This window comes from Actinoplanes sp. NPDC051861 (assembly GCF_040681145.1).
Taxonomy (GTDB): Bacteria; Actinomycetota; Actinomycetes; order Mycobacteriales; family Micromonosporaceae; genus Actinoplanes.
The window spans coordinates 1-55,571 of record NZ_JBFAYE010000034.1; the positions used below are offsets into that span (position 1 = coordinate 1).

Below are 55,571 nucleotides of genomic sequence, written 5' to 3' on the forward strand. Positions count from 1 at the left end.
GGTTCGACCTGCTCCGCAAGCGGGTCCTGCTCAGCCGCTGATCAGAGCCATCGGGGTCAGATGCGATCACGAGATGGGGGTCAGAACCAGAACCACTCTTCAGGAATCAGCGACATGGGAGTACGCCCGCAAACGAACCGGCGACTACGGACGGTGGAGCCGCCTCACGGTGCTGACCTGGCCGGAGTTCAGCTGGCGGCTGGCCGGGCGGGTGCCGGCAAGCGCGTTCCGCCCGGTGCCACGCGTCGACGGCGGAATCGTGGTGCTGGAGCGACGGGAGGTGCCGCTGGTTCCCCCGTCGCGAATGCATGATTTTCAGCGTTTCGTGGAGCGCGGTTTCACCGGAGTGGGCGGCTCGCTGCACGCGACTCTTGCACGTTTTCACGGATTGCAGCGCGTTTCGGCTGCCTTCCGCGCGAGCCGGATTCGCCCGGAGACGCCGGTCGGCGAGGTGTGGCCGGAACAGTGGCTGACCCTGTTCCGCCTGCTCAGCGACGGCCGCGCCCGGACGCACCAACCCAGAGGCGACGACCACGAACGAAGGCGCAAAGGCGACGACGGCCGGACCCCGGGACTCGACGGCAGCCACGGGCGCGACGGCGGAAACACGCAGGACGGCGGAAACGTGCACCACGGCGGAAACACGCACCACGGCAGAAACGGGCAGGACGGCAGAAACGGGCAGGACGGCAGAAACGGGCAGGACGGCGGAAACACGCACCACAGCGAAAACACGCACCACAGCGGAAACGGTCAGCGGCGGTCGCGGCTGGAGGACAGTGGTCCTTCCCAGCCCGGCGGGGTCGCGCGCAGGCCGGGGCGGGCGTCGCGGCTGCGGTAGACGATGTAGGGACGGGTCAGGTAGCCGATCGGTGCCGAGAAGACGTGGACGAGGCGGCTGAACGGCCAGAACGCGAAGAGGACCCAGGCCGCGAGCGCGTGCAGCCGGAAGCCGATCGGGGCGGCCAGGATCAGGGTGGTGTCCGGCTGGAGTGTGAAGATCGAGCGGAACCAGGGTGAGACGGTCTCACGATAGTTGTGCGGTTCGGCGCCGAGGTTCGCCAGCACGGTCGTGCCGAGTCCGAGAACGATCGTGCCGACCAGCAGCACGTACATGATCTTGTCGTTGACCGTGGTGGCGGAGAAGACCGGGCCGGTGACGCGCCTGCGGTAGATCAGGATCGCGGCGCCGGTCAGGGTCATGAAGCCGGCGACCGCGCCCAGACCGACCGCGACCGCGTGGTAGGCGCTCTCGCTGATCCCGGCGGCCGACGTCCAGGACTCCGGGATCAGCAGGCCGCCGACGTGGCCGAGAGCGACCAGGAGGATCCCGAAGTGGAACATCGGGCTGCCGATCCGCAGCAGGCGGCGCTCGTAGAGCTGCGACGAGCGGGTGGTCCAGCCGAACTTGTCGTAGCGGTAGCGCCACACGTGACCGGCTATGAAGATCGTGATGGCGACGTACGGGACAACGACATAGAGCAGCGTGTTCACTGATATCCGACCTCCTCAGCGGGCGGTCCCGCAGCGGCCAGCCGGGCTATCGCGGTGTGTTCATCGCCCTTCAGCGGCGGCAGGGTGGCCGAAATCGATTCGAGGACGCTTGCCCAGGGAGACGAGGACTCCTTGAGCGCGAGCCGCAGAAGCTCCAGACCCGCTCGATGATCCTGGAGCAGGCGGCGGCCGGACTCCGGCTCCGCGGCGGCGAACTCGAGGATGACGGCTAGGTGGTCGGGCAGTTCCTCGTCGCTCAGGTGCTGGCCCTTCGCGGCGTACGTCTGCTTGAGGTTGAGCAGCGCCATGCCGCGCTTCCGCGTGTCGCCGTAGGCGTAGTAGGTCAGATAGAGACAGCACCGTTTCCGCTGGTCAAAGGTCGAGACATACTCAGCAGCGAGCGCACCCGGAGCCATTTGCCGGATATTTCGGAGGAAAACCCCCAACGGCGCACCCACCGGAGAATCCAGCGTGCCCACCACCCGCTCCACAAGACCGATATTTCGGAAATATCGGTCATCGGGATACCCCAGCAGCAACGACTGCACCTGCCACGCCCGAGAACTCATGGTTCCTCCCGGCGAGGCGGGAACATGTTCTCCGGCCGGCCCTTCCCGTCCCAGTTCAGCAGATTCAACCGCCGATCCGACGTCTGCCGGTCCTTGAGCATGTGGAAGTTCTCCACCGCGATCGGATCCGCCCCACCCGACGACTCCCCGAACGGCCCCGACCCACCCATCCCCGGCCCACCCTCATAATCCAGGCTGCACCCGAGCTCCTCCAGCTGATGGGCCTGCTCCGCGTGCGCCGCCGGAATTACGTACCGCTCGTCGTACTTCGCGAGCGCCAGCAGCCGGTACATGTCGTAGATCTGCTCGCCCGTCATGCCGACCGCCTCCGGGATCCGCTCGTCCGCGTCCCGCCCGAGGTTGAGGTCCCGCATGTACGAGCGCATCGCCGCCAGCCGCCGGAGCACCGCGTCCACCGGCTTCGGATCACCCGCCGTGAACAGCTGCGCCAGATAGTCCACCGGGATCCGCAGCGCCTCGATCGCCGCGAACAGGTTCCCCCGGTCCTCGGCGTCGTACCCGGTCTCCCGCACCACGTCCACGACCGGCGACAGCGGCGGGATGTACCAGACCATCGGCATCGTCCGGTACTCCGGATGCAGCGGCAGCGCCACCTCGAACGTGTTGATCAGGGCGTGGACGGGTGACCGGCGCGCCGCCTCGATCCAGTCCCGTGGGATGCCCGCGCGTTCGGCCGCACTCGCCACAGCGGGATCCGACGGGTCGAGGAAGACCTCCCGCTGCGCCTTCAGGAGATCCTTCTCGTCGACCGAGGCCGCGGCGAGCACGCGGTCCGCGTCGTACAAAATCAGCCCGATGTATCTCAGCCTGCCCACGCACGTCTCCGAGCACACCGTCGGGATCCCCACCTCCACGCGCGGGAAGCAGAACGTGCATTTCTCGGCCTTGCCGGTGCGGTGATTGAAATACACCTTTTTGTACGGGCACCCCGACACACACATCCGCCAGCCCCGGCACCGGTCCTGATCGACGAGCACGATCCCGTCCTCGGTGCGCTTGTAGATCGCACCCGACGGGCAGGACGCCGCGCACGACGGGTTGAGGCAGTGCTCGCAGATCCGCGGCAGGTAGAACATGAAGGTCTGCTCGAACTCGAACTTGACCTTGTCAGCGATGCCCTTGAGCAGCACGTCCTTATCGGGCGGCCCGCCGAGGTTGTCGTCCCAGTTCGCCGACCAGGAGATCTTCATGTCCTCGCCGGAGAGCAGCGACTTCGGCCGCGCCACGGGCGTGTGTTCCTGCAGTGGTGCGGTCGTCAGGTTCTCGTAGTCGTACGTCCAAGGCTCGTAATAGTCCTGGATTGCCGGGAGTTTCGGGTTGCTGAAGATGCTGAGCAGCTTGCGCACCCGGCCGCCGCCCTTGAGCACGAGACGGCCGCGCCGGTTCAGCGTCCAGCCGCCCCTCCACTCCTCCTGGTCCTCGTAGCGCCGCGGATACCCCTGGCCGGGGCGGGTCTCGACGTTGTTGAACCAGACGTACTCGACGCCGCTGCGGTTGGTCCACGCCTGCTTGCAGGTGACCGAGCAGGTGTGACAGCCGATGCACTTGTCGAGGTTCATCACCATCGCCATCTGCGCCATGACTCGCATCAGTACGTCACCTCCTGCGAGCGGCGGCGGATGACGGTCACCTCGTCGCGCTGGTTGCCGGTGGGGCCGATGTAGTTGAAGGCGTACGAGAGCTGCGCGTACCCGCCGATCAGGTGGGTCGGCTTGATCAGCAGCCGGGTCAGCGAGTTGTGGATGCCGCCGCGCCGGCCGCTGGTCTCGCTGCGCGGCACGTCGATCAGCCGGTCCTGCGCGTGGTGCATGTACACCGTGCCCTCCGGCATCCGGTGGCTGACGACCGCCCGCGCGACCACGACGCCGTTGCGGTTGACCGCCTCGATCCAGTCGTTGTCACTCACCCCGATCTTGGCGGCGTCCTCCTTCGACATCCAGATCGTCTGCCCGCCCCGCGACAGCGAGAGCATGAACAGGTTGTCCTGGTACTCGGAGTGGATCGACCACTTGTTGTGCGGTGTCAGATACCGCACGGTCACGCCCAGCTCGCCGGTCTCGCCGATCCGCGGCTCGCCGAACAGCGCGTCCATCTGCAGCGGCGGCCGGTACGCCGGAAGCTCCTCGCCGAACTCGGCCATCCAGTCGTGGTCGAGGTAGAAGCTCTGCCGCCCGGTCAGCGTGTGCCACGGCTTGAGCCGCTCCACGTTGATCACGAACGGCGAGTACCGCCGGCCGCCCGCCTCGGAACCCGACCACTCCGGCGAGGTGATCACCGGGGTGGGCCGGGACTGGGTGTCGGCGAAGGTGATCTGTTTGCCCTCGTGCTCGGCGGCCAGGTCGGCCAGCTTCGTCCCGGTACGTTTCTCCAGCTGGTGGAAGCCCTGCGTGGCGAGGTGGCCGTTGGTGGTCCCGGAGAGCGCGAGGATGGCCTCGCAGACGTGCACGTCGCGCTCGATCGAGGGACGCCCGCGGACCACGCCGTTCTTGTGCCGCAGGTATTCGAGCTCGCGAGTGAGGTCGAAGGTCACGCCCTTCGTGGTGGCGCCGAGCGTGTCCAGCAGCGGGCCCAGCGTGGTCATCCGGTCGGCGGTGGCGGGGTAGTCGCGTACCACCGGGATCAGCTTCGGCATGGTCCGGCCGGGGACCGGGTCGCACTCGCCGGCCTTCCAGTCGGCGACCCGGCCGCGCGGGGTGGCCAGCTCGTCGGGAGTGTCGTGGGCCAGGGGCGCGGCGACGAGGTCGGTCCGGACGCCGAGGTGCGTGGCGGCCAGGTCGCTGAACGCCCGCGCGATCGTCTGGAACGCGTCCCAGTCGGTCCTGGTCTGCCACGGCGGGGCGATGGCCGGGTTGAACGAGTGCATGAACGGGTGCATGTCGGTCGAGCTCAGGTCGTGTTTCTCGTACCACGTGGCGGCCGGCAGCACGATGTCGGAGTAGATCGTGGTGGACGTCATCCGGAAGTCGATCGTGGTGAGCAGGTCGAGCTTGCCGATGGGCGCCTCGTCGCGCCAGACCACGTCGCGGGGGCGGTTCACGGACTCCTCGGCGCGCACCGAGTTCCCGGTGCCGAGCAGGTGCTTCAGGAAGTACTCGTTGCCCTTGCCCGACGAGCCGAGCAGGTTGGCCCGCCACACGGTCAGCACCCGCGGGAAGTTCTCGGGAGCGTCCGGGTCCTCGCAGGCGAATCTCAAGTCCCCCTCACGGAGCCGGCGCACGACGTGATCAACGACCGATTCACCGGCCGAGGCAGCGGAGGATGCCAGATCGAGGGGGTTCTGGTTGAAGGTCGGGAACGACGGCATCCAGCCCATCCGGGCCGACGCGGCGATCAGGTCGGCGGTGGTCTGCCCGGCGAACCGGCCGCCGTCACGCCCGGTGGCCAGGGTGGCGGCGGAGAACGGGTCGTAGCGGAACTGGTCGGTGTGCAGGTACCAGTAGGCGGTCTGGATCATCTGCCGGGCCGGCCGGGACCAGTCGGCGGCGGTGGCGATCGCGGAGTACCCGGTGATCGGCCGGACCTTCTCCTGCCCGACGTAGTGCGCCCACCCGCCGCCGTTGACGCCCTGGCAACCGGTGATCGTGGTCAGCGTCAGCATGGCCCGGTAGATCATGTCGCCGTGGAACCAGTGGTTCACCCCGGCACCCATGATGATCATCGAGCGGCCACGGGACTGCTCGGCGTTGGCGGCGAACTCCCGGGCGATCCGGGCCGCGGCCGGGCCGGGTACGCCGGTGATCTCCTCCTGCCAGGCGGGGGTGTACGGCTGCGTGGGGTCGTCGTAACCGGTGGGCCACTCCCCCGGCAGGCCGTCGCGGTGGACGCCGTGCTGGGCGAGCATCAGGTCGAAAACGGTCGTGACGAGGTGGCCGTTGATCCGGCGGACCGGAACGCCGCGGCGCATCATCGTGGCTGCGCCGGTCGGGGTGTCGAAGCGTGGCAGGCGGACCTCGACGGGTGGCTCGTCGCCACCGGAGGCGCTGAGCAGGGGATCCACGCCGTTCAGGTCGAGGTTCCACTTTCCTTCGCCGTCGTCGCCGTAACGGAAGCCGAGTGAGCCGTTCGGGACGATCGGGGTGCCGTCCGCGTCCAGGACCACAGTCTTGAACGCCGCGTTCTCGTCCTCCAGCCCAAGATCCGCAGCGGTGAGCATCTTGCCCGGTCTGTCACCGTCCAGCCGCACCAAAAACGGCAGGTCCGTATATTTCGCGATATATTCGGCAAAATACGGCACCTGGCGAGCGACGAAGAACTCCTTGAGGATCACGTGACCCATCGCCATGGCCAGAGCACCGTCAGAACCCGGCGCCGCCGGCAACCATTCATCGGCAAATTTCACGTTATCGGCGTAGTCCGGCGCGACAACGATGACCTTCTGCCCCCGATACCGCGCTTCCGCCATCCAGTGCGCATCCGGCGTCCGCGTCACCGGCACGTTCGAGCCCCACATGATCAGATAGCCGGCGTCCCACCAGTCCCCCGACTCCGGCACGTCCGTCTGATCACCGAACATCTGCGGCGACGCCACGGGCAGGTCCGCGTACCAGTCATAGAAGGACAGGATCGCCCCGCCGATCAGGTTGTAGAACCTGGCGCCGGCCGCATGCGACACCATCGACATGGCCGGGATCGGTGAGAAGCCGGCGAGCCTGTCCGGCCCGTACCTCTTGATGGTGTGCACATGCGCAGCCGCGATGATCTCCGTGACCTCGTCCCAGCTCGCGCGCACCAGGCCACCGCGCCCGCGTGCCGCCTTGTAGCGCCCCGCCCTCTCCGGATCCTCGACGATCTCCGCCCACGCGGCCACCGGGTCACCGAGCCGCTGCCGCGCCTCCCGATAGAGATCGATCAAAACCCCACGGATGTACGGGTACCGCACGCGCGTGGGCGAGTAGGTGTACCAGGAGAACGCCGCCCCCCGCGGGCAGCCCCGAGGTTCGTACTCCGGACTGTCCGGCCCGACGCTCGGATAGTCGGTCTGCTGGGCCTCCCACGTGATGATGCCGTCCTTGACGTACACCTTCCACGAACAGGAACCCGTGCAGTTCACCCCGTGTGTCGAGCGCACCACCTTGTCGTGCGACCACCGGTCACGGTAGAAGGTGTCCGCCTCCCGCCCGCCGATCTGCAGCAGGGTCCGCCGGTCCGCCGACACCTCGCCGCGGGTGAAGAACCGCCGGGTACCGACCAGCGCCTGCGTCAGGGGATCGTCCAGTCCGGCCATTTCGGCATCCCTCCTGCCGACAAATCACGTTAGTGGCGAACACGATCGAGCACAGCCCCGTCGGCCGTTTTCTCCCGGCGTGTGCGGCCTTCGCACCCCGGCCCCTCACGCGTGTGCGGCCTTCGCGACCCGGCCCCTCACGCGTGTGCGGCCTTCGCACCCTGGCCCGTCGCGCTGCCGCGGCCCACCGAGAAGACGTCCAGCAGCAGGGCGGCCAGCGCGACCACAGCCAGCAGCGCCAGGCCGAGCCCATATGACCCGAACTGCCCGTAGATCAACCCCATCACCAGCGGCGGCACGAATCCGCCCAGCCCGCCGGCCGCACCCACCACGCCGGTGACCGAACCCACCTGGTTGGCCGGTGCCATCTGCGCCACCAGCGCGAACGTCGCACCGCTACCCGCACCGAGCGCGGCCGCCATGCTGAGGAACGCGATCGTCCCGACCGGCATGAGGCCCGGCGTGAACGCCTGCACCACCGCGCCCGCCACGACCACGCCGAGGCTGACCGCGAGCACCCGGCTCGGCGAGAACCGGTCCGACAGCCATCCGCCGAGAGGCCGCATGACGACGGCGAGCAGCACGAACCCGGCCATCCGGTTGGCGGCGTCCGCCTGGGTCAGCCCGTAGGCGGTCTTGAGATACGCCGGCAGGTAGACCGAGAAGGCGACATATCCCCCGAAGGCGACCGCGTAGAGAGCGGCGGCCTGCCACGTGACACGCAGCCGCAGCGCCGATCCGAGCCGTTGCGCGAGCGGGGCGGTCGGCACCGGCCGTCCGGGCGCGTCACGCATGACGGTCCAGGAGAGGACAGCGTACGCGGCGAGCACGACCGCTGTGATCAGGAACGGGGTGGACGTACTGCCGGCGTCGACCAGCTTCACGGTCGTCAGCGCGCTGATCGCCGTACCGCCCATGCCGGCACCGAACACGCCCACCGCGAACCCGCGCCGCTCGGGCGGGAACCACGCGTTGACGAACGGCACGCCGATCGCGAACGCCGTACCCCCGATGCCCAGAAAGAAGCCGCCAACCAGAATCGCCGGCAGTGAGTCGTGCCCGAAGAACCCCAGGAAGAGAACCGGCAGAATCGTCGCGAGCGACACCAGCGGAAACATGACCCGCCCGCCGAACCGGTCGGTCAGCGCACCCACCGGGATCCGCCCCAGCGACCCGACCACCACCGGCACCGCCACCAGCAGCGCCTGCTCGAACGAGCTCAGGTCGAGCGCCACCTGAAACCGCGACGCCAACGGGCTGAGCAGCGCCCACGCCCAGAAGTTGACCGCGAACCCGACAGTGGCCAGCGCGAGCATCAGTCCAGCCCGTCCGGTCCTCGTCCCCTGGGCCTGCGTTGCACTCATGTCCCACTCCACTGGTCCGCGCCCGGCTCTCCGGGCCCCCACCAGCTCACTCTCCCCCGCCACAGCCCTCACGGACAGGGACGAAGGTCCCGCCCTCGTCGTTAACGGCAGAAGTCCAGGCCGTTACATCCTCACCAAGATCGGCCCAGCCACGTTTCCCCGATCTTGAAGTCGGGCATTTCCGGTTCTCACCAGCGTTCGGCCGTCGAGAAGCCGGAGGTCGTCATGTCCCAGCTAGAGCTCACCCGCCCCGAGGATGCAGGCGCCACCCCCGACCGCATGACCTTCGAGGTAGACGGCTGGCCAGTGGCCCGCCTCCAACCCGGCGAATCCACCTCGATCCAGGTAGCACCGGGCCCCCACCTACTCCAGATCCGCCTCGACTGGCTGAGCAGCGCCCCCATGGAGATCAACGTCCCCACCAACGCCCGAATCCGAGCCACCGGCACCCTCACCGAAGACTCCCTGAACGTAACCGGCGCCTACATAACCCCCGAAACCGCCCTGAACCTCCACGTCGCCTAACACCTCCCCAAAGCCACCAACCCGCCAGCCGACCGCAACCACCGCCGGCCGCAAGCGGTGCCACCGCCGCAACCGGGCACCCCGGCCGCTGGCAAGCCCTCACGCCAGCCACGACGCACCGCGACCCCGAACACCCAGCCACCGCCGGCGGAGACGCTCTAGCCTGGTCAGCCACCCGGCATGGTGAACGTCGTCGAGGGATGGCACGTCCCGGAGCATCCAAGCCCGAGCTGCAGCTGCGCCCAACCGCCGACGGGTACGTCGATGCGGCGCTTACCGCGGTCCACCACCCAACCCTGATCGATCATGGTGGTGAGCAGAGCCGCCGGCAGCGAGCCGGCCAGGTGCGGAGTCCGCTCGGTCCAGTCCAGGCAGTCGACGACGAGACGCCGGCGCCGGCTCGCCGCCCCGCCCAGGTCGATGCCCAGAGAGGCGATCCGCCCAGCGCCGTCCTCGCTGATCTCCAACAGCGTGCCCTGCCCGTCAGTGCCCCGCGAGGTCATGGCGGTGAGAATGCCGTGGTCGAGCATGATGCTCCGCAGGGCCACACCCGCACGGCCCGCGAGATGGTCGTAGCACGTTCGGGCGACGCCCAGCCGACGCGCCGTAGTGCTCTGCTTGAGGCTGCGCACCGGAACCGGCGGTGCGATCGCCGCCAGCGCTTCGATCGCGTGGGCCACTTCCGCGCGCGTGATGCGGTGATACCGGTGCCGCCCCTGCTGGAACACCTCGATCAGACCAGCACTCACCAACTGCTGAAGATGCTCGCTGGCAGCGGGCCGCCCGATGCCGGCCACCTGAGCCAGCGCGGCGGCCGGATACGCCCGCCCGTCGAGCAGCGCCGTGAGCATCGCCGCCCGGGACTGATCCCCCAGCAGACGAGCCACCCGGGCCACGTCGACGTCAGCTACCTCCACGCGCCCACGCTACCGCCACCACAGTTCGGCGCCCGGCGAACCGTCCCGGCCCTACCGTGACATGACCTCATCGAGCAGCGGAAAAGGGCACCCCACCATGAGCGACGACGTCCCCGCGACCGACGACCGCAACCCAGCAGACCTCATCAACGAGTCCGTGACGCACGCCCTCCGCCTGGCCCGCACCTGGACCACCTGGAACGGCGAACCACGACACATCGACGGCCGGATCTACACCCCTCACAAGGCAATGCGCCGCATCACCGACCACCTCATCGATCATCTGGCCGAACTGGACGCCCGCCTCTCCGGCCAGACACCACTCCCGGACCGCTGGCACCACTCCGCGATCACCACACCGGCCGACCTCGCTCCCTTCACCCAGGACGACCTCGACGAGGCCCGGAGCCGCCTGACCCGCCTGGCCCAGATCTGGTCGACAAGGCTCAACAGCCTCACCAACGAACGCCTGGACCGCACCGAAGGAGACGCCTGGACCTTGCGCCAGGTCACCTTCCACGTAGCCGACACCTACTACGCGGACACCCTCGGCACCCTGAACCAACGCCCGACACCGACCCAGACCCCGGACCCGACCACCTAGCACCACGGCAACCCGACCATCCACCACCGCGACAACGGTCCGAACCGAACCCACCGGGACCGCGCAGCGGCCAGCAGCGGAAGCCAGGCGTTGGCGCCGCGCGCCGCGAACAGGCACCCCCGCTGCGGGGCAGAGCGACTGCGGCCAGGCGCCGCCCAAAACCCGGAGCTGGCCGCAGCCCGCAACCGGCCGCAGCCCGGAACCGGCCGGCGTCTGGAACCGGCGGCAGTCAGGAACCGGCCGGCGCCAGGACGGCGACCAGGAAGTCAGCGGTGGGTGTGAAAGGCCGCAGGTCCCAGGTGCTCAAAAGCAGCTCAGGCACGAGTTCGGCGGTCTTGGCGTCGGTCAGGAAGTCGGTGAAGTCGTAGTCGCGGCCGGCCCCGAAGCCGATCACGGCTCGGCCGCCGGGGGCCAGGTGGGTATGGAAGCGCCGGAGGATGTCGACGCGGGAGCGCGGGGCGGCGAAGGTCATCACGTTGCCGGCGCAGACGATCGCCTGGAAGCGGTCGGGCAGGTCGAGCTGTGAGAGGTCGCCGACAAACCAGTCGGGAGACGGGAAGTTGCGTCTCGCCTCGGCGATCAGCTCGGGGTCCAGGTCCACACCGGTGACGTCGTGGCCGGCCGCGGCGAGCAGCCCGCCGACCCGCCCGGTGCCGCAGCCGGCGTCCAGGATCCGGGCACCACGCGGCAGCATCGCGTCGATCATGCGAGCCTCGCCGCCCAGGTCGTCGCCCCGGGCGGCCATCTCCCGGAACCGGTCGATGTACCACTGCGAATGCCCCGGATTCTCCGCGATCTTGCGCAGCCAGAGATTGTCGATACCCGTCACAGCTTGTTTCCGATCCTTTCGAACGACAACGTCAGTGCGACGGCTCAGCCGAGGCCGCCGCCACCTCCTCGATCCAGCCGAGGGCCGCGATCGCGGCCGGGAAGCCGCGGGTCGTGACGGCGGCCAGCGCGACCGCGCGGACCTCGTCGAGGTTCGCGCCGTGCTGGAGGGCCTTGCGCACGTTCGACCGGACGGCGCCCTCGGCCTCCGCGCCGACCGCGACCGCCAGCTTGATGAGGCGGTCGGTGCGGTCGTCGAACGGGTTGGTCTCCCGGATCACGCGGGCCAGCGAACCCTGCGCCTCGGCAACCTCCGGGAAGCGCGAGAGGAACTGCTGGTAGACGCCGGGCAGGTAGTCGTCGCTCATGATCTCACCGTAGTCAGGAGGCGAAGTCGACCTTCGCCGTTTCGACGAGGGCGGCGGTGCGGCCGGGTGCACTGGTGAAGTCCCAGTAGAGGTTGGTGTGTGCGATGACCTGCTCGGGGGCGGGAGCACCATATTCCGTGAGGTCCTCGGTGGTGTGGGCGTCGGACACGAGGGTCACGTCGTAACCCCGGACGAAGCCGCCGTGGATCGTGCTGCGGATGCACGCGTCGCTCTGGGCGCCGGTCACCACGAGGCGGCCGACACCGCGGTCAGCGAGCAGATCCTCCAGGTCGGTCGCCTCGAACGAGTCGCCGTAACGCTTGTGCACGAGCGGCTCGTCGTCGCGCCGGGCGAGCTCCGGAACGTATTGCCAGGCCTCGGTGTCGCGCGCCAGGCCGCCGTCGTCGGAGTGCTGCACCCAGACGACCGGCACGTCCTCGGTGCGGGCCTTGTCGACGAGCGCGTTGATGTTGGCGATCACGTCGTCACGGCGCGGCGCACCGGCGACGACGCCGTTCTGCACGTCGATGACCAGCAGCGCGGTGTGCGGGCGGTCGGGCAGGGTGGTCATGTCAACCTCCGAGAATCGATGTCGACCCAAACCCTAGAACGACCCCCTGACATTTTCCGATGACCGCGAGGGCCGCCGCCGGTAGACCACATAGGGCCGCCACAGATAGGCCAGCGGCGCCGACCACACGTGCACCAGCCGGGTGAACGGCCACAGCGCCAGGAACAGGAACCCACCCAGCGCGTGCAGCTGGAACACCAGCGGCGCGCCCACCATCAGCGACGCCTCCGGCCGGAACCAGAAGATCCCCCGGAACCAGACCGCGATCGTCTCGCGGTAGTCGTACCCCTCGCCGAACAGGTTGATCGCCACGGTCCCGCTCATGCCGAGCACGACCATCAGAGCGAGCGCCGCATAGAGGACCCGGTCCATCCGCGTGGTCACCCGCCGCACCCGCCCGCTGACGAACCGGCGCGCGATCAGCAACGCCAGCCCGGCGACCAGCATGACCCCGGTGATCGTCCCGCCGGTCACCGAGACCACGTGATAGACGTGATCAGAAACGCCCAGCGCTGAGGTCAGCGACGCCGGCACCAGCAGACCCAGAGCGTGCCCGCCGATCACCCCGAACGCGCCCAGGTGGAACAGCGGCGAACCCCATCGCAGCAGCCGGTTCTCCAGGAGCTGACTGGTGTGCGTGGTCCAGCCGAACTGGTCGTGCCGCCACCGCCACACGTGCCCCACCAGGAAAATCGCCAGGCAGACGTAGGGAATCACGATCCAGAGCAAAGTGTTCATCGCGGGCACCCAGGGTAGGGAGAGAGGTCCGGCCCGACGCCGACGGTTTCGAGACCGGGCGGGCCGTCAAAGGCGAGAGCGGCGATTGCCGCGAGATCAGAGTCGGTCAGCGGCGGCAGGGCGTCACACACAACATCCAAGATCATTGCGTACGGCGTACGCGCGCTGTGCAACGCCGTACGCAACAGCTCCAGCCCTTGTCGATGCTGGCGCAACGGCGCCTCGCCGTCCCCCGGACCCACCGTGGCCGCGAATTCGAGCACCACCGGCAGCAGGTCCGGCATCTCGCCGTCCGCCAGCCGCAGCCCCTTGGCCCGGTACCGCTGCTTGAGCATCAACAGCGCCATCCCGCGCTTCCGGGTGTCCCCGTGCAGGTAGTACGTCAGATACAGCCCCGACTTCCGCCGCAGGTCGAACGTCTCGACATAGTGCCGCTGCGCCTCGATCAGCGTGCCGCCCAGCAGCCACGCCACGAACCGCGACAGCCCCTCGTCCCCGGCCGCCTCCGCCCGCAGCTCGTCGCCCGCCGCCAGCAGCTCCTCGTCCGGATAGGTCAGCAGCACCGACGCCAGCCGGAACATCCGGTCGCGCCTCATGACCGCTCCACGTCGATCGTCAGCCCACGCCGCCCGTCAGCACGTGGCGTGACGGAATCCGGGTGGAAGCCGACCGGGCAACCCGGCTGCCCGGCCGCCTGCGAGTCGAGCACCGCCGCCTGCCGGGAGTGCGCCGCCGGGATCACATACCGCTCGTCGTACTTGGCGATCGCCAGCAGCCGGTACATGGCCTCCACCTGCTCACCGGTCATCCCGATACCGTCCAGGAGCTCCGCGGCCACCGTCCCGTCCAGCGTCCGGCCCCGCATGTAGGACCGCATCGCCGCCAGCTTCATCAGCACTCCGGCGACCACCTCGACATCGCCCGCCGTGAACAGCGAGGCCAGGTACTCGAGGGGAATCCGCAGCTCGGAGATGGTGTGGAAGACGTCGTCCGCGTCCGCGGTGTCCCGCCCCGCCGCACCGGCCGCGTCCAGCACCGGTGACAGCGGCGGCACGTACCAGACCATCGGCAGCGTGCGGTACTCCGGGTGCAGCGGCAGCGCGATCCGGTACTCGCTGATCAGCGTCCAGACCGGCGAGGCCGCGGCCGCCTCGATCCACTCCTCGGGGTGGCCCGCCTCGCGAGCCGCCGCCCGCACCACCGGGTCGTGCGGGTCGAGGAACACGCCGCGCTGCGCGTCCAGGAGTTCGGACTCGGGCACCGACGCGGCCGCCAGCACGGCGTCCTCGTCGTACCAGACAATGCCCAGATAGCGCAGGCGCCCGACGCAGGTCTCCGCGCAGATGGTGGGCTGGCCGGCCTCGATGCGCGGGAAGCAGAGGGTGCACTTCTCCGCCTTGCCGGTGGCGTGGTTGACGTAGACCTTCTTGTAAGGGCATGCCGAAACACACATCCGCCAGCCCCGGCACCGGTCCTGGTCGACGAGGACGATGCCGTCCTCCTCGCGCTTGTACATCGCGCCCGACGGGCAGGCCGACACGCACGCCGGGTTGAGGCAGTGCTCGCAGATCCGCGGCAGGTGGAACATGAACGTCTTCTCGAACTCGAACCTGACCCTGTCGGCGAGCCCGGCCAGATTGGGGTCCTCCTGAGCGGTCTGCCCGCCCAGCGAGTCCTCCCAGTTGGCGCCCCACTGAACCGACATGGGTGAACCGGTCAGCGCCGAGTACGGCCGCTTGACCGGCGTGTCGGACAGCCCGGCCGGAGCGTTGACCAGCACGTCCTTGTCGAACGTCGCCGGCTCGTAGTAGTCGTCGATGCTCGGCAGATCCGGGTTCGCGAAGATCTTTCCCAGCCGGGCGAGGCGCCCTCCGGACCGCAGGACCAGGCGGCCGCGGCCGTCCAGCTTCCAGCCGCCCTTCCACCGCTCCTGGTCCTCGTAGTGCTTCGGGTACCCGATGCCCGGCTTCGTCTCGACGTTGTTGAACCAGACGTACTCGGTGCCCTCCCGGTTGGTCCACGTCTGCTTGCACGTGACCGAGCAGGTGTGGCACCCGATGCACTTGTCGAGGTTCATCACCATGGCGACCTGCGCCCGGATCCGCATCAGTACTCCACCTCCTGGTCACGACGGCGGATCACGGTGATCTCGTCGCGCTGGCTGCCGATCGGGCCGTAGTAGTTGAAGGCGTACGTGAGCTGCGCGTGCCCGCCGGCCAGATGGGTCGGCTTGATCAGCAGCCGGGTCATCGAGTTGTGGTATCCGCCCCGCCTGCCGGACTTCTCGGCCTTGGGGACGTTCACCGTGCGCTCGGGCGAGTGGTACTGGAAGACCGTGCCCTCCGGCATCCGGTGCGAGACGACCGCGCGGGCCACGACGACGCCGTTGCGGTTGTGCGCCTCGATCCAGTCGTTGTCGGCGACGCCGATCTTCGCCGCGTCCGCCACACTCATCCAGATCACCGGGCCGCCGCGGGACAGGGCCAGCATCAGCTCGTTGTCGTGGTACATCGAGTGGATCGACCACTTGGCGTGCGGCGTCAGGAACCGCACGGTCACTCCCCCGTCAACGGCCTCACCCGGTTTACCGAAGTGCCGGGCCATGTTCAGCGGCGGCCGGAACGCCGGCAGGTGCTCGCCCAGTTCGGCCACCCAGTCGTGCTCGACGAAGAAGTGCTGCCGCCCGGTGATCGTGTGCCAGGGCTTGAGCCGCTCGACGTTCAGCGTGAACGGCGAGTACCGGCGGCCGCCCTTCTCCGAGCCGGACCACTCCGGGCTGGTGAGGACGGGTTGCGGCGCCGCCTGGGTGTCGCTGAACGTGATCCGGTCGCCCTCATGACCCTCGACGAGGTCCACGAAGGGCTGTCCGGTCCGCTTCTCCAGTTCCACGAAGCCCGCGTGGGCCACCCGCCCGTTGGTCGTCCCGGACAGTGCCAGGATCGCCTCGCACATCCGGTCGGCGGTCGCAAGGGACGGCCGCCCGTCGATCACACCGTTCTGATGCTTGAGATACGATATTTCGGCATTTACATTGACGGTGAGCGCCTTGGTCGTGGTGCCAAGTTCGTCCAGAAGCAGCCCCACCGTACGCATGCGCCGGCCGAGCTGCGTGTAGTCGCGCGAGACAGTGATCAGCTTCGGCATCGACACACCCGGAACCGGCGAGCACTCCCCGAACTTCCAGTCCCGCACCCGCCCGCTCGGCATGGCCAGCTCATCGGGGGTGTCGTGCTGCAGCGGCGCCGCCAGCACATCGGTACGCACCCCGAGATGCGTCACCGCCAGCTCGCTCACCCTGTCCGCCAGCGCCAGGAACGTGTCGTAATCCGTGTGCGCGTCCGCCGGCGGCGGGACGGCCGGGCTGAACGCGTGCACGAACGGGTGCATGTCCGTGGTGGAGATGTCGTGCTTCTCGTACCAGGTCGCGGCCGGCAGCACGACGTCCGCGTGCAGCCCGGTGTTCGTCATCCGGAAGTCGATCGCGGTCAGCAGGTCGAGCTTCCCCACCGGCGCCTCGTCACGCCACGTCACGTCCCGGGGCCGCTGCCCCGGCTCGCACTCGGTGGCCGTCGCCGACGACGCCACACCCAGCAGGTGCCGCATGAAGAACTCGTTGCCCTTGCCCGACGAGCCCAGCAGGTTGGCCCGCCACAACGTGAGGCAGCGCGGAAAGTTCGCCGGGTCGTCCGGGTCCTCCGCGACGGTCTTCAGCGTCCCGTCCGCCAGAGAACGGACCACGAACTCCGTGACGTCAAGACCGGCGGCAGCGGCGGAAGGAGCCAGGTCGAGGGGATTCCGGTTGAAGAACGGATGCCCCGGGCTCCACCCCATCCGCTGCGCGGCCGCCACGGTGTCGGCGAACGCCATCCCGGCGAACCGCCCGGTACCCAGCGGCGACGCCAGCTCGTCGGCCGGCACCCGCTCGTAACGCCACTGGTCGGTGTGCAGGTACCAGAACGGCGTCGACGCCTGGTGCCGCATCGGGCGCTGCCAGTCGAACGCGAAGCTCAGGTGCTGCTGGCCGGTGATCGGCCGCGCCTTCTCCTGCCCCACGTAGTGCGCCCAGCCACCACCGTTGACACCCTGGCAGCCGGTGAGCGTGACCAGCGAGATGAACGCCCGGTAGGTCATGTCCGAGTGGAACCACTGGTTGGCACCGGCGCCGAGGACGATCATCGAGCGGCCGTTGCTGCGCTCGGCGTTGCGGGCGAACTCGCGCCCGATCCGGGCCGCCAGCACCGCCGGAACCCCGGTGATCCGCTCCTGCCAGGCCGGGGTGTTGGGCGCCTCGGCATCGTCGTAGCCGGTGGGCCACTCGCCGGGCAGGTCGCCACGGCGTACGCCGTACTGGGCCATGACCAGGTCGAAGACGGTCGTGACGCAGTGCCCGCCGATCCAGCGGACCGGGACGCCGCGACGCATCACGCCGCCGCCCTCGGTGTCGCCGACGTCGAAGCGGGCGAGCGCCACCTCGACCGATTCACCCGAGATGTCCAGACCCAAGGCGGGAACCACGTCGCCCAGGTCGAGATTCCACCGGCCGGGCGAGGCGTCGTAGCGGAACCCGAGGGAACCGTTGGGTACGACAGGCGAGCCGGAAACCGAGTCGATCAGAACAGTCTTGTGGGAACCGTCCGCCTCCCCGAGATCGCCGGCGGTCAGAAAACGATCAGCTGACCAGACGTCCCCGTCATTCCGCAGCGTCACCAGGAACGGCAGGTCCGTAAATTTCCTGACATAGTCCTGGAAGTAGGGCACGGTGCGCTGAACGAAGAACTCATTCAGGATCACATGACCCATCGCCATGGCGAGGGCCCCGTCGGTACCGGGATGCGGCGCCAGCCACTCGTCCGCGAACTTCACGTTGTCCGCGTAGTCCGGCGACACCGCGACGACCTTCGTACCCCTGTATCGCGCCTCGGCCAGGAAGTGCGCGTCCGGCGTGCGGGTGACCGGGATGTTCGAGCCCCACATCATCAGATACGTCGAGTTCCACCAGTCCCCCGCCTCCGGCACGTCGGTCTGGTCACCCCAGATCTGCGGCGAGGCGATCGGCAGGTCCGCGTACCAGTCGTAGAAACTGAGCAGCGTGCCGCCGAGCAGCGCGTGATAGCGGGTGCCGGCCGCGAACGACGCCATCGACATGGCCGGGATCGGCGAGAACCCGACCACGCGGTCCGGCCCGTAGTTCTTGGTCGTGTACACGTGCGCCGCGGCCATCATCTCGATCGCCTCGTCCCACGTCGCCCGCACGAATCCGCCGCGTCCGCGCTGCGCCTTGTAGGCCTGAGCCTTCAGCGGCGTCTCCACGATCTCGGCCCACGCGGCGACCGGGTCATTCAGCCGCTGCCGCGCCTCGCGGAACATTTCGGCAAGAACACCACGGATGTACGGGTACCGCACGCGCGAAGGCGAGTACTCGTACCAGGAGAAGCTCGCGCCCCGAGGGCAGCCCCGGGGCTCGTAGTCCGGAGCGTCCGGCCCGGTCGTCGGATAGTCGGTCGCCTGGTGCTCCCAGGTGATCAGCCCGTCCCGGACGAACACGTTCCACGAGCAGGAGCCGGTGCAGTTGACGCCGTGGGTGGAGCGGACCACCTTGTCGTAGCGCCACCGGTCGCGGTAGAACTCGTCCCACTCGTTGCCGTCGACCTGGTGCAGCGTGCGGCCGTGGTCCCCGACCGTCTCCCGGGTGAGGAACCGGCGCGCGGCCAGCAGAGGCGCGGTACCGGGGACGGCGTCCGTGGCGGGTTCTCGTGTCACGATGCGGTTCCTTCGTCGTCGGGCCGGGCACGCGTCCAAATCTCCTCGAAAGGAGGCCGCGCGACCTGAGCCCGGGGTCCCGCACCCTCCGGGACCAAAGTCCCCTCTTCAGCGGACCCGCCTACCGCGCTTTACTTGCCCGGTGACCACCGACTCCCCCGGCCTCGCCGACGTCGCCCGCCACGCCGGCGTCTCGATCGCCACCGCCTCCCGCGTGCTCTCCGGCAAGGGCCCGGCCTCACCGGCCAGCCGGGACGCGGTCCGCCGGGCGGCCGCCGACCTCGGTTACGTGCCGCACCCGGTGGCCCGCCGCCTCGCCCAGCGCGCCGGCACCCGGATCCTGTTCGCCGTCCGTGACCGCCGCACCGACATCCTCCGCGACCCCTTCGTGAGCCGGGCCGCCGCCGCGATCGCCGGTGCCGCCGAGCCGGACGGCCTCGGTGTCGCGCTGCGCCGCCTCCCCCTGGACGCCACCGCCGAGCTCGAGTCGATCGCCGCCGACCGCAGTGTCGCCGCGGTCGTGCTGGCCGGCCACGACCGCGCGCTGCTCGACCACCTGCCCGCCGGGCTGCGCGGCCGGACCGCGGCGATCGGCGCCGGCGGCGCGCACGTGGACAGCGCCGACGTGGACAGCGCCGCCGGCATCGGCGGCCTGCTGCGCCACCTCTACCACTCCGGCCGCCGCCGGATCGCCCTGGTCGGCGGCCCGCCGTGGCTGGCCGCGGCCCGCGCGCCACTGCACGCCTACACCACGCTGATGCACGCCTCCGGCCTGCCGGTGCGGGTGGTGCCCGGCGACTTCACCGCCGCGCGCGGCCGCACCGCCGCCCGGACCGTGCTGCGCCGCTGGCCGGACACCGACGCGATCGCGACGGTCAGCGACGCCACCGCCCTCGGCGTCCTGCAGACCCTCGCCACCGCCGGCATCCGCGTCCCGCACGACGTGGCGGTCACCGGCTTCGACGACATCCCCCTCGCCGCGGCCACGTACCCGGCCCTCTCCACCGCCACCCACCCGGTCGAACTGATCGCCGTCGCCGCCACCCGGGCCGCCCTCGGCGCACGTCAGCCGGGCCGCCTGTTCCCCAGCCGCCCGGTCCTGCGGCAGACGGCGTAGCAGGGCCGGTCACCCCTCTCGGTAGAGACCGGAGAGCTCTGATCCGATTCGGGCGAGCTCCGCGCGTACATTTGCCGGGTCTTCCACCTCCACCAGCGCGCCCCAACCGGAAAGCATGCGTGCGACGTCCAGCGCCGTAGGCGCGGCGACCCGGACCCGTGCGCGACCGTCTTCCCGGACCTCGACCACCTCGTAATGCCTGCCGAAATGATCGCGGAGCACCCACAGGAAGCGCTCGGCGATCAGCAGGGTGGCCCACGTCCGCGAGCGGCGCTCCTCCATCTCGCCGACGACCTGCTCCCACGCCGCGCCGAGTGCGAAGTCCGCCGGGCGCTCGAAACCCTCGCCGGTGACCGATATCGACGACATCCGGTCGACGCGGAACGTGCGCCTGCCGCGCTCGGTGCCCGCGATCAGGTACCAGATGTCGTCCTTGTCGATCAGGCCCCACGGGTCGGCCTCGCGCTGGTCACCGCGATAGGCGAAGCGGATCCGCCGCTGACGGACCACCGCGCCCTGCAATGCCTCGACACCCTCCGGGCGCGGCCGGTCGATCGCACCCCAGCGAGCCGGATCGATCAGCGTGGCCGACGCGGCGGCCTCGGCCTCGTCCCGGAACGGCGCCGGCAGGGCGCGCAGCAGCTTGCGCAGCGCCGCCTTCGCCTCGCCGGAGACCGCCGCGGCCGGCCCGGCCAGCAGGAACAGCGCCTGCGCCTCGGCCGCCGACAGCCCGCTCAGATCGGTGCGGGCACCGCCGATCAGCTGCCAGCCGCCGTGCCGGCCGGGCTGTGGATAGACCGGGATCCCGGCGGCGGAGAGTGCCTCGAGGTCGCGGCGCGCGGTCGCCACCGAGACCTCCAGCTCGGCGGCGATCTCGGCGGCGGTGACCCGGCCGCGAGCCTGCATCAGCAGGAGGGTGGCAACCAGGCGATCCGCGCGCATGCCTGACAGACTCCCACGCATGCGACTCGTGGACCTGAGCGCCGCCGCGCTGTCCGAAGCCGTACGCACCCGCGAGGTGAGCTGTGTCGAGGTGATGACGGCGTACCTGGACCACATCGACGAGCTGAACCCGCGCCTCAACGCGATCGTCAGCCTGCGCCCGCGCGCCGACCTGCTCGCCGAGGCGGCCGAGAAGGACCGCCAGCCGCACCGGGGGTGGATGCACGGCTTCCCGCACGCGGTCAAGGACCTCGCCGACGCCCGCGGCCTGCCGACCAGTTTCGGTCTGTCGCTCTTCCCACCGGCAAGGACAGACTCTGTTTTCGTGGAGCGGATCCGCGCCGCCGGGGCGATCGTCATCGGCAAGACCAACGTGCCGCAGCTGGGGCTCGGCTCGCACACCTACAACGACGTGTTCGGCACCACGATGAACGCGTTCGATCACACTCGGTCCGCCGGCGGCAGCAGCGGCGGGGCGGCGGTCGCCGTGGCCACCGGCATGGTCCCGGTCGCCGACGGCAGTGACTTCATGGGCTCGCTGCGCAACCCGCCGGGCTGGAACAACGTCTACGGCCTGCGCCCGTCCGTCGGCCGCGTGCCCTCGGCCGGCGGCGATCTCTTCGCCGATCAGGGCGGTGTCGCGGGCCCGATCGCGCGCACGGCCGGCGACCTGGCACTGCTGCTCGACACGATGGCCGGTTATGACGATCGGGCGCCGCTCTCCCTCGACGGTTATCGCCCACGGCCGGAAACGGGCCGGCTGGCCTGGCTCGGCGACCTCGGTGGCTACCTGCCGATGGATCCCGAGGTGCTCACCGTGACGACCGCGGCCCTCTCGGCGTTCGGCATGCCCTTCGACACCATCGACGAGCTGCCCGGACTCGGCAACGACGCGCTCTGGCCGCTGTGGCTCACCTACCGGCACTGGCTGGCCGGCATGGCCGTCAAGCAGTTCCACGATGAGCCGGACCTGCGACCGCTGCTCAAGCCGGAGGCCGTTTTCGAATACGAGGGCCTGACCCGCCTGTCCGCGATCGACGTCGGCGAGGCCTCACTGCGGCGCAGCGAGCTCTACGAGGCGTTCCGCAAGATCTTCCAAACGTACGAGTACGCGATCCTGCCGACAGCGCAGATCTTCCCCTTCGACGCCGCCCTCCCCTGGCCCGCGGAGATCAACGGCACCGCGATGAGCAGCTACCACCGGTGGATGGAGGTGACCGCGATCGCCACCCTGATCAACGCGCCGGTCCTGGCCGTACCCGCCGGATTCAGCTCCACCGGCCTGCCGATCGGCCTGCAGATCATCGGCCGCAACCACGACGACAGGGGTCTGCTGGATTTCGCGAACTCCTGGGAGAAAGTGCTCAGAAGGTGAGCACTTAAGCCGTCAGGATCGACAGCATGCTACGAGGATTCACGACAGTCACGTTCTTCTCCGACGACATGGCCGCCGCCCGCGAGTGGTACACCCGGGTGTTCGGCATCGAGCCGTACTTCGACCGCGGTGGCGCGTACCTGGAGTGGCGGGTCGGCGACCACCAAAACGAGTTCGGCGTGCTCGACACCCGCTTCGCCCCGCACACGCCGGGCACCGGCGCGGTCGTCTACTGGGCCGTCGACGACGTCGAGGCGGCCTATCAGCGGCTGCTCGACCTCGGCGCCACCGAGCACGACAAGCCCACCGAGCGCGGCACCGGTTACGTCACCGCCTCGGTGACCGACCCGTTCGGCAACATCCTCGGCGTCATGTTCAACCAGCACTACCTGGACATGGTCGACGCTTGCGGTGGAAGCGTTTCCACCGCCTAACGTTCCGGGCGTGCCTGAGATCCGCGAGTACCGCCCGTCCGACCGGACCGCCCTCTACGACATCTGCGTGCGCACCGCCGACGCCGGCGGTGACGCGCGCGGGATGTACTCCTCCGACGACCTGATGGGCGACCTGTTCGCCGGCCCGTACGCCCACCTCGAGCCGCACCTGGCGTTCGTCGTCGACGACGGCGGCGAGGCGGTGGGCTACGTGGTCGGCACCTCGGACACGCCGAGGTTCGTCGAGCGGTACCGCGCGGAGTGGATCCCGCTGGTCGGCGACCGGTACGCACATCCCACCTCGGCGGACGAGCCGATGGTCGCGCTCCACTGCGGGCCCGAGCACATGCTGGTCCCCGGCCTGGACGATTACCCGGCTCACCTGCACATCGACCTGCTGCCGCCGTACCAGGGCCAGGGCTGGGGCCGCCGCCTCATCGACCGCTTCCTGGCCACGGTGGACGCCCCCGGCGTCCACGTCGGCATGCTGACCGCCAACGTCAAGGCCCGCGGCTTCTACGACCGCCTCGGCTTCACGGTTCTGCCGGTCCCCGACCCCGGCCCCATCACCTACCTGGGCATTCGCTCCTGATTTATCCCGCTCGCCTTCTCACCCGTCACTCTTGTACGATCGTACTTGTACATACGTACAAGATGATCGAGGTGTTTTGCAGTGCCGTACGTGCTTCTGTTCTTCGCGATCGCGGCCGAGCTGGTCGCCACGAGCCTGATGAAGGCGACGGACGGTTTCACCAGGTTCTGGCCGACGGCCGCGGTGCTGGTCGGCTACGTGCTGTCCTTTGTGCTGCTCGCGCAGGCGGTGAAGGGGATGCAGGTCGGTGTCGCGTATGCCATCTGGTCCGCCGTCGGCACCGCCGCCATCGTGGTGATCGGCGCGCTCTTCCTCGACGAGCCGTTCACGACCGTTAAGGTGGCCGGGATCTCGCTCATCATCGCCGGAGTCGTCATCTTGAACCTGAACACCGGATCGGCCCATTGACCGCCCGCCGCCCCCAGCGCGCCCGCGACCCGGAAGCCCGCCGCGCCGCCCTGGCCGCCGCCACCATGGAGGTCATCGCGGAAGCCGGCGTCGGCCGCACCACCCACCGGGCCGTGGCCGCCCGCGCCGGCCTGCCACTGGGCGCGACCACGTACTACTACCCCACCCTGGACGACCTGATCGCCGCCGGCCTGCGCCACGCCGTCAACACGCTGCAGGCCGACCTCGACCAGTGGGCGGAACGCCTGCGAGCCGCACCCGACATGCCCGACGAACTAACCGTTCTCGTGCAGGAGTACCTGACCGACCGCCCCCAGGTCCGCCTCGAATACGAACTCTGCGTGGCCGCCGCCCGCGACGAGGCACTGCGCCCACTGGCCGAGGTCTGGATGAACGGCCTGGTGGACGTCCTGGAGCCGTACGTGGGCGCGGCCGCCGGCCGCGACATCTCCGCCCTGCTCGACGGCATCATCCTGCTGGCCCTGGTCACCGAGACAGACCTGGACGCCCCAGGCCTGACCCGCGCCATCCGCCGCCTCTCCGCGACGTGATCGTCAATCGCCGCCGAGGGGCCGGCAGCAGCAGCTCCGCCAAACCGACCAGCGCCACGATGCCCTCACCCAGTTCCGGACGGCCGGCCGCCAACCCCTCCAACTCAGCGACCAGCATGCCCACCTGACGCGAATTGAACGTCGTGTCGTCATACTCATCCACCCCGGCCAACAGCGGATATCGCCCCGGATCCGACGCCACAGCCCGGCAAACGGCGTTCACATCACAGACGCCGGCAAGCTCCGCAACGAGCTCCCCGGTGTACTCAAATACCGAAACGCCGATCCCCACGATCAAAAGTATGCCCAGACCCGAACCAACCCGCCCGACACCAACCCGAAAGCCACGCTCAGCAGGAACCGGCCAGCGCACGCGCAGCGACAGCGGTCGTCAAACGCGGGGCGCGCCTTGTCTGCGGCGCGAGGGTAAGTTCGCCGCGTGGATAGTGAGATCGTCCTGCGACTCGACCGGAAGACCGCCGAGGATCTGTATGGCACGCTGTATGAAGTCGGTGAGCACATCGCTGCCGGCGCCCCGATGACCCCGCCGACCCATGACGAGGTCGAGCGCCTGGCACAGGTTCTTCGAGATCTCGCCCACTCCCTTGGACGCCGGTGCAACCCATACTGCGACCACGTTTGATTGACGACCCGGCGCCAAACAGCCGCAATGAGTATGCCGCGCTCTGCGCACGCCAGAAGCCGATCGTATTAGTGAATGAGCGGCCCGGCCGCCGTGCCGCCTAGCACGACTCTGTGATTTTGCCGAGCACAATGCCGACGAGCAGGAAGACGGCACTGACGATAGCGTTCGTGACGAGCGCATCTCGATTTCGATTGATCCACAGCGGGTCGTCGGTTCTGGTCTGAACGTGTACGACTGCCAGGCGGCGCGGCTTTCCGCCAAAGATCAATCCCGATGCCACCATGATCGCTTTTGCCAGAATCATCAAGGCGACCAAACCAGCTATTCGAAAGTCACCCCATAGCGGCAAAGTTGCTACGGATAGCACGACAACCGCTGCACTTGCGCCTAATCCCCAGACGAGACCGCGTTCTCGGTGCTTCACCCGCTGATGGCGGGTGGCAATCCGGTGAACCTCCTCCAGCATTCCCCGTGTTGGAAGATCCGGATCGTCGGCGCTGATGGAGGCTTCCTCAGGGGAAAGGACGAGCCTGATCCTGCTGTCGCCGGATGTGGCTGCAAACGTAGACACCAGTCTCGCCGTCAGGCCGTCAAGGTCATTGACCTCGTCAAGGGAGTAGTTGTCGGCTCGCAATGTCAAATCAGGCGCAACCTGCCGCATCACGGAGACGATCTCAACGAGATCTTCACGCCACACCCACGTCGGGCCGAAATCTCGGATGACGGTACGCGGCTCGGTGAATCTGAGAGGCATGGGTGGCAGACTGCCAGACCACCCCGGCCACATCCATCGTCCGCGCGATATTGGTGCACCGGATTCTGCGGTGCGGACTGCATGGAGAATGACGCCAAAGAGGACATGTCGAAGCGACATTCATTGCCGGTGCCGCGCGAATTGGTTCCGAAAAGCGAGAATCCAACCCCCGGTCTCTGGCCGAAATCAATCAGTACAGTGGCGTGCTCAGATACCTCTCCCCGGTGTCCGGCAGGACCACGACGATGGTTTGGTCCTTGTTGTCCGGACGGTGGGCCACCTCCCGGGCCGCGTGTAGCGCCGCACCGCTGGACACGCCCGCCAGGATTCCCTCGGTCCGGGCCAGCAGGCGCGATGCCGCCCGCGCCTGGTCGACGTCCACGTGCACGATTTCGTCGTACACCGTCGGGTCGAGGACCTCGGGTACGAAGCCCGCGCCGATTCCCTGGATGCCGTGTGGGCCCGGCGGGCCGCCGGACAGGACCGGGGACTCGGACGGCTCGACCGCGACCACCCGGAGCGCGGGTTGCTTCTCCTTGAGGATCTGGCCGGCGCCGGTCAGGGTCCCGCCGGTGCCCACCCCGCCGACCAGCACGTCCACCTCGCCACCGGTGGCTTCCCAGATCTCCAGGGCGGTCGTGCGCCGGTGCACGTCCGGGTTGGCCGGGTTGTCGAACTGGCGTGGCAGGAACGCCCGCCGCTCGTCCGCGATCTCCAGGGCACGCCGCACCGCGCCCGCCATGCCCTCGGACGCCGGGGTGAGCACCACCGAGGCGCCGTAGGCCGCGAGCAGAGAACGCCGCTCGACGCTCATGCTCTCCGGCATCGTCAGCGTCAGCCGGTAGCCGCGCGCGGCCGCGACGAGCGCCAGCCCGATCCCGGTGTTGCCGCTGGTCGCCTCGACGATTTCGCCGCCGGGACGGAGTTCCTCGGTGGCCTCGGCTGCCTCGATCATGGCGAGGGCGATGCGGTCCTTGACGCTGCCGCCGGGATTCGCCGACTCCAGTTTGGCCACCAGCCGCGCGGGCAGGCCGGGCTCGAAGCGGGACAGGCGCACGAGCGGGGTCCGGCCGATCAGGCCGGTCACATCAGAATGAATCATGGATAGCCCCTGAGGTCAGTAGCGGGAAGGCGGAGCCGCCCACCCGGCGGGACGTCGGCGAGCACCAGGCAGTGCGCCCCGATCTCCGCGTCGTCGCCGACACGTACCGGGCCGAGAACGCTCGCACCGACCCCGATGACGACCCGGTCGCCGATCACCGGATGCCGGGACGAGCCCTTGGGTTCGCCGCCGCGCCCGCCCAGCGTCACCCGGTGGTACAGCGTCACGTCGTCACCGACGCGCGCGGTGGCACCGATGACCACGCCCGCGCCGTGGTCGATGAACAGCCGCCGCCCGACGACCGCGCCGGGATGGATCTCGATGCCGGTCAGCAGGCGGCTCACCTGCGAGAGCAGCCGGGGAAGAAGCGGCACGCGCCAGCGGTGCAGGCGGTGCGCCACTCGATGTGCCCACACCGCCCAGAGTCCCGGATAGAGGAGCACCTCGGCGTGCGCGAGGCCGTGCAGGGCGGGGTCGCGCCGGCAGACGGCGCGGATGTCGTCGTACATTCTCGGTCCTCGTCGGAAGGATTCCGACGCTATCCGTGCGCGACCTCCGCGGGGCAGGGACCAACGGCCCTGTTCGCTGCGCCGTCCGGCGGCATAGCTTTCCGGCCATGAGCGGCACCACGGTCCGTCCCGTCCGACGGCGCAGTGTGCGCACGTTTGTGCCGCCGCAGCACGGTGCGTGGGCGATGCTGCTGGTCCCCTACCTTGCCGGGCTGACGGTGGCCGGGTTCCGGTGGCCGGATCTGCCGCTGCTCGGCGCGTGGCTCTGCGGATACCTCCTGTCGTACTTCGGGTTCCAGGCCGTCAAGACCCGACGGCCCGGCCGGTACCGCGAGCCGCTGCTGCTGTACGCGCCACTCACCGTCGCGTTCGCCGTTCCGGTGCTGGTCGGCAGCCCGCGGGTGCTCGTGTTCGCCCCCGTGTACGCGGTCCTGATCGCCGTCAACGCCGTCTACGCCCTGCGGCGCCGGGAACGTGCCCTGGTCAACGACCTCGCCTCGGTCGTGCAGAGCTGCCTGATCATCCCGGTCGTGGCCGTCATCGCCGAGCTCCCCGTGACGGAAGTGCTGCCGGCCGCACTCGTCGTGCTGCTGTACTTCACCGGCACCGTCCTCTACGTGAAGACGATGATCAGGGAGCGCGGCGTTTCCGCGTACATCCTTGCCTCTGTCGTCTTCCACATGCTGGCGCTCGCCGCGGTGAGCCCGCTCGGCCCCGTGCCCGCGCTGGTTTTCGCCCTGCTGCTGGCCCGCGCGTGGCTGCTGCCCGGCCGCCCGCTGACGCCGAAGCGGGTCGGTCTCCTCGAGATCGCCGCCAGCGTCCTGGTCCTGATCGCGATTGCCTAGGATCGACTTCCATGACGACCCGGCCGCCGCTGGCGGAACAGCTCGACATGGCGCCGCACCCCGAGGGCGGCTGGTTCCGGGAGACCTGGCGGTCAGCCGTCAGCTTCAAACCTGAGGGGTACGACGGACCGCGCAGCGCCGCGACCGCGATCTACTTCCTGTTGCACCCGGGCGAGGAGTCCGCGTGGCACGTGGTCAAATCGGACGAGCTGTGGTTCTGGCACTCCGGCGGCGCTCTCGAACTGCGCCTGGGCGGCGACGGTGACCATCCGGGTGAGGTCGAGGTCGCCGCGCTCGGGACGGACCTGGCGGCCGGGCAGCGCCCGCAGGTGCTGATCCCGGCGGGGGTGTGGCAGGCCGCGGCACCGGCCGGTGACGATCCGGTGCTGGTGAGTTGTGTGGTGGCGCCGGGCTTCGACTTCGCCGACTTCCGGATGCTGCCCTAGTTTCGCGGCTTCGTCTCGGCGGAACGGCTTCGTCTCAGCGGACCAGGCGGAGGCGGCCCGGTTGGTAGGCGACGACTCCGGACGGGTCCAGCTCGTAGGTGGTGGCGGGGCCGTCGCCGGTGACGCGCAACCGTTTCGGGCTGACCAGGTGATATGTCGTAGCGGACGGGACCACCGCTAGGGACGGCACCAGCACCCGGGCCGACGGCACCGTCACCGGGCCGGACTCGGCGGTCAGGGCCAGCCGGCGCACCGCCCAGCTCACGAAGACCGGCGAGTCGGTGACCCGGAGAACCGCGTCCTCCGGGATCGCGGCCGGGTCGGCGCAGCCCGGAGCGGGCAGGCCGGCGTCGCCCGACTCGGCGGCGTGGCAGGTCCAGCCGCCGGCGTTGCGGCGCAGGTCCAGGGTGCGGCTCCAGCCGCCGCCCCGGCAGGTCACGCTCAGCTCGCGCACCACCGCGTCGTCGTCCACCTCGGCGGTCCAGGTCATCGCGTATGGCAGGGCACCGTGCACGACCGCGGTCCCACCGCCCGGCGCCAGCACCAGCTCGGTGCCGACCACGTCGGTGCGCTGCCACGCCAGCGGCCCGGACAGGAGGGTGCGAGCGGTCATCGTGTCCGTCACCACGCCTCCCTCACCGCCGTCCCGGATTCCCATGTTTGCACCGCCTCATCGCTGATGCTGCCGATACGTCCCGATAGGGTACTCACCGCCGCCCCGGATGCCCGCAGTGTGCCCAGGACGCGCAAGTCATGCGGAGTTCCCCGGATCCGCTTGCCGCACACCCCCAAGATGGACGGCATGCCCGATCTTGAGGATCTCGTCCGCCAGTCCCTCGGCAAGCTCTCCAAGGACCGCCATGGCGTCGTGGTCGCGGCCGTCGCCGGCGACACCGTCGAGATCCAGGGCACCGGCGGCCACGACGCCACCACCCGGTTCGAGATCGGCTCGATCAGCAAGGTCTTCACCGCGCTGCTGCTGGCCCGCCTCACACTCGCCGGCGTCACCAGCCTCGACGAGCCGCTGCGCGACCTGCTCCCGCCCGGCGCGAAGGTGCCCGTGCGCGGCGGCCAGGAGGTCACGCTGCGGCACCTGGCCCAGCACCGTTCGGGGCTCTCGCGCCTGCCGACGGGCATGCTGCTGCGTGCGCTCCTGCGGCCGTCGACGCCTGATCCGTACGCTGCGTGCACCGAGGAATTTCTGCTCGACGCGCTCGGCCGGGCCAGGCTCGGTGCGGTCCCCGGACGCCGCTTCCGCTATTCGAACTTCGGCGCCGGCCTCCTCGGCCTGGCACTCTCACACCGCGCGGGCATCAGCTACGGCGCTTTGGTCACCCGAGAATTCAATCTTGAGGGTACGGGAACCGACGGCACCACGACCCAGGGGCACCGCAAACTCGGGCGGCCCGCCGAACCGTGGCACCTGGCCGACCTCGCCGGCGCCGGTGGTCTCCGGTCCACCGCGACCGACCTGGTCACGTTCGTCCGCGCCCATTTGGCCGGCGACCCCGCGATCAACCTCGCCCTCGAAACCGGACACCGCCTCAACCCGTTCGCCACCGTCCACCTGGGATGGTTCTCCCGTCGCCTCAAAGGGGGCGTCCAGCAGTACTTCCACAACGGCGCAACCGGCGGCTTCTTCTCGTTCGCCGGCTTCGACCGGGATTCCGGTACCGGTGTGGTGGTGCTGAGCGACACGGCCCGATCGGTGGACAACGCCGCGTTCGCCCTGCTGACCGAGGTCGGCTCGCTCTCCTGACCGCTCTGGCACAGGTAGACAGAACGCGCGTTCTTTCTCCCTGTCCCGTCTCTAGACAGAACGCGCGTTCTTTCTCCCCGCGCCGCGATGAACCAGATCACGTCGTGCTCATCGTCCTGACCGGCCTCGCGCCGCGCCCGGCACAGGTAGACAGAACGCGCGTTCTTTCTCCCCGCGCCGCGATGAACCGGATCACGCCGCTCCTGGTATGGGGAAGAGACAGCGACGACTGCGTATCGTCGACGTAGACCTCAATCGATGAGCGAGGGCACCACCATGGCCGGTCAGCGTTCCGAGTACCCGGAAGGGCTGAGCCTGCGGCGTTTCCTGTCATTCCGCCGAGGACGGCTCACCCCCGACGAGGCTGCCACGATCACCGCCCAGGTCGCCGCGGCACTCGCCACGGCCCACGTGCAGGGGACTCTCCACCTCGGCCTGAGACCGGAGAACGTGGTCGTCGTCCGCGGATCGTCGCCGCCCGAGGCCCGGGTGGCGGGGTTCGGAACACCCCGCGTGCCGGACCCGGCGTACACCGCGCCGGAGATCCGCGGCGGGAGCGCACCTTCAGCGGCAGCGGACGTGTGGTCGCTCGGGGTGATGCTGGTCGAGATGGTCACCGGGGATGTTCAGGGGGATCCGCGATCTCTGCCGTCTCCGCTGGACGTGGTGAGCAGGGATTGTCTCGCGGTGGAGCCGGGGCGGCGGCCGCCGGCTCAGCGGGTGGCGGTCTATCTGGGGCAGGTCGCGGGTTCGCTCAACGCGGCCGGCTTCCCGGGGCCGGCTGGGTTCCCGGACGCGGCTGGGTTCCCGGGGGCGGCTGGGTTCCCGGAGGCGGCTGGGTTTCCGGCGCCGGCGCCCGGTCCGGTCGTTTCCGGCCCGCCGGCGGCTGGGTCTGTTCCGCCTGGTCCGGCTCCGGCTGGGACTGTCCCGCCGGGTCCGGCCGGTCTTTCCGCGGCAGCCAGCGCATTTTCGGCGGCGGCCAGCTCTCTGCCCGCTGTGCCGCCCGGCATCTTCCCGGACTCGCATTCGCCGGCCGGGCCGGTCTCGCCGCCGGAGGCGCCCAGCACCTTCCCGACAGTCGAGCCTCCCACCACGTTCCCGACAGTCGAGCCTCACGCCACGTTCCCGACAGTCGAGCCTCACGCCACGTTCCCGACAGTCGAGCCTCACACCACGTTCCCGGCCGCGGAGACCAACCCGTTCCCCGTGGAGCGACCCACCACATTCCCGGCCGCCGAGCCTCACGCCACGTTCCCGGCTGCGGAAGCCAGCCCGTTCTCCACCGAGCGACCCTCCACATTCCCGGCCACGGAGGCCGGTGCGCCGCTCGCTGCCGGGCCTCACACGCTTCCCGCCGACGGGCCGTGGGCGTTCCCTGCCGACGGGCCGGGTGGGTTCGCCACCGGTGTCGCCGCCGCGCCCGCCGGGCCGTACCCCGGCCCCGACCTACGAGCCGCCTCGGCCGCCCCGCCGCCCGAGCCGGAGCGCCGCCGCTGGCGACGCGGACCCCTGCTCACGCTCGGTGCCGCGGTCCTGGTCACCGCCGCCCTGGCCGGGCTCAACCTGACCGCCTCGCCCGGCGAACGTCCCGTACAGACCGCCCAGCAGATCACCACGACAGCGCCGGCGGGCACCACGACCGCCCTCTCCGCTCCCCCGACCACAGCACTCGGCGCGCCGCCGGCCACGACCACCGCCGCCCAGGAGCAGCTCCGGGTGACACTGGCCGGCAAGGTCGACAACGACGGCGGGACACTCGCGCTGTCCATCCGGGACGGAAAGGCCATCGCGTACGTCTGCGACGGCGACCGCGTCGAGTCCTGGCTGCAGGGCACCGCACGCGACGGCGCCCTCGCCCTCAAGGGCCGCGACGGCAGCAGTTTGACCGGCACATTCGACGCGCGCAGTGCCGAGGGCGAGATCACCGTCGCGAACGCGACCAACACGTTCAAGCTCGGTGTCGTCAAGAAGCCGTCCGGCCTCTACCGGACCGCTGCTCGCGTACGCGGCGCCCAACTCGACGGCGGCTGGATCGTCCTGGCCGACGGGCGCCAGGTGGGCGTACTCGCCGTCAACGGCGTCCCCGCCCCCGCCCCGCCGCTCGACCTCACCACCCGCACCACCACGGTCGACGGCGAAACCGTCCCCGCCACCACGATCGACGCCGACAGCGGCGAGGGATTCTGACCGTGGACGCCGGCACGCTGACGCAACCCCGCATCTGGTTGCCCACCGTCGCCGGCGTCGGCACCGCCGTCTCCCTGGGCGTCTACGGCCGCCTGCACACTCCCGCCGGCGCCGCCGACGTACCCGCCTTCATCCGCCTGCAGGACACCAAGGTCTGGCTCGCCACCGCCGTCCTGGCCCTGGCCGTGATCCAGCTGCTCGCCGCCCTCTCCCTCTACGGCAAGCTACCCACCGCCCGCTGGATCCCCGCCCTGCACCGCTGGACCGGCCGCCTGGCCCTGCTGCTCTCCCTGCCGGTAGCCGTACACTGCCTCTACGCCCTCGGCTTCCGCAGCGACGACCTCCGGGTCCTCGCCCACTCGCTGCTGGGCTGCCTCTTCTACGGCGCTTTCGTCACCAAGATGCTCCTGCTGAGCCGCCCCGGCCCCACCCGGCCGTGGACCCTCCCCCTGATCGGCGGCCTGACCCTGACCGCCGTCACGGGCCTGTGGCTCACCTCAGCCCTCTGGTTCTTCACCACCATCGGCCCCGGCTGGTCCTTCTAGCACCGGCGAGAGGAAACCCGTTGATCGACGACTCCCCGAATGGCGGCACGGTAGCTATGGAGCTGCCTGGACGGTTCCGGCCCCGGCGTTACGTGATCGGTCATTCGGAGCTGGAGATTCGGAGTGGGTACGGCTCGGACCGGGTGACCAGTCTGATGTTCTTCGGGGTGCTCGGCGTCAAGCTGAAGTCCGGGTACGACTCGTTGACGGTGACCGATGCCGACGAGCCGCTGCGGTCCGAGGTCCTTTCCTACATCGGTGTGGCCGGGCGGTCATCGGCGCGGCGGGTCCGCGTCTTCGCCCTCTCGGAGCACAGCTTCGTCGCGTGCTTCACGCTGGTCATCCGTGAATACGCGAACGCGGACGACACGGACGGGAAGCTCATCTACCGAAGCTAGACCGTGCGGCGTCAGCCGTTGGGGCGGTTGTCCAGCGCCTGCAAAGACCACCTGTTCCCGTCCGGGTCGCGGAAGTGGACGAACCTGCCCCACGACAACACCTCCACCTCGCCCGCGTCCACGCCGGCGTCCGTGAGCTGCCGGCGCGCGGCCTCGACGTCCGCCACCACCACCAGGATCTCCTGGGTGCCCGGCTCCCGGTCGGTGATCCCCTCGCCGAGCGAGATCGAACACGCCGATCCGGGCGGCGTCAGCTGCACGAACCGCAGCTTCTCGTGCACCCGGTGGTCATGGTCGGCGTGGAAGCCGATCCTCTCGTAGAACGCCTTCGCACGATCCACATCCGTAACCGGCACCGGAACGAGCTCGATCTTCCAGGTCGCTGTCATACGCCGAGCTTGCCGCCGATTGCGGCCACTTCCTGACCGCTGCGCTCAGGAACCCGACGGCACGTCGCAGTTGTAGGTCATCAGCACCTCGCCCGTCCCCTCGTCGATCAACACGAGCGCGGCGGGTGAGCCCGCCCCGGTGGTGATCCAGGCACAGGTCTTGGGCGGCGCGGGCGGTATCCGCTCGCCCGGGAGTGCCAGCACGAGCATCGCCAGCGGCGCGAGCACCAGGAAGCGGGGCGGCCTCCAGGTGGTCCGGGAACTCCGCTGCGGCAGCGGCGCGTCGAGATCGATGATCGGCACGGGGCGAATGCTATCCGAGAGCGCTGACGGGAGGCCGGACACGGGGCGCCGCGCGCCGGTGGCGGGTCTCGACGCGCTGCCCGTAGTACGTCCCGCCCAGCACCAGCACGATCCCCGCCACCGTGACGGCCGTCAGATGCTCCCCGCCCAGCCCGACACCGATCAGCACCGCCCACACCGGTTCCGTCCCCAGGAGCAGGCTCGCCCGCGCCGCCGACGTCCGCCGCACCGCCCACAGCTGCACGAGGAACGCGAACACACTGCATCCCAGCGCCAGATAGACGATCCCCGCCCACTCCGCGAATCCGAACGCCCGCACGGCCGCGCCGAGCGTAGGTACAGCCGCCACCCCGAACAGCACGGTGCCCACCACGGTCTGCACGAACGTCAAGGTGACGGTGTCGAAGGACCGGCCCCGCGTCAGATGACCGGAAAGGGTCACGTGCACCGATCGGACGACCGCCGCGCACAGCATCAGGCCGTCGCCGAGGGACGGTGCGGTGAGGCCGGGGCCCGCCACCAGCAGCACCACACCGGCGACGGCGACCAGGGACGCCACGAAGAAGCGGCCGGGCAGGAAGCGGCGGCCGGCGACACCCTCCATCAACGGTGTCAGGAGGATCGTCAGGCTGATCAGGACGCCGGCATTGGTCGCACTTGTGTGCGCTACTCCGTACGTCTCAAGCAGTAAAACGGCCGATTGCGTCAGTCCCAAGAGTGACCCGACGCCCAGCTCGCGACGGCCCGGCCTGCCGGGGCGCCGCACGGCGATCACCGGGAGCATCGCGACGGCCGAGAAGAGGAACCGCAGCGCGAGCACGGCGAGAACGCCGCCGACGACGACCAGGGTCTTGGCGGCCAGATAGCTGCTTCCCCAGATCACCGCGACGGCCAGCAGGAGCGACGTCGACATGGTCGTCAGCCTGCGAGATGCTGATGATGTAGACAAGACGCGATGCGCTGAATCGACGATTTAGTGAGGACTTCATGGAACTGCATCACCTGAGCCTGCTGCGCGAACTCGGCGACCGGGGCAGCGTCGTCGCGGTGGCGCAGGCGATGCACATCACACCGTCGGCGGTGTCACAGCAACTCAAGGTGCTGCAGCGGTCGGCGCGGGTGCCCCTGACCGAGCGGCGCGGGCGCAGGCTCGTGCTGACCGAGGCGGGCCGGGCGCTGGCGAGCGCGGCGACGGAGGTGTGGACCGCGCTGGACAGGGCGGATCGCATCGTGGAGGCGTACCTCGAAGATCCGAACGTCCCGGTGAGCGTCGCCGCGTTCCACAGCGCGGGCCTCGCCTGGTTCGCGCCCCTGCTGCGCGAGGTGGCGGCGGACGGCGGGCCACCCCTTCGACTGGCCGACGAGGACGTCGCGCAGGCCGACTTCCCGACGCTGGTGGCCGATTATGACCTGGTGGTGGCGCACCGCCTCGCGCACAGCCCGCCCTGGCCGGCCGACCGGGTCGCGGTGGTGCCGCTGGTCCGTGAACCACTGTTCGTCGCGCTTCCGGCCGGCCACCCGCTGACCGCCAAGCCCACGCTGACCGCGAATGACGTAGCCGCCGAACCCTGGATCAGCGTCCACGACGGCTTCCCGCTGGAGGGGATCCTGGTGGCGATCGCCGCGGCCGCGGGCAGGCCGCTGACGATCGCGCACCGGATCAACGAGTTCACCGTCGCCGCCGCGGTGGTCGCTTCGGGCGCGGCGATCGCGCTGCTGCCGGGTTACACCATTCCCCCCAATCCGGGCGTAACGCTGCGCCCTCTGGCCGATCTCCCCGCTGCGCGCCACATCGACGCGCTCACCCGCCCGGAGACGCTGCAGCGGACCGCGGTCCGAGCGGTGGTCGATCACCTGCGGCGGCTTGCGGTTTCGCAAAATTCTTAGGGGTACGCGACTCGTGCTCTGCCGCACCGAGACCCGCGACCCGGCTGCCGCGCAAGGCCGTTGCGCGGGCTACGGCGCCCACTGCGTGGTCACCCGGCTGAACCGCCCGGCGTCCGCACCGCTCAGCAGCCCCGGCGGCAGCTTCCGCCCGCACACCACCAGCAGCAGGTCCTGGGCCGCCCCGCGCACCGGCGCCCCCTCGCCGAACGTCCAGTCCAGGTCGGTCGCCCGCAGGGACACGCCGTCGAGGCCTGCGCCGAAGTACGCCACGCTCTTCGCCGTCATCCCGCCGAGGACCACCCGCAGGCGGTCGAGGGGCACCCGCCGGTCCAGGCCGAGGGCGACGCTGATGTCGAGGCCGTGGATCACGTCGTGCGACAGCGCGCCCGCCGCACCGCCGCCCGGTGGCGTCCACGGGTGTGCGATGTTGTCCCGCAGCGAGGCCAGCAACTCCTCGCTGGTCATGCCGGCCGCGTCCCGGGCGGCGGTCCGGTCGATCATGCGGTTCATCCGCCCGCCGGCCTTCAGCATCTCGACCAGGAACCGGGCCGTCGACGTCCGGAACGGCAACGTCATGTGGGCGACCACCTCGCGTACCCGCCAGCCGTCGCAGAGCGTCGGCGCGTCCCACTGGTCGGGGGTCAGTGCGGCCAGCATTCCGGCCAGGTCGGTGCGTTCGCCTTCGATGTGAGCTCTCATGGACGGTATACGCCGGGCCTCGGGCAAACTCATCGGTATGTCGTCGACGGACCTGGAGCAGTACCGCGCCGAGCTGACCGGCTACTGCTACCGGATGCTGGGCTCCGGGTTCGAGGCCGAGGACGCGGTCCAGGAGAGCCTCCTGCGAGCCTGGCGGACCCACGATCCGCAGCGCTCGTCCGCGCGGACCTGGCTGTACCGCATCGCCACCACCGTCTGCCTCGACATGCTCCGCGGCGCCCAGCGCCGAGCCATGGCCATGGACCTCGGCCCCGCCGTCGAACTGGGCGAACCGTTCGGGACACCACTGCCACCGAGCCGCTGGGTCGAGCCGATCGTCCTGCCCGAGGACCACGCGGTACGCCGGGAGACGATCCGGCTGGCCTTCATCGCGGCGCTGCAGCACCTGCCGCCGAAACAGCGCGCCGTGCTGATCCTGCGCGACGTCCTCGCGTGGTCGGCGCAGGAGGTGGCCGGCCTGCTGGAGACCTCGGTCGCCGGCGTGAACAGCGCCCTGCAGCGTGCCCGGGCCACACTGCCGGCAACCACACCCGTCGACCCACCGGACCACGCCCAGCGCGAACTCCTCGAACGCTACGTCGCGGCATTCGAGCGCCACGACATCGAATCCCTCGTGAAGCTGCTGCACGAGGACGCCACCACATCCATGCCGCCGTTCGCGTGGTGGCTGCGCGGCCGCGACCAGATCCGCCTCGCGATGCTCGCCCCCGAGGCCTCCTGCGAGGGCGCCCGCCTCGTACCCGTCACGGTGAACGGCGGACCGGCCTTCTGGCAGACCCGCCCCGGCCCCGACGGCCGCCACGAACGATTCGCACTGGTCGTCGTCGAGACGTCAGGCGGCCTGATCACCGACACGATCACGTATCTGGAGGCCGACCGGCTGGCTCCGCTGTTCGCCCGGTGAGCCGCTGGTAGGCGGCCGGGGTGAGCGGGCGCCAGCGCTCCCGCCCCCGCCGGTCAATTCCACAGACGACCAACAGCCCGGTGGCCGTGCGCCCCAGCGCCCAGGCCGGCGCACACCGAGCCCCGACCCGAACGTCCCTCTGAGCAGCGGGCAAAGGGGCCGCCGCCGTCGACGCCTTCTCGGACGGCGTCGTGCTCGGGACCGCTTTCACCCTGGCGGGCACCGGGTTGGCGGCCCGGTTGCCGCTCTCCCGGTTCCAGCCGTAGAGCGCGGCCGGCGCCCCGCAGCAGATCAGAGCCAGCACACAGAGCGAAGCCACCACCGCGCCCACCGGGCGACGGTCACGCCGAGCAGCCGTGTCAGCAGGTTCGATGAGGATCGCGATCGTGGGGTCCCCGCCACCGGGACGCCGCCGCGGAATCGCGACCAGATGCCGCCGGGCACCGGGCCGCCCACGCGGCAGAGCGATCAGGTGCCGCCTGATCGGTTCGGTCACCGCCCCAGTCTCACCAACACAGAGTGCCCACGTCGATACCAGCCGTGTGCCGACTAATCTGGGCGGATGGACCCCGAAGGGCCCCGGGCGGGCGCGAGCGTCAGCGCAGTGGCTGCCAGTGGGGTGACGATCGGCCACTATGTCCAGAATGTTTCCGTGTCGACAGGACATCCCTGGCAGTTGCGCTCCGGTTACCTGGAGCAGGTGCGACAAATCGCACCGGTCCAGCTGGCCGGCAGAGACTCGGAACTCGCCGAGCTCGTGGCTTTCTGCGGCGGTGACGAGCAGTATCTGACGCTGCATGGCGAGCCATGGGCGGGGAAGACAGCGCTGTTGGCGACGTTCGTGTTGAATCCCCCGCTGGACGTCGATGTGGTCAGCTTTTTCGTGACCGCCCGGTTTGCCGCTCAATCAGACAGCGCGGCGTTCATCGATGCCATGCTGGATCAACTGTCCGCACTCGTCGGCGAGCCCGTTCCCGCGACGTTGACCCCCAGTACTCGAACGGCTCTGTACCTTGCCCTGCTCAGGCAAGCCGGGGAGCTGGCGGAAGCACGGGGTCGCCGGTTGGTCCTCGTTGTGGACGGCCTGGACGAGGATCGTGGAACGGACGGCCACGCCCTTCCCAGCGTCGCGTCCCAGCTGCCCATCCACCCGGCCGCAAACCTGCGAATCCTGACGTCCAGCCGGATGGGCCGACCGCTGCCGGCCGACGTATCCGTCGACCACCCACTGCGCCGGTGCAGGGTGCAGCTGATCAATCCGTCCGCGAATGCCGCGGACACGATGCTGGCGGCAAGAACGGAGCTCGCGGAGATCCTCCATGGCGGTTCCGAAGCCAGGGATCTGATCGGCCTCCTGGCAGCGGCAGGTGGAGCGCTCTCGACGAAGGACTTCGCGGCGTTGCTCGATCTTCCGCCCTGGCAGCTGGAGTCGACGTTCAGCGGGACGTTGGGACGGGCCCTGAGCTCGCACAGCGACCTCTACCTTTTTGCGCATGAGGCATTGCGAGAATCCGTGGTGCAAGGGCTGGGCCCGACGACCGTCGCCTCCTATCTGGCGCGCATCCATGCCTACGCGGACGACTACCGAACCAGGTCCTGGCCGGCGGACACACCGGAGTATCTGCTGCGAGGCTATCCACGGCTCCTGCAAACAATCTCGGACACGGAGAGGCTGCTCGCCCTGGCAACCGACGCCGCACGTCATAGCCGGCTGCTGGACGTGACGGGTGGCGACAACGCGGCCTTCGCCGAGATCGCATCGGCCTACGACGCCCTTCTCCGATCAGCCGAGCCGGATCTGGCCCAGGCGGCCCGACTGGCGTTGCATCGCGAACGGCTCGCGTCAAGAAACGCACATATGCCGGCGAATCTGCCGGCGGTCTGGGCGCGGACGGGGCAGCCCATCCGTGGGGAGTCCTTAGCGCTCGGCATCCGCCATCCGGAACGACGCGACGAGGCGCTGTCCGCGTTGATTCCGGTGCTCGCAGCGAGAGGCGACACCGACCGGGCATTGGGTTCGGCGCTTTCGATGGCTGATCCCGGCAACAGGCATCGGGCCCTGACACGGCTGGCGAAGATGGCCGGCCGTCACGGTGACTTCGACACCGCTCGTGTGGTCATCGACCATATCGACGACGTTCCGAGGCGGGATCGCGCTCTCGTCGAGCTCGCGATGACCGCCGCCGGGGAGGACCCGGACGCGGACGAAGCCGTGGCTCTGATCGACGGCGTCACGGACGACGAAGTCAAGGCGGAAGGTTTCGCCACCTTGGCCATCCACGTCGCCGGAGTGGACTTCACCGCAGCTCAGATCCTCTTCGAACGGGCCGAGAGCGCCGCCGCGGCGGTTGCTGACACGGAGGCTCGCGCTGCCCTGCGACAGCGGTTGACCGATCGAAGCAGGATCCTGAACCTCCGCGCGTTGCTGGTCTCCGGCAGCCCTGCGCCCAAGCTGGACACTGATTTCTTCGGCTTCGCGAGCGAGCGAGCTCTCGCCGCCGCCGTCCTGGAAGTCCTTCAGGGCACTCCTGCGGCGCGCAGGGATGCGGCGCGCGCACTGCACCTCGAAATTCCGGAACTGTCGCAACACTTGAATCCGGTGGAACGCGATCGCCTGTTCTCCGCTTTCGGGCGCACCGCTGCAGACGTCGGATTGTGGGCGCATGCGCGAGATGCGACCCGGCAGGTGGGCAATCCGACCAGCCGGGTCGAGTTGTGTGCCTACCTGATCGCTGGTGGAGACCCCGACGACGGCACCCGCACGTCTGCTCTCGACGCGGCCCACGACATCATGGATTCGTATCGACGTGCCTCAGCATTGGCCGGGCTGGCCCGTACTCTGTCGCGGGCCGAGCAGCCGGCGCGCGCTGTCGAGGCCCTTGACCTCGCCGAGGAGACCGCCCTCGACATCACCAACGTCAACCGGCGTGCCGCGGCGATCTCGCAGGTGGCGGCCGTTGCCGCCGAGACCGGCGATGCCGAGCGCACCGAACGGCTCGTCGGGCTTCTCACGGACAGCCGCTACCTCGTCGCATGTCTCACCGACATCGTCGCCCGGTCAGCGGACGCGGGTCTGGCCGCGCGTTCGGCCCGCGAGGCGGAATCCATGATCCGCACCATGGCGGAGGCGGCAGAGCGGGCAGCCGCCCTCGCGGACCTCGCCGAAGCTCTGGTCACCGCCGGTGACGCCGACAGCGGCGGTGAGATGGCCGCTACCGCTGAGTCGGTGGCCCGTGGTGTCACCGATGCGGCCCAGCGGGCAGAAGAGCTGATCGCTCTGTCACGCACGGCGCGGGCCGCTGAGGATGACCGATTGGCCGGCCACCTCAAAGATCTCGCCGTGACCGCCGCGGCAAAGGTCGTGGATCCGTACCGGCAACTGCTGTTGCTGGCTGACGCGGGCGTTCTCGATCGGGCAGACCACGTGGAGCGACTGCTCGGTGAGATCTCTGAGGAGGCCCTCCCACAGGCTCTCACCGTGTTCGTCCGCGCGTTCGCGGCAATCGGAGATGACGAGCGTGCGGCCCGGCACAGTGACCGCATCAGCGACCCCTACCACCGTTGTCTGGCGCTCAGCTCACTGGGTCGTCTCGACGAGGCCACTGAGGTGGCCCTTTCCCTTTCCGAAGCCGGTTTGCGGGTGCATGCGCTCGCCGAGGTCGCGAGCCGCCTGCTGTCCCTGGGCAACAACGCGGAGGCGGATCGCCTGATCCGCATCGCAAACGAGGCCCTGGCACGAATAACCGACGCGTACGAACGAGACGCCGCGACAGCGGCATTGGCGGCCCCGACCGCCGTTCTGCATGGCGAACGCTGGTCGGCTCGATACGCTGACCTCGCCGTGCGCGACGCTCGGGGGATCGTTGATCCGTACCAGCAAGCCGACGTGCTGGCTTCGCTCGCCCTGAGCATCGATCGATTCGGTGATCATGATCGAGCCGCCGCGGTCGCGCGCGCGATCACCGATGCGGACGGCTCAGCGTCGGCATTGACCCGGCTCGCGATGAGGGCAACTCATGGCCGGGCTGTCCGCCTCCTTGCCGAAGCGCTCTCCGTGGGCGGATGGACCGTTGTCCTGCCATCGGTCGCTGTCCTGGACAAGCAGGTGGGACTGGATGCCGTGCGCGATTACCTCGGCTCCGACTACCGCATTCCCACGGTGATCGAAACGCCCGCCGGTCCCATCGCGCGGTATTCGGTCGGTGAGCGCGATTTCGTCCTCGTGGACCAGACCAGCGACGACGTGACCGTCAGCTGGACCGGATCGTGCGACGCCCCGTCGTTCCTGGAGTCCGTGCGGCGTCTGGCCGTAGACGCGTCGGACGCACCGATGATCGCGGCCGTGGCCGGGACCCGGCTCACCGGTCCCGCCGAGATCGTGCTGGCGCGGGTGGGCGAGTTGGACACCGAGGTGATCGCTGGGGAGTGCGACTTCATCCGGGTGGACCTGCCGAGTTTGACCATTGCCTTCCACAGCCTGGGCGGTGCGGACGGCTCTGGGGATGCCCCGACCGTTATCGTCAGCGCCGTTCTGGCGGACCCGTCGAGTCCCCATTTCGGATGGCTGAGCGGGCGCACTTCGAACGCTGCCGTGGCGTCGCTGGTCGCGAGGGTCAAGCCGGTGTTTGCTGATGGTGAGGAGGTGCTGGCAGTTGGCCGATAACCCGCAGCGACCGAAGTCGCGCCGCAAATGCCATGCCCGAGCGGTCAACGTCCCCGGTTGGCTGGAAGTCACCACGTACGTGACCTGCATGGGAGGACGCTGCGTGGTGGACGGCTCCGGCGAGGAGCACAGGGTAATCGTCAAGAGCGACTCTCCGCTCCCGTACTTCGTCACTGTTCGTGGCATCTGCACCACTGATGGCGTTGCCTACGACGAGCCGTCCGGACCGGCAAAGGAGTGGACCCCGAATCCGGTGCACCTCGCCGGCCGCCACCGGGGCCCTGCCGTGGCCGAGGAGATAGGTCAGGACTTGGTCGTTGTCGAGGCGCGGGAGAACGAGACACTTGAGGTGGCGGTGTCCTGGGACTGCGTCACCTTCGACGGCACCGGACTGCTCACCGATCCGCTGATCCTGCAGATCGACACCCGCGCCGCCGGCGGCTCATGAAGACGGCCTTCCCGTTTCTCGCGGCTATCGCGATGCTGCTCGCGAACCCCTTGCTGATCAAGCGAGCCAAGTTCCAGGTCGGTTCCTGGATCGCGCGGGCCGGTAGCGGTTCGGCCGTGCCTGACCGCAGCGTTCCGGACTATCTCGCGCCACAGCAGGTGCTGGTCTATGTGGAGTACGCCGCGGACATCGCCCAGATCGTGCCCAGCATCGCCTTGATCGGGGTCGGGGTGATCGCCGGCATGCCTTCCGACACCTCGCCCTCGACCGCGGCTGCGATCACCTTGGCCGTAGTACTGGCGCTGGTCCTGGTGGACACGATGCTGCTCGCCGTGTCCCCGCAGCAGTACCTGCGCCGGAAGGTACTCGGACTGTCCGCGGTTCCTTTCGTGGGTGTCGTCGCGAATCTGATTGCGATGGCGACGATGTTGTCGATCAGCTGACGAGAGGCGGCCCGGTCGGGGGACCGGGCCGCTGTGCTCGTCGCGTACCCCTCAAAGGTTTTTCATCAGGTCTTCGAAGCTTGTGGTGAGGGCGAAGGGGTCGGTCACCGTGGCCGGCTCCCGGTGCTCGATCTCGCGGGCCAGTTCGGCGGCGGCGCGGTCGATGCGGGCTCGCAGGGGGCCCTCGACGGAGTTGGCGCCCCAGTCGTCGCTTGCGGCGAAGACGGCTGTGGGGATGACGGTGGCCCGCAGGTAGGCGAAGAGCGGGCGCAGGGCGTGTTCCAGGACCAGCGAGTGGCGGGCGGTGCCGGCTGTGGCGGCCAGCAGGACCGGTTTGTCGGCCAGGGTGTCCTTCTCCAGGACGTCGAAGAAGGACTTGTAGAGGCCGCTGTAGCTGGCGGTGAAGACCGGGGTGACGGTGATCAGCGCGTCGGCGGCGGCGACCGAGTCCTGGGCCTGCTTGAGGGCGGGCTTGGCGAAACCGGTCAGCATGTGGTCGGTGATGTCGTGGGCCAGGTCGCGCAGCTCGATGACCTGGACGTCGAGGGTCACGCCCAGCTGGGCGGCGGCGCGGACCGCCGCCGCGGACAGCTGGTCCGCGAGCAGGCGGGTCGACGACGGCTGGCTCAGTCCCGCGCTGACGACGACGAGATGGCGCTGCTTCATGCCTGGACCTCTTCCTTGGTGTTGAGGCGAGCCAGCAGGGAGGCGTGGGTGGGCGCGTCCGGGACGTGGGCCGGCTTGAGGGCGGCGAACTCCTTGCGCAGCACCGGTACGACCTCCTCGCCGAGCAGGTCGAGCTGTTCGAGGACGGTCTTCAGCGGCAGGCCGGCGTGGTCCAGCAGGAACAGCTGGCGCTGGTAGTCGCCGACGTAGTCGCGGAAGCCGAGCGTACGGTCGATGACCTGCTGCGGGCTGCCGACGGTCAGCGGCGTCTCCCGGGTGAAGTCCTCCAGCGACGGGCCGTGGCCGTAGACGGGGGCGTTGTCGAAGTACGGCCGGAACTCCTTGACCGCGTCCTGCGAGCGCGGCCGCATGAACACCTGGCCGCCGAGACCGACGATCGCCTGGTCCGCCGAGCCGTGGCCGTAGTGCTCGAAGCGCTGCCGGTAGAGACCGACCATGCGCTGGGTGTGCGAGGCCGGCCAGAAGATGTGGTTGGCGAAGAAGCCGTCACCGTAGTACGCGGCCTGCTCGGCGATCTCCGGGCTGCGGATCGAGCCGTGCCAGACGAACGGCGGGACGTCGTCGAGCGGGCGCGGGGTGGAGGTGAAGGACTGCAGGGGCGTACGGAACTTGCCCTGCCAGTCGACCACGTGCTCGCGCCACAGCTTGTGCAGCAGCGAGTAGTTCTCGACGGCGAGCGGGATGCCGGCCCGGATGTCCTTGCCGAACCAGGGGTAGACCGGCCCGGTGTTGCCCCGGCCCAGCATCAGGTCGACACGGCCGCCCGCCAGGTGCTGCAGCATCGCGAAGTCCTCGGCGATCTTCACCGGGTCGTTGGTGGTGATCAGCGTGGTGGCGGTGCTGAGCTGCAGGGTCGTGGTCTGCGCGGCGATGTACGCCAGTGTCGTGGTCGGCGAGGACGAGAAGAACGGCTCGTTGTGGTGCTCGCCGAGCGCGAACACGTCGAGGCCCGCCTGCTCCGCGTGCTTCGCGATCGTGACGATGTTCTTGATCCGCTCCGCCTCGGTCGGGGTCCGGCCGGTGGTGGGGTCGGTCGTGATGTCGCTGACGCTGAAGATTCCGAACTGCATGACCCGCTCCTGGTGCTCTCCGGCCGGGGCTCTGGGCGTCCCGATCTGCCCTGCACAACTTCCTTGACGGGGAAACTATTTCAGATTCAAAGAACTTGTGCTGCGGCGGGGGTCACAGTGCGGGCGAGATCGACCGACTTCGATCAGAGTTTGCGGATCACGCACCTCTTCGGGCTGGGTATTGCCTCTCGCCAAGGGGAGGCAGAGATTGATGGGCCCGGGGTTCTCATCGAGGAGGCGCCGCCATGGATCAGGAGACCGGAGCCCGCACCTATCCCCTCGGCCGCAGCCGGCCCGACCTGGCGGTGGACGATCTGCCCGAGCCGGAGCAGGTGTTCCGGGTTGAGAAGATCGGCAAGCGCCAGCTCTTCATGTACGTGGTCGGCCCGAGCCTGATCGCGCTGGGCATCTCGATCGGCAGCGGCGAGTGGCTGCTCGGCCCGCAGGCGGTGGGCCAGTTCGGGTTCGTGGGCGTGGGCTGGGTCATCCTGGTCTCCGCCGTGCTGCAGACGTTCTACAACGTGGAGTGCTCGCGGTACGTGCTCGCCACCGGTGAGACGCCGGTGGTCGGGTGGGGCCGGGTGCCGCCGGGTTACCTGCTGTGGGTGCCGCTTTCGGTGTTCGTGGTGATCTTCGCCTTCATCGCCGGCGGGTGGGCGGCCTCGGCCGGGCAGGGGCTCTACGCGCTGGTGCACGGCGAGGTGGCGCCGGCGGGTGCGGAGGAGCCGCGCCTGTGGGCGATGGCCCTGCTCGTGCTGGTGTTCCTGATGACGGCGTTCGCCAAACGGATCAGCCGGACCCTCGAGCTGGCGAACTGGGTGATGGTCGGCACGATCCTGATCGGCCTGGTGCTGATCGACCTGTTCGTGGTGCCGTTCGAGCTGTGGTGGGAGGGCATCCGCGGGTTCTTCACACCGGCCGCACCGCCCGCCGGGATCACCGCCACCCAGCTGGGTGGGCTGGCCGGGTTCACCGCCCTGGCGTCCGGGCTGAACTGGTACGTGATGGGCCACTACCGGGACAAGGGCTACGGGATGGGATACCGGACCGGGTTCATCTCGGGGATGCGCGGCGACCAGCAGAAGATGCTCGACGTGGGCGTGACGTTCCCGGACGACGCGGCGAACACCGGCCGGTGGAAGCGGTGGTACCGCTACCTGCTGATCGACATGTGGGGCGTGTTCTTCCTCGGCGCGATGGTCGGGATGCTGCTGCCGACGATCCTGATGGCGCACGCGGTGGAGGTGTCCGGGCAGCGGCCGACGACGGCCCAGATCCCGACGTTCGTGGCGTCGGTGCTGGGCGACCAGTACGGCCAGGGACTCTTCTACCTCACCCTGGTCATCGGCGTGCTGATCCTGTTCAGCACGCAGCTGGGGATCTTCGAGGCGATGGTACGGGTGACCACCGACGCGGCCCACGCCACGAGCCCCCGCCTGCGGAGGCTGATCGAGGGTGACCCGCGCCGGTTCTACTTCCCGTTCATGCTGACCCTGCTGGTGATCATCTCGATCATCCTGCACCTGGCCCTGCCGGTGAACCTCGTGCAGTGGTCGGCGAACATGTCCAACCTCGGCGCGCTGATCTATCCGTTCATGCTGATGTACCTCAACAGCAAGCTGCCCAAGCCGGCCCGGCCCCGGCCCTGGCACTACGTGCTGCTGGCCGCGAACGTGCTGTTCTTCGGCTTCTTCTTCCTCAACTTCATCGCCGACTTCTTCGGGGATCCGCTGGTCACCTTCTGAGCCGTTCGCTGAGCCAGGCGACCGCCTGCGGGTAGCGGTAGTCGATTCCCATGTGCCCACCCGGGAAGAGCTCGAAGGCGATCCTCTCGTCCGGCACGCCGACGCGCCGCAGGCCCGCCCGGAAGGCTTCGGCGCCCAGGTCGAGGAACCACTCGTCGCGGGTGCCGCCGTCGATCCAGACGGCGCGCAGCGACCGGAGCTCGTCGGCGTACCGGTCGATCATGCGGATCGGGTCCCAGGCCAGCCAGCGGTCCCACAGCTCGGGTATCAGCTGGCCGGACCGCGGGTCGAACGGGAGGCGGGGTGTGCCGTCGGGATCGGCGGAGAAGGCGGCGGCGCACCCCAGGACCAGGGTGAGGGTGACATCCTCCTCCTTGGTGAACGCGACGCGGGACTGGAAGTCCTTCCAGAACACCTGGATGTCATGGTCGTAGTCGCGCAGGGCACGGGTCGCCTTGGCGAACTCGCCGAGGTAGCAGTACTCGTAGAGGGCGTCGCCGGCGTGCGTGGCCAGAGCGCCGAACAGGTCCGGCCGCAGCATCGGGGTGATCATCGCGCCGAAGCCACCGGACGACTTTCCCGTGAGGGCGCGCGACTCACGGTCGGCGATGGTGCGATAGTGCGCGTCGACCCAGGGCACAACCTCATCGCAAAGGTACGAGTGATACGCCCCGATTCCGGGCGAGTCGACGAACTGCGAGCCGCCGTAGGCGGTCCACGCGTCCACGTACACAAGAATGCATTTGGGTTTGGTGGTGAACACGCGGTCGGCGGTCTCGATGAAGGGCTGCCGGAAGGGTTGGCGGTTGCCCCACATGGTCACCTGGCCGGAGTAACCCTGGATGACGTAGATGCTCGGATAGCGTGCGTCGCCCTGCTCGTATCCCGGCGGCGTGTACACCCAGAGCGGGCGCACGTGCGGGTCCCCGAGCGGGTTGTCCCGCAGCAGCGCCGAGTCGATGCTCTCGTGGTGCAGCGCCCCGGCGAGTTCACTGGTCCAGATCGACATGCCGACGAGTCAACTATCTTTTCCCGATGGCCGCATCCAGACTCGCCTGGCTCGACGGGCTCCGCGCCGTCGCCGTGCTGCTGGTCGTCTATGCGCATCTGACCCGGTACGTCTTCACCGACCTGCGCGCCGTGACCGGCGAGTGGCTGCACGCGGGCACCGCCGGGGTGATGCTGTTCTTCCTGGTCAGCGGCTACATCATCCCGGCGTCGCTGGAGCGGCGGGGCGATCTGCGGGCGTTCTGGCTGAGCCGGGCCCGCCGGTTGTTCCCGCTGTACCTGGCGGTGATCGCGGTGCTCGTGCCGTTCGCCGTGACGGCGGGGAAAGCCGGTACCGCCGGGCTGGCCGCGCACGCCACCATGCTGCCGTTCCTGCTCGGGACGCCGCTGCTGACGCCGGTGCTCTGGACGCTCAGCTTCGAGATGGCGTTCTACCTGCTGGTCGCGGGCGCGTTCGCGGTGCGGCTGCATCGCCTCGACGGCCTGTTCGCGATCGGGCTCGCCGGCCTGGCCGTGCTCACCGCTCCCCTGGCCTTCCGCGGCGCCGTCTCGGTGCCGGTCGCGATCGCCGTGCTCGTCGCCGGGCTGACGGCGGTCTTCTCCGGGCCGCGCTGGGCGATGACCGGCGGCAGTGTGCTGCTCGCCGGGCTGGCGCTGACCCTGCTGCTGGTCAACCAGGACCCGTCGCACGCCTGGGACGGTCTGCTGATCATCGCGGTGATGTTCACCGGCACGGTGATCCATCGGGCGGACCGGGGCCAGATCGGCTGGTGGCAGGTCGCCGTGGTGGCATCGGTCGTGTCCGTCGCGCTGCTGGTCAACTGGTTCGCCGAGCTGCGGTCGCTCGACGCTCTCACACCCCGCTACGTCACCCGGTCGGTGCTCACCCTGCTGGCTTTCGGTGGGACGTTCGCCGCCGGCATGGTCACAAGGCGATGGGGTACGCCGAAATGGCTCGCGAAAATCGGCGTGCTCAGCTACTCGATCTATCTGGTCCACTACGTGCTGATCCAGTTCCTGCGCCCGGTGCTGCGCTCGTCGATCCCGGACGTGCTCCTGGCCACCGGCTATCTGCTGGCCCTCGCGGGTATCTCCTGGGCGACGTACCGCTGGATCGAGGTGCCCGGCCAGCGGTGGGGTGTGCCGCCCACCCGCGAACCAGCGTCTCAGGTGACCATGCCGTCGCCCAGATAGACCTGTGGGGCAGCGGCGGTGTAGCAGCCACCCACGCTGATCACCCGGACCTCGATCGCGGCGAACCGGCTGATGTCCAGGTCGATCGGGACGGTCTGCCCGGCGCCGACCACGTAGCCCTGCCAGACCTTGCCGTCGGCGTACAGGGCGACGGTGGCGGAGGCGGCCGGCTCGGCGGGTTCGGCGATGCCGAGTTCGCCGACCAGTCGCTGATACTTCGTGCCGGGGTGGAAGCGGACGGGTGCGGGAACGTATCCGGAACAGGCCGTCATCAGGGTGGAGTGCGGGTAGCGGCTGCCGGCGAGGGTGACGTCGCGGGGTTCACGCTGGGAGCCCCGCTGCCCGGCCGAGTTGCCGGGCAGGTCGTAGAGGTAGGTGCCGGCCGATGTTTCTCGAGGTTGCTGAGGTCCGGGCACGGCGGTCGGGTCGCTGCCGGCGCCCGGTGCGATGCTCTCCGGCCTCGGAGCCGCGGAGGACTCCGCCGGGCGCGGACTGAGCCACGCCGCGACGGCCACGAGCAGGGAGAGCGCCCCGGCGACACTGCCGACACCGGCCCATTGCGGCCGGGACAGCCAACCCGCCCGCGCGGACGGTGGCGAAGAGGGGTCGGTCATCGGCGCTCTCCCGGGCTCGTGCGAGGTGACGGCCGAGTCTGACATTTCCGCCGTTACCCGGACGGGTGCCCAAATCCGCGGGGCGAGCCGCAGCCAGTGCTTCCTCGGCCGTTCGCCCCGCGGATCCTGCCCGAACGACGTCCCCGCCACGGGTCCCGGGACCGGCTCGGCACCACCCACGATCATTAGACTGGCCACATGCCGGACACCGCGACCGGACCGGCTCGCCTGGAGTCGTGGCTGACACCTGAGCTGGTAATCGCGGACCTCGGCGACGAGGTGGACCGGCTCAATGACCGGCCGGACTCCTCCCGCAGGTGCTGGGAAGCGCTGATCGCCTACGCCGCCGAGCCGACCCGCGTCAACCTTGAGGTCGTCCGCGAGCGGTACCACGCGGTGCCGGAGCACCGGCGGATCTACGTGCTCGGTGACATGGACCAGAACGACGTGCCGGTGCGGACCCTGCTCGCCGAGCCGGGCGAGACGATCCCGGCCCGGCATCCGGACCGCGTGTTCACCGTGACGCGCGAGTCGCAGGAGCGGGCGCTGGAGTACTTCCGCCGCAGCGAGCGCGGTGTCGCCGAATCACGGGCGCGGAAGGCGGTGGTCCGTCAACCGCTGTGCCATGGCCGGATGGCGGTCGAACTTGTCCCGGAGGAGCGCGACTGCTGGAACTGGTGCGTTCGGAGCTCGCGGAACGTTGAGCACGCCTTTGAACGGCGCCACCGGCCCGGGGACGGTCGGGCCGGTGGCTGGGATACCTCAGCGGCCCTGCAGAGCCTTCACGTTGTCGCCGAAGGTCCAGTTGCGGGAGCCGTCCCAGTTGATCGACCAGGTCATCAGGCCCTTGATGCCGGGGACGCTGTTGTACGCCTGGCTGACCAGCGACGGCGACATGTAGCCGCCACCCGCGCCGGACTGCGCCGGCAGGCCGGGGACCTGCTTGTCGTACGGGATCCGGATCGTCGTGCCCTGGATCGTCAGCCCGTTCGCCAGGCACTGGGTCTGCACGGTGAAGCCCTGGACGGTGCCGGCGCCGTAGGAGTCGCCGGAGCAGCCGTACATGCTGCCGTTGTAGTACTGCATGTTGAGCCACCAGAGGCGGCCGTTGTCCAGGTACTTCTTGATGATCGGCAGGTAGGAGCCCCAGATCGAGCCGTAGGTGACGCTGCCGCCGGTCACGTACGCGGTCTCCGGCGCCATCGTGAGACCGAAGTTCGACGGCATGGCCGCCAGCACCCCGTCGATGATCCGGATCAGGTTCGCCTGCGAGGTGGAGAGCGTGTTGATGTTGCCGCTGCCGGTCAGGCCGGTCTCGATGTCGATGTCGATGCCGTCGAAGTTGTACGCCTTCAGGATCGGCACGATGGTGGTCACGAACCGGTCGGCGACCGCGCTGGAGCTCAGGTCGATGCCGGCCGTCGCGCCGCCGATCGACATCAGGATCGTCGCGCCCTGCGCCTTGGCCGCGCAGATCTCGGCGGCGGTCGGCACCTTCACGCCGGCGTCCATGCCGTTCTCCCAGAGGACGGTGCCGTCGGAGCGGATCACCGGGAATGCGGCCATCAGCACGTTGTAACCGTGCTGGGTGATCCGGCTGTCGTTGATCGGGATCCAGCCCATGCCGGGGTGTACGCCGTTGGAGGCGCCGTCCCAGTTCTCCCAGTAGCCCTGGAGCACCTTGCCGGCCGGGCGGCCGCGGACGGCGCACGCGGGCTGGCTGGTGGACGGTGACGGGGAGACCGAGGGAGACGTCGACGGGGAGGGCGAGTTCGACCGGGAAGGCGACACCGACGGCGACGGCGAGGAGCCCCCGCTGCACGCGCCCAGGTCCTTCCACAGCGTCGGCGTGGCGGCCGGGTTCCAGCCGGTGCCGGCCCAGGCGGTGTGCGTCACGAGTGCCTGGTAGAGGTGTGCCTGGTAGGTGACCTGTTGCCCGGCGGTATAGGTGACACCCTCGGCCCAGTTCACCGAGGAGCAGGCCACGGCCGCGGCCCCGGTCGGTGAGAACGCCATCACGGAACCGGTCGCCACCACCACCCCGGCGACCACCGCCATCAACCCACGTCGAATTCTCATGGGCACATAGTGGCGTTCACAACAGTAAATATCAAGGGTTCTTAACTATTAACGGAAGGCCGAGGTAGGCGGCGTAGTTCTCCAGGGCCGGGCGGGCGTCGGCGAGGTCGAAATCGGCCAGCGGCAGGACGGTGACGGTGACCGCCTTCTTGCCGATCGCGCGCTTCCAGGTGGCCATGACGCGGCCGTCGCGGACCAGGGTGGACTGGAAGACGCCGTTGCCGCCGGGGACGATCTTCGCGAGCTGCTCGGGGGTGGCCATCATGGAGCGGTCCTTGTAGCCGAGCAGGTATTCGTCGAAGCCGGGCAGCGCCCACCAGCCGGTGACCGGGCCGGCGTCGAGGACCTGTTCGTCGGCGACCATCGCGACACCGTCGACGTCGATCGTGGTCAGGCCGTCCGCGGCGGCGACACCGGCACGGGCGTCGGTGAGGTTGAGACTGGTCCAGCCGGCGAAGTCCTTCACGGTGGCGGGACCGTGCGAGCGGAAGAACCGTTTGGCGAAGATGGCCAGACCCTCGTCACGCGACCGGGCGTTCCGGGACGGGACCCAGTCGTCCAGGAGAACGAACGTCTGCTCCTTGCCGGCGTTGGGGGCGATTGCCGTCAACGAGCGCTGACTCGCGTACCAGAGAAGGTGGTAACCCCTCTGCCCGGTGACGTCGACGCCGCCCTCGCTGAGCGCGACCATGCACTCGGATCGCGTCAATCTGCCGCTCGCCGCCAGCGCGGCAGCCAGGATCTCCATCGACTGGCCGGCGGTCTTCTCGTCGAGGCCGAGGTACTCCCAGCGTTTGGCGACGCCGCCGAGCTGGCGGACGCCGGTGAGTTCGAGCATCCAGTGCGCGTCGGCCGACGGGATGAGGTGGACGGTGCCGCGCATCGGCCAGGTGCGGACGACCTCGCGGTTCTCGGTCGCCTCGATGATGTCCGTCAGGTTGCGGCCGGGCAGGCGGGCGCCGAGGGACCAGAGGACGCTGTTGAGATCTTGGGCCTGCATGGCGCCGAACCACTCGACTATGTCCAGGACGGTGCCTTTTTGCCGGCGTGGAGATCCCAGTAGCAGGCTGGTCATGCGAAGGCTCAGTGCCGTAGACGTGTCCACGGCACTGAGCCTATGCACTACGACCGGCCGCGGGCTGCCCGGTAACGCTTGATCAGGACGTTGGTGGAGGAGTCCGCGTCATCAGCGGGCGCCGACGAAGCGGTCAGCTTCGGCGCGAGCTGGTTGGCCATCACCTTGCCGAGCTCCACACCCCACTGGTCGAACGAGTTGATCTCCCAGATCACGCCCTGGGTGAACGTGATGTGCTCGTAGAGCGCCACCAGCTGCCCGAACGTCGCCGGGGTCAGCCGCTCGGCGAGGATCGTGGTGGTCGGGTGGTTGCCCTGCATGACCCGGTGCGGTGCGATCCTCGGGTCGGTGCCCTCGGCCTCGACCTGCTCCAGGGTCCGGCCGAACGCGAGCGCGCCGGTCTGCGCCAGGAAGTTCGACATGAACAGGTCGTGCATCTCGCCGATGTCGTGGTTCGGCACGCTGAAGCCGATGAAGTCCGCCGGGATCAGCTTGGTGCCCTGGTGGATCAGCTGGTAGAAGGCGTGCTGGCCGTTCGTGCCGGGCTCACCCCAGAAGACCTCGCCGGTCTGGAAGGTGACGGGTTCACCGTCGAGGCGCACGGACTTGCCGTTGCTCTCCATCGTGAGTTGCTGGAGATAGGCCGCGAAACGGTGCAAATACTGAGCGTACGGGAGGACGGCGTGCGACTGGGCGCCCAGGAACGTGTCGTACCAGACGTTGAGCAGGCCGAGCAGGGCCGGGACGTTGCGCTCGACCGGGGTGGTTCGGAAGTGGTCGTCGACGGCTTTGTATCCGCTGAGCATCTCGGCGAAGTTGTCCTTGCCGATCGCGATCATCACGCTGAGCCCGACAGCGCTCGGGAGGGAGTAGCGGCCGCCGACCCAGTCCCAGAAGCCGAACATATTGTCCGTGTTGATCCCGAAATCTGCGACTTTTTCGGCATTTGTGCTGACGGCGACGAAGTGTTTCGCTACCGCTTTGTCCTCTTTGAGGGATTTGAGGAGCCAGGTGCGGGCTTCCTTCGCGTTCGTCAGCGTCTCCTGGGTGGTGAAGGTCTTGGAGACGATGATGAAGAGGGTGGTTGCCGGGTCGAGATCCTGGGTCTTCTCGTACAAATCGGTCGGATCGATGTTTGATACGAAACGGCACTCGATGTCGCGCTGGGAGAAGTCCTTCAGCGCCTCGTACGCCATCACCGGGCCCAGGTCCGAGCCGCCGATGCCGATGTTGACGACCGTCTTGATGCGCTGACCGGTGTGACCGGTCCACTCGCCCGAACGCACCTTCTCCGCGAAAGCACCCATCCGGTCGAGGACCCCGTGCACGTCGGCCACGACGTCCTGGCCGTCGACGACCAGCGACGCGTCACGCGGCAGGCGCAGCGCGGTGTGCAGCACGGCCCGGTCCTCGGTGATGTTGATGTGCTCGCCGGAGAACATCGCGGTGATCTTCTCGCCCAGTCTCGCCCGCTCGGCGAGGGCGTACAGGGCGCTCAGCACCTCGTCGGTGACCAGGTTCTTGCTGTAGTCGACATAGAGGCCGGCGACCTCGGCGGCGTACCGCTCGCCGCGCTGGGGGTCGCTGCCGAACAGGTCACGCAGGTGCACCGCCGAGAACTTCTCCGCGAGTCCCTGGAGGTTCTGCCATTCCGTGCTGTCGGAAACGTGTTCGCTCATCTCTCCCACTCCGGACCGCTTTTCGCCCATCGTGGCACGGACCGCCACCGGTCCGCCGGGAAGTGTGACCCTTCGACAAAATGTCGTACCCGGTGCTTAAGTTCTGCGGCATGGTTTCCGCGGCGTATTCGTACCTCGGCTCGTCGGCCCTCGACGACGGCCTCACCCTGCAGACCTCCGGCGGCCCGGCGGCGCACCCCCGCTTCTACACCGGGTTCCTCACCGATCCCGGCGCCGCGGCGACCGGGCTGCTCGCCGTGGCGGAGGTCGCCCGCACCCGATATTTCCGGCCGGTCAGCCCGGCCAGCCTCGATCCTGTCGTCACCGCCGGGTCGGATCGGCTCCGTTTCGAGTCCTTCTCCGGCTGCTGCGGCGTCTACGCGCGGATGGATGTGCTGCCGGCCGGACTCGACGGTGAGATCGTCGCGCACGGCACCACCAACGTGGACGTCAACGTGCCGCTGCAGCGGGCGCTGACGCGGGTCGGGCGCACCGATCCGATGCACGTCGCGGTCGGGCCCGACGATCTCACCGTCACCACGTTCGACGGGCCGCTGGTCGAGCGCAAGGTGCCGCTCCCCTCCCGCTGGCTGCGCGGTTTCGCCGAGGCGCAGGTGCTCACCGCCCGTTTCGACCCGCGAGCGGAGATCGGTGTCGCCGAGGCGCGGGTCCTGCTCAACCGGCTGCCCGCCAGCGACAAATCCGTGCTCTGGGCGGTCCCGGCCGGGCGCTCGCTCCGATTCACCTCCCGGCCTGCGCCGGGCGCGGTCTGCCTGCCGGGCGCCGGGCGCCTCGCCGCGTTGAAACCCTTCCTACGGTACGCGTTGACGCTGCGCGTCTACGGCCCCGCCGTCGCCGCCGGCAGCGGGCCGGTCTCCAGCACCTGGGAGCTGAGCATGCCGTCGCTGCGGCTGTCGCTGACCCTCTCCCCCGAGCCTTACCGAGGGTTCTCCGGTGAGGGTGCCGTGCTGGAGTCGCTCGCCTCCGACGAGGCCGCCGACGACGCCGACCTCGTCAGCGCGCTGCTCTCCTGGGACCCGACGATCGACGTGGACGCTCTCGCCACCGCG

At 69.3% G+C, this 55,571-nt stretch carries 53 protein-coding genes and 1 pseudogene (1 of these 54 running past the window's edge); 24 read left to right on the top strand and 30 right to left on the bottom strand.

Features of this window, described 5'->3' with window-relative positions:
* Nucleotides 1–118 precede the first annotated feature (118 nt).
* A pseudogene (locus AB0M02_RS44870) lies at nucleotides 119–490 on the top strand (rRNA adenine N-6-methyltransferase family protein); the annotation flags it as partial.
* Between the two features lie 263 nt (nucleotides 491–753).
* On the opposite strand, the gene narI (AB0M02_RS44875) reads toward AB0M02_RS44870, so the two are convergent.
* The 5 genes from narI (AB0M02_RS44875) to AB0M02_RS44895 form a co-directional block, all read right to left on the bottom strand.
* Entirely contained in the window at nucleotides 754–1,500 is a 747-nt protein-coding gene (gene narI, locus AB0M02_RS44875) for a respiratory nitrate reductase subunit gamma (protein ID WP_364238714.1), read from the bottom strand.
* Complete coding sequence (narJ, locus tag AB0M02_RS44880; RefSeq protein ID WP_364238639.1) at nucleotides 1,491–2,042, bottom strand: nitrate reductase molybdenum cofactor assembly chaperone; 552 nt, start codon at nucleotides 2,040–2,042, stop codon at nucleotides 1,491–1,493. The genes narI (AB0M02_RS44875) and narJ (AB0M02_RS44880) overlap by 10 nt, the downstream gene beginning before the upstream one ends.
* A gap of 17 nt (nucleotides 2,043–2,059) precedes the next feature.
* Nucleotides 2,060–3,673, bottom strand: a complete 1,614-nt coding sequence (gene narH, locus AB0M02_RS44885) for a nitrate reductase subunit beta (RefSeq protein WP_364238640.1) — start codon at nucleotides 3,671–3,673, stop codon at nucleotides 2,060–2,062.
* Nucleotides 3,673–7,308 (bottom strand): nitrate reductase subunit alpha, encoded by a 3,636-nt coding sequence (locus AB0M02_RS44890; protein WP_364238641.1) that lies wholly within the window; start codon nucleotides 7,306–7,308, stop codon nucleotides 3,673–3,675. Before AB0M02_RS44890 ends, narH (AB0M02_RS44885) begins: the two co-directional genes overlap by 1 nt.
* Nucleotides 7,309–7,445: 137 nt before the next feature.
* Nucleotides 7,446–8,672, bottom strand: coding sequence for an MFS transporter (locus AB0M02_RS44895; protein ID WP_364238642.1), 1,227 nt, complete (start codon nucleotides 8,670–8,672; stop codon nucleotides 7,446–7,448).
* Nucleotides 8,673–8,897: 225 nt separating this feature from the next.
* Between AB0M02_RS44895 and AB0M02_RS44900 the strand changes: the two genes are divergently transcribed.
* Complete coding sequence (locus AB0M02_RS44900; RefSeq protein ID WP_364238643.1) at nucleotides 8,898–9,197, top strand: hypothetical protein; 300 nt, start codon at nucleotides 8,898–8,900, stop codon at nucleotides 9,195–9,197.
* A 167-nt stretch (nucleotides 9,198–9,364) separates the two neighbouring features.
* Here the strand turns inward: AB0M02_RS44900 and AB0M02_RS44905 are convergent, their stop codons facing one another.
* Nucleotides 9,365–10,114: a winged helix-turn-helix domain-containing protein gene (locus tag AB0M02_RS44905; RefSeq protein WP_364238644.1), complete on the bottom strand. Its 750-nt coding sequence runs from the start codon at nucleotides 10,112–10,114 to the stop codon at nucleotides 9,365–9,367.
* Nucleotides 10,115–10,211: 97 nt separating this feature from the next.
* Between AB0M02_RS44905 and AB0M02_RS44910 the strand changes: the two genes are divergently transcribed.
* The gene (locus tag AB0M02_RS44910; RefSeq protein ID WP_364238645.1) at nucleotides 10,212–10,718 is read left to right on the top strand and encodes a hypothetical protein; all 507 of its coding nucleotides are present in this window, start codon (nucleotides 10,212–10,214) and stop codon (nucleotides 10,716–10,718) included.
* A gap of 229 nt (nucleotides 10,719–10,947) precedes the next feature.
* On the opposite strand, the gene AB0M02_RS44915 is transcribed toward AB0M02_RS44910, so the two are convergent.
* Genes AB0M02_RS44915 through AB0M02_RS44945 form a run of 7 tightly spaced genes read right to left on the bottom strand, consistent with a single transcriptional unit; the run spans nucleotide 10,948 to nucleotide 18,938 of the window.
* Complete coding sequence (locus AB0M02_RS44915; protein WP_364238646.1) at nucleotides 10,948–11,547, bottom strand: class I SAM-dependent methyltransferase; 600 nt, start codon at nucleotides 11,545–11,547, stop codon at nucleotides 10,948–10,950.
* Nucleotides 11,548–11,578: 31 nt separating this feature from the next.
* Complete coding sequence (locus AB0M02_RS44920; protein WP_364238647.1) at nucleotides 11,579–11,914, bottom strand: carboxymuconolactone decarboxylase family protein; 336 nt, start codon at nucleotides 11,912–11,914, stop codon at nucleotides 11,579–11,581.
* A 13-nt stretch (nucleotides 11,915–11,927) separates the two neighbouring features.
* Nucleotides 11,928–12,485, bottom strand: a complete 558-nt coding sequence (locus tag AB0M02_RS44925; RefSeq protein WP_364238648.1) for a cysteine hydrolase family protein — start codon at nucleotides 12,483–12,485, stop codon at nucleotides 11,928–11,930.
* A 33-nt stretch (nucleotides 12,486–12,518) separates the two neighbouring features.
* Nucleotides 12,519–13,223 (bottom strand): respiratory nitrate reductase subunit gamma, encoded by a 705-nt coding sequence (gene narI, locus AB0M02_RS44930; RefSeq protein WP_364238649.1) that lies wholly within the window; start codon nucleotides 13,221–13,223, stop codon nucleotides 12,519–12,521.
* Nucleotides 13,220–13,819, bottom strand: a complete 600-nt coding sequence (gene narJ / locus AB0M02_RS44935) for a nitrate reductase molybdenum cofactor assembly chaperone (RefSeq protein WP_364238650.1) — start codon at nucleotides 13,817–13,819, stop codon at nucleotides 13,220–13,222. Before narJ (AB0M02_RS44935) ends, narI (AB0M02_RS44930) begins: the two co-directional genes overlap by 4 nt.
* Nucleotides 13,816–15,330 (bottom strand): nitrate reductase subunit beta, encoded by a 1,515-nt coding sequence (gene narH / locus AB0M02_RS44940; protein ID WP_364238651.1) that lies wholly within the window; start codon nucleotides 15,328–15,330, stop codon nucleotides 13,816–13,818. The genes narJ (AB0M02_RS44935) and narH (AB0M02_RS44940) overlap by 4 nt, the downstream gene beginning before the upstream one ends.
* Nucleotides 15,330–18,938, bottom strand: a complete 3,609-nt coding sequence (locus AB0M02_RS44945) for a nitrate reductase subunit alpha (protein WP_364238715.1) — start codon at nucleotides 18,936–18,938, stop codon at nucleotides 15,330–15,332. Before AB0M02_RS44945 ends, narH (AB0M02_RS44940) begins: the two co-directional genes overlap by 1 nt.
* A 187-nt stretch (nucleotides 18,939–19,125) precedes the next feature.
* On the opposite strand from AB0M02_RS44945, the gene AB0M02_RS44950 reads away from it, so the two are divergent.
* The gene (locus AB0M02_RS44950; protein WP_364238652.1) at nucleotides 19,126–20,100 is read left to right on the top strand and encodes a LacI family DNA-binding transcriptional regulator; all 975 of its coding nucleotides are present in this window, start codon (nucleotides 19,126–19,128) and stop codon (nucleotides 20,098–20,100) included.
* Nucleotides 20,101–20,109: 9 nt separating this feature from the next.
* Here the strand turns inward: AB0M02_RS44950 and AB0M02_RS44955 are convergent, their stop codons facing one another.
* Nucleotides 20,110–21,042: a WYL domain-containing protein gene (locus AB0M02_RS44955; protein WP_364238653.1), complete on the bottom strand. Its 933-nt coding sequence runs from the start codon at nucleotides 21,040–21,042 to the stop codon at nucleotides 20,110–20,112.
* A 19-nt stretch (nucleotides 21,043–21,061) separates the two neighbouring features.
* Between AB0M02_RS44955 and AB0M02_RS44960 the strand changes: the two genes are divergently transcribed.
* The 6 genes from AB0M02_RS44960 to AB0M02_RS44985 all read left to right on the top strand — a co-directional run bounded on the left by AB0M02_RS44960 (nucleotide 21,062) and on the right by AB0M02_RS44985 (nucleotide 25,045).
* Complete coding sequence (locus AB0M02_RS44960; RefSeq protein WP_364238654.1) at nucleotides 21,062–22,417, top strand: amidase; 1,356 nt, start codon at nucleotides 21,062–21,064, stop codon at nucleotides 22,415–22,417.
* 26 nt (nucleotides 22,418–22,443) lie between these two features.
* Entirely contained in the window at nucleotides 22,444–22,851 is a 408-nt protein-coding gene (locus AB0M02_RS44965; protein ID WP_364238655.1) for a VOC family protein, read from the top strand.
* Nucleotides 22,852–22,861: 10 nt separating this feature from the next.
* Nucleotides 22,862–23,443 carry a GNAT family N-acetyltransferase gene (locus AB0M02_RS44970; RefSeq protein WP_364238656.1) on the top strand — a complete coding sequence of 194 codons (582 nt, stop codon included), beginning with the start codon at nucleotides 22,862–22,864 and terminating at the stop codon, nucleotides 23,441–23,443.
* An 81-nt stretch (nucleotides 23,444–23,524) separates the two neighbouring features.
* Nucleotides 23,525–23,851: a multidrug efflux SMR transporter gene (locus AB0M02_RS44975; protein ID WP_364238657.1), complete on the top strand. Its 327-nt coding sequence runs from the start codon at nucleotides 23,525–23,527 to the stop codon at nucleotides 23,849–23,851.
* Nucleotides 23,848–24,402 (top strand): TetR family transcriptional regulator, encoded by a 555-nt coding sequence (locus tag AB0M02_RS44980; protein ID WP_364238658.1) that lies wholly within the window; start codon nucleotides 23,848–23,850, stop codon nucleotides 24,400–24,402. Before AB0M02_RS44975 ends, AB0M02_RS44980 begins: the two co-directional genes overlap by 4 nt.
* A gap of 439 nt (nucleotides 24,403–24,841) precedes the next feature.
* Nucleotides 24,842–25,045: a hypothetical protein gene (locus AB0M02_RS44985; RefSeq protein WP_364238659.1), complete on the top strand. Its 204-nt coding sequence runs from the start codon at nucleotides 24,842–24,844 to the stop codon at nucleotides 25,043–25,045.
* 100 nt (nucleotides 25,046–25,145) lie between these two features.
* On the opposite strand, the gene AB0M02_RS44990 is transcribed toward AB0M02_RS44985, so the two are convergent.
* The 3 genes from AB0M02_RS44990 to epsC all read right to left on the bottom strand — a co-directional run bounded on the left by AB0M02_RS44990 (nucleotide 25,146) and on the right by epsC (nucleotide 27,413).
* Nucleotides 25,146–25,802, bottom strand: coding sequence for a hypothetical protein (locus AB0M02_RS44990; RefSeq protein ID WP_364238660.1), 657 nt, complete (start codon nucleotides 25,800–25,802; stop codon nucleotides 25,146–25,148).
* A 190-nt stretch (nucleotides 25,803–25,992) separates the two neighbouring features.
* Nucleotides 25,993–26,904 (bottom strand): cysteine synthase A, encoded by a 912-nt coding sequence (gene cysK, locus AB0M02_RS44995; RefSeq protein WP_364238661.1) that lies wholly within the window; start codon nucleotides 26,902–26,904, stop codon nucleotides 25,993–25,995.
* Entirely contained in the window at nucleotides 26,901–27,413 is a 513-nt protein-coding gene (epsC, locus tag AB0M02_RS45000; RefSeq protein ID WP_364238662.1) for a serine O-acetyltransferase EpsC, read from the bottom strand. Before epsC ends, cysK begins: the two co-directional genes overlap by 4 nt.
* A 107-nt stretch (nucleotides 27,414–27,520) precedes the next feature.
* On the opposite strand from epsC, the gene AB0M02_RS45005 reads away from it, so the two are divergent.
* Both AB0M02_RS45005 and AB0M02_RS45010 read left to right on the top strand, forming a co-directional pair.
* Nucleotides 27,521–28,258 (top strand): YwiC-like family protein, encoded by a 738-nt coding sequence (locus tag AB0M02_RS45005; RefSeq protein ID WP_364238663.1) that lies wholly within the window; start codon nucleotides 27,521–27,523, stop codon nucleotides 28,256–28,258.
* 11 nt (nucleotides 28,259–28,269) lie between these two features.
* Nucleotides 28,270–28,704 (top strand): cupin domain-containing protein, encoded by a 435-nt coding sequence (locus tag AB0M02_RS45010; RefSeq protein ID WP_364238664.1) that lies wholly within the window; start codon nucleotides 28,270–28,272, stop codon nucleotides 28,702–28,704.
* A 34-nt stretch (nucleotides 28,705–28,738) separates the two neighbouring features.
* Here the strand turns inward: AB0M02_RS45010 and AB0M02_RS45015 are convergent, their stop codons facing one another.
* The gene (locus AB0M02_RS45015) at nucleotides 28,739–29,329 is read right to left on the bottom strand and encodes a putative glycolipid-binding domain-containing protein (RefSeq protein WP_364238665.1); all 591 of its coding nucleotides are present in this window, start codon (nucleotides 29,327–29,329) and stop codon (nucleotides 28,739–28,741) included.
* Between the two features lie 177 nt (nucleotides 29,330–29,506).
* On the opposite strand from AB0M02_RS45015, the gene AB0M02_RS45020 reads away from it, so the two are divergent.
* From AB0M02_RS45020 to AB0M02_RS45035, 4 genes are all read left to right on the top strand, one after another.
* Entirely contained in the window at nucleotides 29,507–30,463 is a 957-nt protein-coding gene (locus AB0M02_RS45020) for a serine hydrolase domain-containing protein (protein WP_364238666.1), read from the top strand.
* 258 nt (nucleotides 30,464–30,721) lie between these two features.
* Nucleotides 30,722–32,650: a protein kinase gene (locus AB0M02_RS45025; protein WP_364238667.1), complete on the top strand. Its 1,929-nt coding sequence runs from the start codon at nucleotides 30,722–30,724 to the stop codon at nucleotides 32,648–32,650.
* A gap of 17 nt (nucleotides 32,651–32,667) precedes the next feature.
* Nucleotides 32,668–33,195: a DUF6529 family protein gene (locus AB0M02_RS45030; RefSeq protein WP_364238716.1), complete on the top strand. Its 528-nt coding sequence runs from the start codon at nucleotides 32,668–32,670 to the stop codon at nucleotides 33,193–33,195.
* Between the two features lie 56 nt (nucleotides 33,196–33,251).
* Entirely contained in the window at nucleotides 33,252–33,593 is a 342-nt protein-coding gene (locus AB0M02_RS45035; RefSeq protein ID WP_364238668.1) for a hypothetical protein, read from the top strand.
* 11 nt (nucleotides 33,594–33,604) lie between these two features.
* Here AB0M02_RS45035 and AB0M02_RS45040 read toward each other — a convergent pair whose 3' ends face one another.
* The 3 genes from AB0M02_RS45040 to AB0M02_RS45050 are packed head-to-tail and all read right to left on the bottom strand — an operon-like array spanning nucleotide 33,605 to nucleotide 35,198.
* Nucleotides 33,605–33,982, bottom strand: a complete 378-nt coding sequence (locus tag AB0M02_RS45040; RefSeq protein ID WP_364238669.1) for a glyoxalase superfamily protein — start codon at nucleotides 33,980–33,982, stop codon at nucleotides 33,605–33,607.
* 45 nt (nucleotides 33,983–34,027) lie between these two features.
* A complete protein-coding gene (locus tag AB0M02_RS45045) occupies nucleotides 34,028–34,285 on the bottom strand; it encodes a hypothetical protein (protein WP_364238670.1) in 258 nt (85 codons plus the stop codon).
* A 10-nt stretch (nucleotides 34,286–34,295) separates the two neighbouring features.
* Nucleotides 34,296–35,198, bottom strand: a complete 903-nt coding sequence (locus tag AB0M02_RS45050) for a DMT family transporter (protein WP_364238671.1) — start codon at nucleotides 35,196–35,198, stop codon at nucleotides 34,296–34,298.
* Between the two features lie 74 nt (nucleotides 35,199–35,272).
* Between AB0M02_RS45050 and AB0M02_RS45055 the strand changes: the two genes are divergently transcribed.
* Nucleotides 35,273–36,172 carry a LysR family transcriptional regulator gene (locus AB0M02_RS45055; RefSeq protein ID WP_364238672.1) on the top strand — a complete coding sequence of 300 codons (900 nt, stop codon included), beginning with the start codon at nucleotides 35,273–35,275 and terminating at the stop codon, nucleotides 36,170–36,172.
* Nucleotides 36,173–36,241: 69 nt separating this feature from the next.
* Here AB0M02_RS45055 and AB0M02_RS45060 read toward each other — a convergent pair whose 3' ends face one another.
* Nucleotides 36,242–36,871, bottom strand: a complete 630-nt coding sequence (locus tag AB0M02_RS45060) for a maleylpyruvate isomerase family mycothiol-dependent enzyme (protein WP_364238673.1) — start codon at nucleotides 36,869–36,871, stop codon at nucleotides 36,242–36,244.
* 37 nt (nucleotides 36,872–36,908) lie between these two features.
* Here AB0M02_RS45060 and AB0M02_RS45065 point away from each other — a divergent pair, with 37 nt between their 5' ends.
* The gene (locus AB0M02_RS45065) at nucleotides 36,909–37,796 is read left to right on the top strand and encodes an RNA polymerase subunit sigma-70 (protein WP_364238674.1); all 888 of its coding nucleotides are present in this window, start codon (nucleotides 36,909–36,911) and stop codon (nucleotides 37,794–37,796) included.
* On the opposite strand, the gene AB0M02_RS45070 is transcribed toward AB0M02_RS45065, so the two are convergent.
* On the bottom strand, nucleotides 37,750–38,292 hold the full coding sequence (locus tag AB0M02_RS45070; protein WP_364238675.1) for a hypothetical protein: 543 nt from the start codon (nucleotides 38,290–38,292) through the stop codon (nucleotides 37,750–37,752). The two genes, AB0M02_RS45065 and AB0M02_RS45070, sit on opposite strands and share 47 nt — an antisense overlap.
* A 66-nt stretch (nucleotides 38,293–38,358) precedes the next feature.
* Here AB0M02_RS45070 and AB0M02_RS45075 point away from each other — a divergent pair, with 66 nt between their 5' ends.
* Genes AB0M02_RS45075 through AB0M02_RS45085 form a run of 3 tightly spaced genes read left to right on the top strand, consistent with a single transcriptional unit; the run spans nucleotide 38,359 to nucleotide 43,350 of the window.
* Nucleotides 38,359–42,459, top strand: coding sequence for an ATP-binding protein (locus AB0M02_RS45075; protein WP_364238676.1), 4,101 nt, complete (start codon nucleotides 38,359–38,361; stop codon nucleotides 42,457–42,459).
* Complete coding sequence (locus AB0M02_RS45080) at nucleotides 42,449–42,907, top strand: hypothetical protein (protein WP_364238677.1); 459 nt, start codon at nucleotides 42,449–42,451, stop codon at nucleotides 42,905–42,907. The genes AB0M02_RS45075 and AB0M02_RS45080 overlap by 11 nt, the downstream gene beginning before the upstream one ends.
* Nucleotides 42,904–43,350: a hypothetical protein gene (locus AB0M02_RS45085; RefSeq protein WP_364238678.1), complete on the top strand. Its 447-nt coding sequence runs from the start codon at nucleotides 42,904–42,906 to the stop codon at nucleotides 43,348–43,350. The genes AB0M02_RS45080 and AB0M02_RS45085 overlap by 4 nt, the downstream gene beginning before the upstream one ends.
* Before the next feature lie 51 nt (nucleotides 43,351–43,401).
* On the opposite strand, the gene AB0M02_RS45090 is transcribed toward AB0M02_RS45085, so the two are convergent.
* Together AB0M02_RS45090 and AB0M02_RS45095 are read right to left on the bottom strand one after the other, a co-directional pair.
* A complete protein-coding gene (locus AB0M02_RS45090; RefSeq protein ID WP_364238679.1) occupies nucleotides 43,402–44,016 on the bottom strand; it encodes an FMN reductase in 615 nt (204 codons plus the stop codon).
* Nucleotides 44,013–45,107: an LLM class flavin-dependent oxidoreductase gene (locus tag AB0M02_RS45095; RefSeq protein WP_364238680.1), complete on the bottom strand. Its 1,095-nt coding sequence runs from the start codon at nucleotides 45,105–45,107 to the stop codon at nucleotides 44,013–44,015. Before AB0M02_RS45095 ends, AB0M02_RS45090 begins: the two co-directional genes overlap by 4 nt.
* Nucleotides 45,108–45,352: 245 nt before the next feature.
* On the opposite strand from AB0M02_RS45095, the gene AB0M02_RS45100 reads away from it, so the two are divergent.
* Entirely contained in the window at nucleotides 45,353–46,852 is a 1,500-nt protein-coding gene (locus AB0M02_RS45100; RefSeq protein WP_364238681.1) for an Nramp family divalent metal transporter, read from the top strand.
* Here AB0M02_RS45100 and AB0M02_RS45105 read toward each other — a convergent pair.
* Entirely contained in the window at nucleotides 46,842–47,861 is a 1,020-nt protein-coding gene (locus AB0M02_RS45105) for an alpha/beta hydrolase-fold protein (RefSeq protein ID WP_364238682.1), read from the bottom strand. The genes AB0M02_RS45100 and AB0M02_RS45105 overlap by 11 nt on opposite strands.
* Nucleotides 47,862–47,887: 26 nt before the next feature.
* On the opposite strand from AB0M02_RS45105, the gene AB0M02_RS45110 reads away from it, so the two are divergent.
* Nucleotides 47,888–49,054 (top strand): acyltransferase, encoded by a 1,167-nt coding sequence (locus AB0M02_RS45110; RefSeq protein ID WP_364238683.1) that lies wholly within the window; start codon nucleotides 47,888–47,890, stop codon nucleotides 49,052–49,054.
* Here the strand turns inward: AB0M02_RS45110 and AB0M02_RS45115 are convergent.
* The 4 genes from AB0M02_RS45115 to pgi form a co-directional block, all read right to left on the bottom strand.
* Nucleotides 49,027–49,668, bottom strand: coding sequence for a hypothetical protein (locus AB0M02_RS45115; protein ID WP_364238684.1), 642 nt, complete (start codon nucleotides 49,666–49,668; stop codon nucleotides 49,027–49,029). The genes AB0M02_RS45110 and AB0M02_RS45115 overlap by 28 nt on opposite strands.
* A gap of 762 nt (nucleotides 49,669–50,430) precedes the next feature.
* Nucleotides 50,431–51,747 carry a glycosyl hydrolase family 18 protein gene (locus tag AB0M02_RS45120; RefSeq protein WP_364238685.1) on the bottom strand — a complete coding sequence of 439 codons (1,317 nt, stop codon included), beginning with the start codon at nucleotides 51,745–51,747 and terminating at the stop codon, nucleotides 50,431–50,433.
* Between the two features lie 31 nt (nucleotides 51,748–51,778).
* On the bottom strand, nucleotides 51,779–52,822 hold the full coding sequence (locus tag AB0M02_RS45125) for a winged helix DNA-binding domain-containing protein (RefSeq protein WP_364238686.1): 1,044 nt from the start codon (nucleotides 52,820–52,822) through the stop codon (nucleotides 51,779–51,781).
* 47 nt (nucleotides 52,823–52,869) lie between these two features.
* Nucleotides 52,870–54,501 carry a glucose-6-phosphate isomerase gene (gene pgi, locus AB0M02_RS45130; RefSeq protein WP_364238687.1) on the bottom strand — a complete coding sequence of 544 codons (1,632 nt, stop codon included), beginning with the start codon at nucleotides 54,499–54,501 and terminating at the stop codon, nucleotides 52,870–52,872.
* 80 nt (nucleotides 54,502–54,581) lie between these two features.
* On the opposite strand from pgi, the gene AB0M02_RS45135 reads away from it, so the two are divergent.
* Nucleotides 54,582–55,571 carry the 5' portion of an SWIM zinc finger family protein gene (locus AB0M02_RS45135; protein WP_364238688.1) on the top strand. The gene runs 360 nt beyond the window's last position, so only the first 990 of its 1,350 coding nucleotides appear in the window; the start codon lies at nucleotides 54,582–54,584; its stop codon lies off the right edge, out of view.

Excerpts from the sequence above, each read along its gene's own strand:
- narH (WP_364238640.1), bottom strand. The coding sequence starts at position 3,673 with ATGCGAGTCATGGCGCAGATGGCGATGGTGATGAACCTCGACAAGTGC.
- AB0M02_RS44890 (WP_364238641.1), bottom strand. The coding sequence starts at position 7,308 with ATGGCCGGACTGGACGATCCCCTGACGCAGGCGCTGGTCGGTACCCGG.
- AB0M02_RS44895 (WP_364238642.1), bottom strand. The coding sequence starts at position 8,672 with ATGAGTGCAACGCAGGCCCAGGGGACGAGGACCGGACGGGCTGGACTG.
- AB0M02_RS44900 (WP_364238643.1), top strand. The coding sequence starts at position 8,898 with ATGTCCCAGCTAGAGCTCACCCGCCCCGAGGATGCAGGCGCCACCCCC.
- AB0M02_RS44910 (WP_364238645.1), top strand. The coding sequence starts at position 10,212 with ATGAGCGACGACGTCCCCGCGACCGACGACCGCAACCCAGCAGACCTC.
- AB0M02_RS44920 (WP_364238647.1), bottom strand. The coding sequence starts at position 11,914 with ATGAGCGACGACTACCTGCCCGGCGTCTACCAGCAGTTCCTCTCGCGC.
- AB0M02_RS44925 (WP_364238648.1), bottom strand. The coding sequence starts at position 12,485 with ATGACCACCCTGCCCGACCGCCCGCACACCGCGCTGCTGGTCATCGAC.
- narI (WP_364238649.1), bottom strand. The coding sequence starts at position 13,223 with ATGAACACTTTGCTCTGGATCGTGATTCCCTACGTCTGCCTGGCGATT.
- narJ (WP_364238650.1), bottom strand. The coding sequence starts at position 13,819 with ATGAGGCGCGACCGGATGTTCCGGCTGGCGTCGGTGCTGCTGACCTAT.
- narH (WP_364238651.1), bottom strand. The coding sequence starts at position 15,330 with ATGCGGATCCGGGCGCAGGTCGCCATGGTGATGAACCTCGACAAGTGC.
- AB0M02_RS44955 (WP_364238653.1), bottom strand. The coding sequence starts at position 21,042 with ATGCGCGCGGATCGCCTGGTTGCCACCCTCCTGCTGATGCAGGCTCGC.
- AB0M02_RS44960 (WP_364238654.1), top strand. The coding sequence starts at position 21,062 with ATGCGACTCGTGGACCTGAGCGCCGCCGCGCTGTCCGAAGCCGTACGC.
- AB0M02_RS44965 (WP_364238655.1), top strand. The coding sequence starts at position 22,444 with ATGCTACGAGGATTCACGACAGTCACGTTCTTCTCCGACGACATGGCC.
- AB0M02_RS44990 (WP_364238660.1), bottom strand. The coding sequence starts at position 25,802 with ATGCCTCTCAGATTCACCGAGCCGCGTACCGTCATCCGAGATTTCGGC.
- cysK (WP_364238661.1), bottom strand. The coding sequence starts at position 26,904 with ATGATTCATTCTGATGTGACCGGCCTGATCGGCCGGACCCCGCTCGTG.
- epsC (WP_364238662.1), bottom strand. The coding sequence starts at position 27,413 with ATGTACGACGACATCCGCGCCGTCTGCCGGCGCGACCCCGCCCTGCAC.
- AB0M02_RS45005 (WP_364238663.1), top strand. The coding sequence starts at position 27,521 with ATGAGCGGCACCACGGTCCGTCCCGTCCGACGGCGCAGTGTGCGCACG.
- AB0M02_RS45010 (WP_364238664.1), top strand. The coding sequence starts at position 28,270 with ATGACGACCCGGCCGCCGCTGGCGGAACAGCTCGACATGGCGCCGCAC.
- AB0M02_RS45020 (WP_364238666.1), top strand. The coding sequence starts at position 29,507 with ATGCCCGATCTTGAGGATCTCGTCCGCCAGTCCCTCGGCAAGCTCTCC.
- AB0M02_RS45025 (WP_364238667.1), top strand. The coding sequence starts at position 30,722 with ATGAGCGAGGGCACCACCATGGCCGGTCAGCGTTCCGAGTACCCGGAA.
- AB0M02_RS45035 (WP_364238668.1), top strand. The coding sequence starts at position 33,252 with ATGGAGCTGCCTGGACGGTTCCGGCCCCGGCGTTACGTGATCGGTCAT.
- AB0M02_RS45040 (WP_364238669.1), bottom strand. The coding sequence starts at position 33,982 with ATGACAGCGACCTGGAAGATCGAGCTCGTTCCGGTGCCGGTTACGGAT.
- AB0M02_RS45050 (WP_364238671.1), bottom strand. The coding sequence starts at position 35,198 with ATGTCGACGTCGCTCCTGCTGGCCGTCGCGGTGATCTGGGGAAGCAGC.
- AB0M02_RS45055 (WP_364238672.1), top strand. The coding sequence starts at position 35,273 with ATGGAACTGCATCACCTGAGCCTGCTGCGCGAACTCGGCGACCGGGGC.
- AB0M02_RS45060 (WP_364238673.1), bottom strand. The coding sequence starts at position 36,871 with ATGAGAGCTCACATCGAAGGCGAACGCACCGACCTGGCCGGAATGCTG.
- AB0M02_RS45065 (WP_364238674.1), top strand. The coding sequence starts at position 36,909 with ATGTCGTCGACGGACCTGGAGCAGTACCGCGCCGAGCTGACCGGCTAC.
- AB0M02_RS45075 (WP_364238676.1), top strand. The coding sequence starts at position 38,359 with ATGGACCCCGAAGGGCCCCGGGCGGGCGCGAGCGTCAGCGCAGTGGCT.
- AB0M02_RS45085 (WP_364238678.1), top strand. The coding sequence starts at position 42,904 with ATGAAGACGGCCTTCCCGTTTCTCGCGGCTATCGCGATGCTGCTCGCG.
- AB0M02_RS45090 (WP_364238679.1), bottom strand. The coding sequence starts at position 44,016 with ATGAAGCAGCGCCATCTCGTCGTCGTCAGCGCGGGACTGAGCCAGCCG.
- AB0M02_RS45095 (WP_364238680.1), bottom strand. The coding sequence starts at position 45,107 with ATGCAGTTCGGAATCTTCAGCGTCAGCGACATCACGACCGACCCCACC.
- AB0M02_RS45100 (WP_364238681.1), top strand. The coding sequence starts at position 45,353 with ATGGATCAGGAGACCGGAGCCCGCACCTATCCCCTCGGCCGCAGCCGG.
- AB0M02_RS45105 (WP_364238682.1), bottom strand. The coding sequence starts at position 47,861 with ATGTCGATCTGGACCAGTGAACTCGCCGGGGCGCTGCACCACGAGAGC.
- AB0M02_RS45110 (WP_364238683.1), top strand. The coding sequence starts at position 47,888 with ATGGCCGCATCCAGACTCGCCTGGCTCGACGGGCTCCGCGCCGTCGCC.
- AB0M02_RS45115 (WP_364238684.1), bottom strand. The coding sequence starts at position 49,668 with ATGACCGACCCCTCTTCGCCACCGTCCGCGCGGGCGGGTTGGCTGTCC.
- AB0M02_RS45120 (WP_364238685.1), bottom strand. The coding sequence starts at position 51,747 with ATGAGAATTCGACGTGGGTTGATGGCGGTGGTCGCCGGGGTGGTGGTG.
- AB0M02_RS45125 (WP_364238686.1), bottom strand. The coding sequence starts at position 52,822 with ATGACCAGCCTGCTACTGGGATCTCCACGCCGGCAAAAAGGCACCGTC.
- pgi (WP_364238687.1), bottom strand. The coding sequence starts at position 54,501 with ATGAGCGAACACGTTTCCGACAGCACGGAATGGCAGAACCTCCAGGGA.